This is a genomic window from Clostridioides sp. ES-S-0048-02, assembly GCF_020658495.1.
In the GTDB taxonomy this organism is placed as follows: domain Bacteria; phylum Bacillota; class Clostridia; order Peptostreptococcales; family Peptostreptococcaceae; genus Clostridioides.
Window position 1 is genome coordinate 57,672 of record NZ_JACVWH010000011.1, and the last position, 56,135, is coordinate 113,806.

Annotated in this window: 54 protein-coding genes; 45 read left to right on the forward strand and 9 right to left on the reverse strand. The window is 29.1% G+C overall.

Annotation, left to right across the window (positions count from 1 at the left end; all coding sequences use genetic code 11):
* Nucleotides 1-101: 101 nt before the first annotated feature.
* Complete coding sequence (locus IC173_RS14265) at nucleotides 102-1,040, forward strand: SDR family oxidoreductase (protein ID WP_227436429.1); 939 nt, start codon at nucleotides 102-104, stop codon at nucleotides 1,038-1,040.
* A 121-nt stretch (nucleotides 1,041-1,161) separates the two neighbouring features.
* The gene (locus tag IC173_RS14270; RefSeq protein ID WP_227855744.1) at nucleotides 1,162-1,917 is read left to right on the forward strand and encodes a metallophosphoesterase; all 756 of its coding nucleotides are present in this window, start codon (nucleotides 1,162-1,164) and stop codon (nucleotides 1,915-1,917) included.
* Nucleotides 1,918-2,209: 292 nt separating this feature from the next.
* Here IC173_RS14270 and IC173_RS14275 read toward each other — a convergent pair whose 3' ends face one another.
* On the reverse strand, nucleotides 2,210-2,950 hold the full coding sequence (locus IC173_RS14275; protein WP_227855745.1) for an ATP-binding protein: 741 nt from the start codon (nucleotides 2,948-2,950) through the stop codon (nucleotides 2,210-2,212).
* Between the two features lie 124 nt (nucleotides 2,951-3,074).
* On the opposite strand from IC173_RS14275, the gene IC173_RS14280 reads away from it, so the two are divergent.
* The 6 genes from IC173_RS14280 to IC173_RS14305 all read left to right on the forward strand — a co-directional run bounded on the left by IC173_RS14280 (nucleotide 3,075) and on the right by IC173_RS14305 (nucleotide 9,593).
* Complete coding sequence (locus tag IC173_RS14280) at nucleotides 3,075-3,791, forward strand: M15 family metallopeptidase (protein WP_227855746.1); 717 nt, start codon at nucleotides 3,075-3,077, stop codon at nucleotides 3,789-3,791.
* Between the two features lie 131 nt (nucleotides 3,792-3,922).
* Nucleotides 3,923-4,615: a response regulator transcription factor gene (locus tag IC173_RS14285; RefSeq protein WP_227855747.1), complete on the forward strand. Its 693-nt coding sequence runs from the start codon at nucleotides 3,923-3,925 to the stop codon at nucleotides 4,613-4,615.
* On the forward strand, nucleotides 4,605-5,789 hold the full coding sequence (locus IC173_RS14290) for an ATP-binding protein (RefSeq protein WP_227855748.1): 1,185 nt from the start codon (nucleotides 4,605-4,607) through the stop codon (nucleotides 5,787-5,789). The genes IC173_RS14285 and IC173_RS14290 overlap by 11 nt, the downstream gene beginning before the upstream one ends.
* A 280-nt stretch (nucleotides 5,790-6,069) precedes the next feature.
* A complete protein-coding gene (locus IC173_RS14295; protein ID WP_227436419.1) occupies nucleotides 6,070-6,525 on the forward strand; it encodes an S-ribosylhomocysteine lyase in 456 nt (151 codons plus the stop codon).
* Entirely contained in the window at nucleotides 6,515-7,240 is a 726-nt protein-coding gene (locus tag IC173_RS14300; protein WP_227855749.1) for a vitamin B12 dependent-methionine synthase activation domain-containing protein, read from the forward strand. Before IC173_RS14295 ends, IC173_RS14300 begins: the two co-directional genes overlap by 11 nt.
* Complete coding sequence (locus tag IC173_RS14305; RefSeq protein WP_227436415.1) at nucleotides 7,212-9,593, forward strand: homocysteine S-methyltransferase family protein; 2,382 nt, start codon at nucleotides 7,212-7,214, stop codon at nucleotides 9,591-9,593. The genes IC173_RS14300 and IC173_RS14305 overlap by 29 nt, the downstream gene beginning before the upstream one ends.
* A gap of 203 nt (nucleotides 9,594-9,796) precedes the next feature.
* On the opposite strand, the gene IC173_RS14310 is transcribed toward IC173_RS14305, so the two are convergent.
* Nucleotides 9,797-11,026 carry an aminopeptidase gene (locus IC173_RS14310; RefSeq protein WP_227436413.1) on the reverse strand — a complete coding sequence of 410 codons (1,230 nt, stop codon included), beginning with the start codon at nucleotides 11,024-11,026 and terminating at the stop codon, nucleotides 9,797-9,799.
* A 367-nt stretch (nucleotides 11,027-11,393) separates the two neighbouring features.
* Between IC173_RS14310 and IC173_RS14315 the strand changes: the two genes are divergently transcribed.
* The 7 genes from IC173_RS14315 (at nucleotide 11,394) to carB (IC173_RS14345) (ending at nucleotide 23,093) form a co-directional block, all read left to right on the forward strand.
* A complete protein-coding gene (locus tag IC173_RS14315) occupies nucleotides 11,394-12,311 on the forward strand; it encodes a nitroreductase family protein (RefSeq protein WP_227436411.1) in 918 nt (305 codons plus the stop codon).
* 23 nt (nucleotides 12,312-12,334) lie between these two features.
* Entirely contained in the window at nucleotides 12,335-12,970 is a 636-nt protein-coding gene (locus IC173_RS14320) for a DUF1847 domain-containing protein (protein ID WP_227436409.1), read from the forward strand.
* A 380-nt stretch (nucleotides 12,971-13,350) separates the two neighbouring features.
* Nucleotides 13,351-14,067: an orotidine-5'-phosphate decarboxylase gene (gene pyrF / locus IC173_RS14325; RefSeq protein WP_227436407.1), complete on the forward strand. Its 717-nt coding sequence runs from the start codon at nucleotides 13,351-13,353 to the stop codon at nucleotides 14,065-14,067.
* A 25-nt stretch (nucleotides 14,068-14,092) separates the two neighbouring features.
* The gene (carA, locus tag IC173_RS14330; protein WP_227831469.1) at nucleotides 14,093-15,136 is read left to right on the forward strand and encodes a glutamine-hydrolyzing carbamoyl-phosphate synthase small subunit; all 1,044 of its coding nucleotides are present in this window, start codon (nucleotides 14,093-14,095) and stop codon (nucleotides 15,134-15,136) included.
* 52 nt (nucleotides 15,137-15,188) lie between these two features.
* Nucleotides 15,189-18,395, forward strand: coding sequence for a carbamoyl-phosphate synthase large subunit (gene carB, locus IC173_RS14335; protein ID WP_227855750.1), 3,207 nt, complete (start codon nucleotides 15,189-15,191; stop codon nucleotides 18,393-18,395).
* 257 nt (nucleotides 18,396-18,652) lie between these two features.
* Nucleotides 18,653-19,702, forward strand: coding sequence for a glutamine-hydrolyzing carbamoyl-phosphate synthase small subunit (gene carA / locus IC173_RS14340; RefSeq protein WP_227855751.1), 1,050 nt, complete (start codon nucleotides 18,653-18,655; stop codon nucleotides 19,700-19,702).
* Between the two features lie 184 nt (nucleotides 19,703-19,886).
* Nucleotides 19,887-23,093 carry a carbamoyl-phosphate synthase large subunit gene (gene carB / locus IC173_RS14345; RefSeq protein ID WP_227855752.1) on the forward strand — a complete coding sequence of 1,069 codons (3,207 nt, stop codon included), beginning with the start codon at nucleotides 19,887-19,889 and terminating at the stop codon, nucleotides 23,091-23,093.
* A gap of 130 nt (nucleotides 23,094-23,223) precedes the next feature.
* On the opposite strand, the gene IC173_RS14350 is transcribed toward carB (IC173_RS14345), so the two are convergent.
* The 6 genes from IC173_RS14350 to IC173_RS14375 all read right to left on the reverse strand — a co-directional run bounded on the left by IC173_RS14350 (nucleotide 23,224) and on the right by IC173_RS14375 (nucleotide 27,059).
* Nucleotides 23,224-23,601: a DNA polymerase III subunit delta gene (locus IC173_RS14350; protein ID WP_227437582.1), complete on the reverse strand. Its 378-nt coding sequence runs from the start codon at nucleotides 23,599-23,601 to the stop codon at nucleotides 23,224-23,226.
* 83 nt (nucleotides 23,602-23,684) lie between these two features.
* Nucleotides 23,685-24,134: a permease prefix domain 1-containing protein gene (locus tag IC173_RS14355; protein ID WP_227437581.1), complete on the reverse strand. Its 450-nt coding sequence runs from the start codon at nucleotides 24,132-24,134 to the stop codon at nucleotides 23,685-23,687.
* Between the two features lie 4 nt (nucleotides 24,135-24,138).
* Nucleotides 24,139-24,468 carry a PadR family transcriptional regulator gene (locus IC173_RS14360; protein WP_227437578.1) on the reverse strand — a complete coding sequence of 110 codons (330 nt, stop codon included), beginning with the start codon at nucleotides 24,466-24,468 and terminating at the stop codon, nucleotides 24,139-24,141.
* A 175-nt stretch (nucleotides 24,469-24,643) separates the two neighbouring features.
* On the reverse strand, nucleotides 24,644-25,501 hold the full coding sequence (locus tag IC173_RS14365; RefSeq protein ID WP_227437576.1) for a MerR family transcriptional regulator: 858 nt from the start codon (nucleotides 25,499-25,501) through the stop codon (nucleotides 24,644-24,646).
* A 20-nt stretch (nucleotides 25,502-25,521) separates the two neighbouring features.
* Nucleotides 25,522-26,187, reverse strand: a complete 666-nt coding sequence (locus tag IC173_RS14370; protein ID WP_227437575.1) for an RluA family pseudouridine synthase — start codon at nucleotides 26,185-26,187, stop codon at nucleotides 25,522-25,524.
* Nucleotides 26,187-27,059, reverse strand: a complete 873-nt coding sequence (locus IC173_RS14375; protein WP_227437573.1) for a class I SAM-dependent methyltransferase — start codon at nucleotides 27,057-27,059, stop codon at nucleotides 26,187-26,189. Before IC173_RS14375 ends, IC173_RS14370 begins: the two co-directional genes overlap by 1 nt.
* Nucleotides 27,060-27,227: 168 nt before the next feature.
* Between IC173_RS14375 and IC173_RS14380 the strand changes: the two genes are divergently transcribed.
* Complete coding sequence (locus IC173_RS14380; protein ID WP_227855753.1) at nucleotides 27,228-27,971, forward strand: RsiV family protein; 744 nt, start codon at nucleotides 27,228-27,230, stop codon at nucleotides 27,969-27,971.
* 225 nt (nucleotides 27,972-28,196) lie between these two features.
* Here the strand turns inward: IC173_RS14380 and IC173_RS14385 are convergent, their stop codons facing one another.
* The gene (locus IC173_RS14385; RefSeq protein WP_227437569.1) at nucleotides 28,197-28,424 is read right to left on the reverse strand and encodes a single-stranded DNA-binding protein; all 228 of its coding nucleotides are present in this window, start codon (nucleotides 28,422-28,424) and stop codon (nucleotides 28,197-28,199) included.
* Nucleotides 28,425-28,625: 201 nt separating this feature from the next.
* Between IC173_RS14385 and IC173_RS14390 the strand changes: the two genes are divergently transcribed.
* From IC173_RS14390 to IC173_RS14530, 29 genes are all read left to right on the forward strand, one after another.
* The gene (locus IC173_RS14390; RefSeq protein WP_227483333.1) at nucleotides 28,626-29,195 is read left to right on the forward strand and encodes a recombinase family protein; all 570 of its coding nucleotides are present in this window, start codon (nucleotides 28,626-28,628) and stop codon (nucleotides 29,193-29,195) included.
* A gap of 478 nt (nucleotides 29,196-29,673) precedes the next feature.
* Nucleotides 29,674-30,828, forward strand: coding sequence for a trans-sulfuration enzyme family protein (locus IC173_RS14395; RefSeq protein ID WP_227437567.1), 1,155 nt, complete (start codon nucleotides 29,674-29,676; stop codon nucleotides 30,826-30,828).
* A gap of 48 nt (nucleotides 30,829-30,876) precedes the next feature.
* Nucleotides 30,877-32,130 (forward strand): MFS transporter, encoded by a 1,254-nt coding sequence (locus IC173_RS14400; protein WP_227437565.1) that lies wholly within the window; start codon nucleotides 30,877-30,879, stop codon nucleotides 32,128-32,130.
* Nucleotides 32,131-32,343: 213 nt separating this feature from the next.
* Nucleotides 32,344-33,738, forward strand: a complete 1,395-nt coding sequence (locus tag IC173_RS14405) for a sodium:solute symporter family protein (RefSeq protein ID WP_227437563.1) — start codon at nucleotides 32,344-32,346, stop codon at nucleotides 33,736-33,738.
* Nucleotides 33,739-33,754: 16 nt separating this feature from the next.
* On the forward strand, nucleotides 33,755-33,997 hold the full coding sequence (locus IC173_RS14410) for a hypothetical protein (protein ID WP_227437560.1): 243 nt from the start codon (nucleotides 33,755-33,757) through the stop codon (nucleotides 33,995-33,997).
* 4 nt (nucleotides 33,998-34,001) lie between these two features.
* The gene (locus IC173_RS14415) at nucleotides 34,002-34,532 is read left to right on the forward strand and encodes a hypothetical protein (protein ID WP_227437558.1); all 531 of its coding nucleotides are present in this window, start codon (nucleotides 34,002-34,004) and stop codon (nucleotides 34,530-34,532) included.
* A gap of 159 nt (nucleotides 34,533-34,691) precedes the next feature.
* On the forward strand, nucleotides 34,692-35,402 hold the full coding sequence (locus tag IC173_RS14420) for a UPF0489 family protein (protein ID WP_227437556.1): 711 nt from the start codon (nucleotides 34,692-34,694) through the stop codon (nucleotides 35,400-35,402).
* Between the two features lie 117 nt (nucleotides 35,403-35,519).
* On the forward strand, nucleotides 35,520-36,017 hold the full coding sequence (locus IC173_RS14425; RefSeq protein ID WP_227437554.1) for an SEC-C metal-binding domain-containing protein: 498 nt from the start codon (nucleotides 35,520-35,522) through the stop codon (nucleotides 36,015-36,017).
* 9 nt (nucleotides 36,018-36,026) lie between these two features.
* On the forward strand, nucleotides 36,027-36,188 hold the full coding sequence (locus IC173_RS14430; RefSeq protein WP_227437552.1) for a hypothetical protein: 162 nt from the start codon (nucleotides 36,027-36,029) through the stop codon (nucleotides 36,186-36,188).
* Between the two features lie 109 nt (nucleotides 36,189-36,297).
* Nucleotides 36,298-37,236 carry a dipeptidase gene (locus IC173_RS14435; RefSeq protein WP_227483273.1) on the forward strand — a complete coding sequence of 313 codons (939 nt, stop codon included), beginning with the start codon at nucleotides 36,298-36,300 and terminating at the stop codon, nucleotides 37,234-37,236.
* Nucleotides 37,237-37,319: 83 nt separating this feature from the next.
* Nucleotides 37,320-38,180 carry a sporulation peptidase YabG gene (gene yabG, locus IC173_RS14440; RefSeq protein WP_227855754.1) on the forward strand — a complete coding sequence of 287 codons (861 nt, stop codon included), beginning with the start codon at nucleotides 37,320-37,322 and terminating at the stop codon, nucleotides 38,178-38,180.
* Between the two features lie 147 nt (nucleotides 38,181-38,327).
* Nucleotides 38,328-38,594, forward strand: a complete 267-nt coding sequence (locus IC173_RS14445; protein ID WP_009892135.1) for a Veg family protein — start codon at nucleotides 38,328-38,330, stop codon at nucleotides 38,592-38,594.
* A 92-nt stretch (nucleotides 38,595-38,686) separates the two neighbouring features.
* Nucleotides 38,687-40,237: a DUF3794 and LysM peptidoglycan-binding domain-containing protein gene (locus IC173_RS14450; protein ID WP_227437546.1), complete on the forward strand. Its 1,551-nt coding sequence runs from the start codon at nucleotides 38,687-38,689 to the stop codon at nucleotides 40,235-40,237.
* A gap of 117 nt (nucleotides 40,238-40,354) precedes the next feature.
* Nucleotides 40,355-41,245 carry a 4-(cytidine 5'-diphospho)-2-C-methyl-D-erythritol kinase gene (gene ispE, locus IC173_RS14455; RefSeq protein WP_227437544.1) on the forward strand — a complete coding sequence of 297 codons (891 nt, stop codon included), beginning with the start codon at nucleotides 40,355-40,357 and terminating at the stop codon, nucleotides 41,243-41,245.
* Nucleotides 41,229-41,909: a GntR family transcriptional regulator gene (locus tag IC173_RS14460; protein WP_227437541.1), complete on the forward strand. Its 681-nt coding sequence runs from the start codon at nucleotides 41,229-41,231 to the stop codon at nucleotides 41,907-41,909. Before ispE ends, IC173_RS14460 begins: the two co-directional genes overlap by 17 nt.
* A 136-nt stretch (nucleotides 41,910-42,045) precedes the next feature.
* Nucleotides 42,046-42,705, forward strand: coding sequence for a stage II sporulation protein R (gene spoIIR / locus IC173_RS14465; protein ID WP_227855755.1), 660 nt, complete (start codon nucleotides 42,046-42,048; stop codon nucleotides 42,703-42,705).
* 31 nt (nucleotides 42,706-42,736) lie between these two features.
* Nucleotides 42,737-43,243, forward strand: a complete 507-nt coding sequence (locus IC173_RS14470) for a cell wall hydrolase (protein WP_227437537.1) — start codon at nucleotides 42,737-42,739, stop codon at nucleotides 43,241-43,243.
* 201 nt (nucleotides 43,244-43,444) lie between these two features.
* Nucleotides 43,445-44,251 (forward strand): glutamate racemase, encoded by an 807-nt coding sequence (gene murI, locus IC173_RS14475; RefSeq protein ID WP_227437535.1) that lies wholly within the window; start codon nucleotides 43,445-43,447, stop codon nucleotides 44,249-44,251.
* A 17-nt stretch (nucleotides 44,252-44,268) separates the two neighbouring features.
* Entirely contained in the window at nucleotides 44,269-44,697 is a 429-nt protein-coding gene (locus IC173_RS14480) for a DUF1934 domain-containing protein (protein WP_413926791.1), read from the forward strand.
* Nucleotides 44,698-44,879: 182 nt separating this feature from the next.
* A complete protein-coding gene (tilS, locus tag IC173_RS14485; protein ID WP_227855757.1) occupies nucleotides 44,880-46,268 on the forward strand; it encodes a tRNA lysidine(34) synthetase TilS in 1,389 nt (462 codons plus the stop codon).
* 33 nt (nucleotides 46,269-46,301) lie between these two features.
* On the forward strand, nucleotides 46,302-48,272 hold the full coding sequence (gene ftsH, locus IC173_RS14490) for an ATP-dependent zinc metalloprotease FtsH (RefSeq protein WP_227437529.1): 1,971 nt from the start codon (nucleotides 46,302-46,304) through the stop codon (nucleotides 48,270-48,272).
* A 318-nt stretch (nucleotides 48,273-48,590) separates the two neighbouring features.
* Nucleotides 48,591-49,568: a biotin--[acetyl-CoA-carboxylase] ligase gene (locus IC173_RS14495; protein ID WP_227836338.1), complete on the forward strand. Its 978-nt coding sequence runs from the start codon at nucleotides 48,591-48,593 to the stop codon at nucleotides 49,566-49,568.
* Nucleotides 49,561-50,520: a P1 family peptidase gene (locus tag IC173_RS14500; RefSeq protein WP_227855758.1), complete on the forward strand. Its 960-nt coding sequence runs from the start codon at nucleotides 49,561-49,563 to the stop codon at nucleotides 50,518-50,520. Before IC173_RS14495 ends, IC173_RS14500 begins: the two co-directional genes overlap by 8 nt.
* 196 nt (nucleotides 50,521-50,716) lie before the next feature.
* A complete protein-coding gene (locus IC173_RS14505; RefSeq protein ID WP_227483268.1) occupies nucleotides 50,717-51,307 on the forward strand; it encodes an ECF transporter S component in 591 nt (196 codons plus the stop codon).
* A gap of 18 nt (nucleotides 51,308-51,325) precedes the next feature.
* The gene (locus IC173_RS14510) at nucleotides 51,326-52,096 is read left to right on the forward strand and encodes a type III pantothenate kinase (protein ID WP_227437521.1); all 771 of its coding nucleotides are present in this window, start codon (nucleotides 51,326-51,328) and stop codon (nucleotides 52,094-52,096) included.
* A 136-nt stretch (nucleotides 52,097-52,232) separates the two neighbouring features.
* On the forward strand, nucleotides 52,233-53,201 hold the full coding sequence (gene dusB / locus IC173_RS14515; protein WP_227831462.1) for a tRNA dihydrouridine synthase DusB: 969 nt from the start codon (nucleotides 52,233-52,235) through the stop codon (nucleotides 53,199-53,201).
* 108 nt (nucleotides 53,202-53,309) lie between these two features.
* Nucleotides 53,310-53,789, forward strand: a complete 480-nt coding sequence (gene greA, locus IC173_RS14520; protein ID WP_021386470.1) for a transcription elongation factor GreA — start codon at nucleotides 53,310-53,312, stop codon at nucleotides 53,787-53,789.
* A gap of 14 nt (nucleotides 53,790-53,803) precedes the next feature.
* The gene (gene lysS, locus IC173_RS14525; protein ID WP_227825042.1) at nucleotides 53,804-55,336 is read left to right on the forward strand and encodes a lysine--tRNA ligase; all 1,533 of its coding nucleotides are present in this window, start codon (nucleotides 53,804-53,806) and stop codon (nucleotides 55,334-55,336) included.
* 314 nt (nucleotides 55,337-55,650) lie between these two features.
* A complete protein-coding gene (locus tag IC173_RS14530; RefSeq protein WP_227483267.1) occupies nucleotides 55,651-55,845 on the forward strand; it encodes a hypothetical protein in 195 nt (64 codons plus the stop codon).
* Nucleotides 55,846-56,135: the final 290 nt, after the last annotated feature.

Consider the following 56,135-nt stretch of genomic DNA (forward strand, 5'->3'; position numbering starts at 1 on the left):
TATCTTTTATAGACAAAAACAATACAAAATGGTGTAGCATATTTAAAAATATGATATTATAATTAAGGAAGCCATTTAAAAAAGAGGAGGATGCACTTGAAATGAAATCTATTTTAATCATGGGTGGAAGCGACTTCATAGGTTCTGCACTTGCTAAGCGTTTAATTAAATGTGGGTATCAAATAGATATACTTACGAATGGTAAAAAGGAAATAGATTATAAAGGATTTAGAGAGCACTTAATTTGCGATAGAAAAGTACGCAAAGATATGGAAAACATTATCAATGGAAGACAGTACGATTACATATATGATATGACAGCATATACAAAAGAGGATGTTGGTAATCTTATTGATTTTGTGAACTTAGATAGCTTAAAAAAATACATAGTATTGTCAGCAGGAGCCGTATACAAAGATAGTGGAAGAAATGTAAAAGAAGATAATGAAAAAGGTGAAAATGAAAACTGGGGTAAATATGGACTTAACAAAAAAGAAACAGAAGATTTTGTTATAAATAGTTCTATACCATATATAATTATTAGGCCAACTTATATATATGGTGAAAATAATAATTTGTATAGAGAATACTATTTCTTTGAAAAAATAGAAAAAAACGAAAAAATACCAGTACCTAAAGGAAAACAAGTAAGCAATCAATTTATATATATTGGGGATTTAGTAAAAGTGTTAGAAAGTGTAATGAAAAATTCTCATGTGAGAGAAGCGTATAATGTAACAAATCCACAGTTAATATCTTGGGATGAACTTATATATACATGTGGAGAAGTTATTGGGAAGGAACCTATTATAAAATATGTAGACATGGAAAAAGTTGAGTTTAGAGAGAGAACTTACTTCCCGTTTAGAAATATAGACTTTAATCTAGATATAAATAAGCTTATTGAACATGGTCTTTATATACCAAATGTTTTATTAAAAGAAGGCCTTACAACAACATATAAATGGTTCTTAGCCAATAAACCAAAATTACATGATAGAAAAATGGATAAAGTTGAGTCTGTAATGCAAATAGTTTAAGATAATAAATAAGTAGGTAGATACTTTGAAATTAAAGATAAAGCGTTTTTTAAAATTTTTTATATTGATATTTGTTTTAATTTTTATATACTCAGTTGCAATAGAACCGAGTCTATTAATTGTGAAAAAATATAATATAAATGAAGATGGAAACATGATTAAAGAAGATATAGTAAAAAATGAGAATGAGATTATAAAAGTAGTTCAGATTTCAGATACTCAAATAGGCAGTTTTTATTCGACTAATAAACTTAAAAAAGTAGCTAATAAGGTGAATGCCTTAAATCCAGATATATTAGTATTTACTGGAGATTTAATTGATTATTCTAATAAAAATCCAGATATAGATGAAATTACAAAGATTTTATCTAGTATGAATGCAAGGTTAGGAAAGTTTTCAGTATTTGGTAATCATGATTATATGTATAAACTTCCTAGGTATTATAGACAAATTATGAAAAACTCTAACTTTCATCTTTTAGTTAATGAAAATAAGAAAATAAGACTTGAAGACAATAAGTATATTAATATACTTGGAGCTGATGAGATATTAAATGGTAATCCAAATATACGAGATTTGGAAAGCAAAACTGATTATAATAGTTTTAATTTATTATTAGCACATGAACCAGATTTGGTAGATATGCTCAGTAAAGATACAATGAATTTAGTTTTATCTGGACATAGTCATGGTGGTCAAATAAGGTTGCCTTTCAAGGGTGCTTTAGTTACTCCTCCATATGGAAGGAAATACACTAAAGGATTTTATGATATAAAGGGAAATCATCTATATGTGAGTTCTGGTCTTGGAAGTACAAAGTTGCCATTTAGATTTTTTAATGTACCAGAGATAGTCGAATTTAATATTCTAATCTAGTATAAAATATTGTTTTTATGAAATATAGAGGGATAGAAATTTTAAGAATAAATTGAGTTAAGAATATAAAAAGTTTAAGTTATAGTTAATACATTTATTAGAATTGATAATAATATTAATAACTATTAAAATATAGATATAAAAAATAATAAAAATATAAAAGATTATAATATAGCAAGATTGTATCAATTATAAATAGAGAGTATTTATAATTAATACAATCTTGTGTTTCTTTATATAAAGATATTAATTTTTATACAATGTATGAAAATGATTTAATGTTATATTTAAATTACTTTAAATAAATATTTTTTATATTTTCCTTATCCCATATAAAAAGTTTTTCTGAATTATTTAAAGCTCCAAATACATTTCTTTTAAAATCTGGCATTTCTTTATTTAAATTCGCAATAAGGTTTTTTATGTATTCTCTCCTAGTATGGCCATTTGCAGGACATGGGTTTGCTATGATAGGATAGTTACACTCCTTTGAAATCTTCTTAGTCATATATTCTTCTATGTAAATCATTGGTCTTATAACAGTTAAATCTTGTCTATCTAAGTATGTTTTTGGCGAAAAACAATTAACTCTTCCTTCATAAAACATAGACATTAAAAATGTCTCAATAGCATCATCCTTATGGTGTCCAAGAGCTACTTTGTTGCACTCAAGTTTCTTTGCGTTGTCATTTAAAGCACCTCTTCTTAAATTAGCACATAGTGCACAAGGATTTTTTTCTTTTCTTATATCAAATACAATTTCTTTTATATTAGTTTGAAATTCATAAAAAGGTACATTTATTTCCTCACATAATTTGTTTAATGGTGAGTTATCAATTCCACCAGTATTTAGTGTTACAGCTATTAATTCAAACTTTTGTGGAGAAAATCTTTGATAATTTTTAAGTATATGAAGTAATGTCAAACTATCTTTTCCACCAGAAAGGCCAACTGCAATTTTATCATTTTCTTGTATCATATCAAAGTCTTGTATAGCCTTACGAGCTTTACTAAGAAGTTTTTGCATAGACATTTTTAGCACCATCCTTTATTTGAAAATATAAACTTAAGAATAACTTAAGGTTTACTTATAAAATACTTAAAACTTATACTCTAGAATTAACGTTAATAAACATAACGAAGGAGACGATTCAACCATGAAAAAATTAAAATTGATGTTAGGCATTATAGTAGTAGTATTTATAAGTATGTTTATAGTTAAAGATAAAATTCTGAAAGATGAAGAACCAACTGGAACTGCTCAATTTGCTTCATCTCAAGATGTTGAAACAGATTCTCAGAAAAAAAATCACTCAAATAGTATAGCAGATAATATATTATTGGTAAACAAGACAAATGAACTTAGTAAAGATTATATGCCGAAAGACATTACTAAGGTAAATATAGAATTTGTTCCAGAAGCTACTGAAGAGGAAAAACAAATGGCAGGAGAACCTGCAAAAGCAGTAGAAGACTTAGTTAGACAAGCTAATGAAGAAGGAATACAGTTTTTAGGGTCTTCAGCATATAGGTCTTATGAGACTCAACAAGATACTTATACAAGAAGAGTAAATTCTCAAGGTCAGGAAAAAGCTGATGCATATGTAGCAAAACCTGGACATAGTGAACATCAATCTGGACTGTGTATTGACTTGACAAATCCAGAGAGATGGTTTGTTGGAAGTACAAAAGAAGCTATATGGTTGGCAGAAAATGCTCATAAATTTGGATTTATAATAAGATATCCTAAAGGTAAAGAAGATATAACAGGTACAGCATATGAGCCATGGCATATTAGATATGTGGGTAAGGATGTTGCTGAGGAAATTTATTCAAAAGGGTTAACCTTGGAAGAATATTTGCAAAACAAATAATAAAACAACATAACATAAATTGTATGATATTACTAAATGTAATATAAATAAATTTGATACTAGACTACTTTAAGTATAGTATAATTTTAGATGAGTAAAAACTATATTAAAGTAAGTTAGGATGTGAAAAAGTGAAAGATACAATTCTTGTTGTGGATGATGAAAAGGAAATAAGAGACCTTGTAGAGATATACCTTTTAAATGATGGATATAATGTAATTAAGGCTAAAGATGGACAAGAAGCTTTAGATATTTTAGAAAAAGAAAATATTCATCTGATGGTATTGGATATAATGATGCCAAAGATGGATGGGATAGAAGTTTGTATAAGAGTTAGAGTAAGTTTAAATATACCAATACTTATGTTGAGTGCCAAATCAGAGGATATGGATAAGATACAAGGAATAATGACAGGTGCAGATGATTATCTAACAAAGCCATTTAATCCACTTGAACTTACTGTGAGAGTAAAAGCATTACTTAGAAGAGCGTATTATTTTAGTGGTACTAACAAAGAAAATAAAGATGTCATAGAAGTTGGAGTGGTATTAATAGATAAGGAAAAGCATAGTGTAACAGTAGCTAAAAAGGATATATTTTTGACATCGAGAGAATTTGATATCTTGTATTTACTAGCAAATAATAAAGGTAGAGTATATAGTACAGAAGAGATATTTGAAAAAGTATGGAAAGAACAATACTACCAATCTAACAATACTGTAATGGTTCATATGAGTAGGATAAGAGATAAAATTGAAAAGTATACAGATGGAGAAAAAATAATTCATACTGTATGGGGGGTAGGATATAAAATTGAAAAATAAGAGTGTATTAAATTATATGTTTCGTCCTATAGTAGACTTTATAATAAGCTGTATTATAACCCTAATTATTATGTTAACAAGTGCATATATAATAAAGATATTATATATAAGAACTACTTTATCTACAATTAATTACTTTATGCTTAGTTTAAGAAATATTAGATCTGTTATAGGAGACAGCACATTATATTCAGTTTTATTTCTGACAGCATCATTATCAATTTATTCATTAATGTCATACAAGAGAAATAAAAAACTTGTAAATTTTCTAAAAGATACTGATAACAAAAATAAAAAACTAGAAATTATCATGGATGCTGTAAACTCAATGGAGGAAGGCGATTTAGAAAAAAGTATAGATATTGAGTATGAGTCAAATGGATTAAGTGATAAAAAAATTGATGAGATTGATGAACTTGCAAATAAAATCAATAGTATAGTTTATCAACTTAGAAATATAACTGTTGAAGAAAGACAGGCTCAACAAACTAAGACAGATTTAATAACAAATGTTTCACATGACCTAAGAACTCCTTTAACCTCAATAATGGGTTATCTAGGATTGATAGAAGATGGTAAGTATAAAGATGAAGTTCAGTTGATGTATTATGTTAATATTGCATATGAGAAATCAAAAAGTTTAAATATACTTATAAATGATTTATTTGAACTTACAAAAATGCAAAATAATACAATAAGATTAAAAAAAATAGACATAAACTTGGTAGAGCTATTAAGCCAAATAGTATCTCAACTTGGATTTTATTTTAAAAAAGAATTTATGGTTAGTAGAGTTAATTTCAATGAAGAAAAATTAATTATAAATGCTGACCCAAATAAATTGGTGAGAGCTTTTGAAAATCTTATAACCAATGCTATGAAATATGGAAAAGAAGGAATTTATGTGGACATAGTAACAGCAAAAAAAGGAAATATGGCTATTGCAAAAGTTATAAATTATGGAGAACCCATTCCAGTATTAGATTTACCAAATATATTTGATAGATTCTATAGAGTTGAAAAATCAAGAAATAGCAATGATGGAGGTTCTGGATTAGGTCTTTCAATTACAAAAAACATTGTGAATTTACATGGTGGGGAAATTACTGTTTCAAGTAATATACATCAAACTGTATTTGAGGTACAACTACCAATAATACAAGAAACTGTGTAATAAGATAAAAGTATGATTTAGATACACAAATATTTATAGCATAAAGTGTTTACAAAAATAAAAAAGTAATATATAATTTAAGTCAGTTTAATAAGATACTTATCAAGAATTAGGGGAGAGAGTTAGCTCAGCGATCCTATACCAACCTTTTATTAGGTGGTCCTGCTAACAACGATGAGATGATTGGAAATAATATACTCTTCTTATCAATAGTGGATAGGGGGAGTTTTTTTATAGATTTAAAGTAATAAATTTTTAAGTGATGATGGAGGATTCAAAAATGGAAAAAGTAGAAAGTTTTAAATTAGATCATACAAAAGTTAAAGCTCCTTTTGTGAGAAAGTGTAGTGTACTTGATGGAGTTAAAGGAGATAAAATAACTAAATTTGACTTGAGATTTTTACAACCAAATGTAGAAAGCTTTGGAACTGCTGCTATGCATGGTTTAGAACATTTATTAGCAACTTATTTAAGAGAGACATTAGATGGAGTGATAGATTTATCTCCAATGGGGTGCAGAACAGGATTTTATTTAATATTATGGGGAGATATAGATGCTAAAACAGTTAAAGATGGCTTAGAAAAGGCATTAAAGAAAGTAATTGAATCTGATAAAATGCCAGCTGCTACAGCTTTAGAATGTGGAAATTATAGAGACTTATCTTTATTTGGAGCAAAAGAATATGCAAAAGATGTTTTAGATAAAGGATTTTCTCTTAATATATATGGAGAATAATGTAATTGAAAGAGAACGTATAAGCATAAATCAAAGTGAGGTTCTAAGGTATTTACAATATAAAGGACAAGAAATAGATAAAGAACTTAAAGAAACTATTGATGAATGTATAGAAATAGCCAAAAACAAGATAAATCCTAGATATATATCTAGGATTTATCCTATCAAAATAAATAAAGATAAGATTGTAGAACTAGAGGGAACAAATTTAACCTTAAAAAGTAAGGATATATATGAACTTCTAAAAGACTGTGATGAATGTGTAATTATGGCAGCTACTTTGGGAATAGAGCTAGAAAAGGAAATAAAAAGATACTCTTACTCAGACTTAACAAGAGGACTAATAATTGATTCATGTGGAACAACAGCAATAGAAGAAGTATGCGATATTGTTCAAAATGATATAGAAAAGGTTTTTTTAAAACAAAACAAATTTATAACTATGCGATATAGCCCAGGATATGGGGACTTACCAATAGAGAAAAATATAGATATATTAAATGTTTTAAATGCTCAAAAACAAATAGGACTCACAATTACATCAAATGGGATTATGATACCAAGAAAATCAGTAGTAGCTATTATAGGCATTTCTAATTTGAAAATAGATAAATCAAAGAAAGAAAAATCGTGTGAAAATTGTAAAAACTACAGAAATTGTACATATAGAAAAGGAGCGAATTCTTGTGGAAATAAGACAATATCTAAAGGATAATATATTAATATTTGATGGTGCAATGGGAACAATGCTTCAACAAAAGGGGTTAAAAATAGGTGAAAATCCAGAAGTATTTGGTCTTCAAAATCCAGAAAAACTTATAGAGATACATACATCATATTTAGAAGCAGGCTCAAATGTAATTCTTACAAATACTTTTGGGTGTAATGAATTAAAATTAGATAGTGAATATACAGTAGAAAAAGTTATCGACAATGCTATTTTAGTGGCTAGAAAAGCTATAGAAAATGTAGATAACACTAAACCTAGATATGTAGCACTAGATATTGGTCCTATAGGAGAAATGTTAGAGCCTATGGGAACTTTAAGCTTTGACAGAGCATATGAGATATTTAAAAGACAAGTATTACAGGGAGTTAAATCTGGAGCTGATGTAATAGTAATAGAGACTATGATGGATTTATATGAAGCTAAAGCAGCCGTTTTAGCGGCTAAAGAGAATTCTGACTTACCTGTTTTCTGTACTATGACATTTGATGAGAGTGGGAGAAGTTTTACTGGATGTATGCCAGAAAGTATGGTTGCCACAATAGAAGGTCTGGGAGTTGATGCAATAGGAGTAAACTGTTCATTAGGTCCTAAACAGCTTTTGCCAATAGTCAAAAAAATTGTGTCAAGAGCTTCAATACCTGTAATGGTTCAAGCAAATGCAGGTTTACCAAATATAGTTGATGGAGAAGCTATCTATGATGTTGATGCAAAGGAATTTTTTGAGGGAGTCAAAAAATTTGTTGAAGCTGGAGCAACTATAATAGGCGGGTGTTGTGGCACAAATCCAAGCTTTATAAAAGAAATATCTGAAAATATAAGTTCTGTTAAAAAGGGAAGTACCGAAAAGATTGATAAATGTGTAGTTTGTTCGCCCTCAAAATTTGTGGAAGTAGAATCACCTACAGTTGTCGGAGAAAGATTAAATCCAACTGGTAGAAAATCTTTACAAGAAGCTTTAAAAAATGAAAATTTAGATTATGCAATAAATTTGGGGTTGGAACAAGTAAGTGCTGGTGCACAAATATTAGGCGTGAATGTTGGTTTGCCAGAAATAAATGAAAAGAAATTAATGCCAAAGTTGATAAAAGAGATTCAAGCAGTAGTAGATACACCATTACAAGTCGATTCTTCCAATGTAGAGGCTTTAGAACAAGGTCTTAGATATTATAATGGTAGAACAATTGTAAACTCTGTAAACGGCAAAGAAGAGTCCTTAGAAAGCATATTACCAATAGTTAAAAAGTATGGTGCATGTGTGGTTGGTCTTGCATTAGATGAAAAAGGTATACCTAAAAGAGCTGAGGAAAGATTTGAAATAGCAAAAAAAATAGTTGATAGAGCAGTTTCTTATGGAATAAAACCAAAAGATATATTTATAGATTGTTTATCACTAACTGTTTCAGCACAACAAGAGGAAGCAATAGAAACTATAAGAGCCATAACAATGGTTAAGACATTAGGGGTAAAAACTATACTAGGTGTTTCAAATATTTCATTTGGACTTCCAAATAGAAAAGCACTTAATGCTTCTTTTTTAACGCTAGCTTTAGGAGCAGGGCTTGACTTAGCAATTATAAATCCAAACGAATATAGTATGATGGAGGCTATTAATTCTTTTAGAATCTTAAATAATACAGATAAAGGCTGCGTAGATTATATAAATCAATATAGTAATATGAATAATTCAAAACAGTCTGATTCCACTATTAAAGCTAATAAAGACTTATCACTAGATGTTTTAGTTGAAAGGGGATTAAAAGAAGAAGCCAAAAATGAAACGTTGAATCTTTTAAAAGAGAAGGATGAAAATTATATATTAGATAAAATTTTAATTCCAGCTCTTGATAGAGTAGGAAAGAAATATGATAGTGGAGACATCTTTTTACCACAACTTATTCAATCAGCAGAAACAGTGAAAACTGCACTAAATACAATAAAAGAAACCTTAATAAGTAGAAGTAGTGATAATGTATCTAAAGGAAAAATAATAGTTGCTACAGTAAAAGGAGATATTCATGATATTGGAAAAAATATAGTAAAAATAATGCTAGAGAATTATGGATATGAAGTTATAGACTTAGGAAAAGATGTTCCAATTGAGGAAGTAGTAGAGGTTGCTAAAAAAAGAGATATAAAGTTAGTAGGGTTAAGTGCACTTATGACTACAACTGTTCAAAGTATGAAAGATACGATTCAAGCATTAAGAGATAATGAAATAAATGCAAAAGTATTTGTAGGTGGTGCTGTTTTGACAGAAGAATATGCTGAGGAAATGGGAGCTGACTATTATTCAAAGGATGCAAAATCTGCTGTTGAGATAGCAAAGCTAAATTTTTAGCATGTAAATCGAAATAAAGGTTTTACTAAATAGGATATTTTATATATAATATAAATATAAGTTTTAGAAACTTATGTCCAAAATAATAGGAATTAATCTATAATAATGAGATTAATTAATATAAAAAAATATTTATCATCAACATTAAAAAGGGCTGGGAAGTCTGGTATAACTTCCGTCAGCCCTTTTTAGTATAAAAACACTTAAAAAGCCCAATTGCCATCTTTAAAAATCTGTATATGTTTTCCATCATGAGTTTCTCCGACAATATCCATATCTGAAGAACCAACCATAAAGTCAACATGTGTTAGACTATCATTTACTCCATACTCATCTAATTCTTCATCTTTCAAATCATTTCCACCATCTAAGCAAGTCTTATATGCAGAACCAATTGCAAAGTGGCAAGAAGCATTTTCATCATATAAAGTATTATAAAAAATAATATTTGTATCAGATATTGGAGAGTTATATGGAACAAGAGCAACCTCTCCTAGATAATGAGAACCCTCATCTGTTTCAATAAGTTTCTTTAATGTTTCTAGTCCCTTTTCAGCAGAGAAATCTACTATTTTACCATCCTTGAAAGTTAAAGAGAAATTATCAATTATATTTCCTCCATAAACAAGGGGTTTAGTACTGTATACAGTTCCATTGACTTTAAACTTGTGTGGCATTCCAAAAATCTCTTCAGTTGGAATGTTAGGATTAAAACTTACTCCGTTAGGGTCTTTAGATGCTCCACTTAACCAAATATGACCTTTTGGTAAATCTAAAGTTAAATCAGTTTTTGAAGATTTATACTTTAAAGTTTTAAAATTACTTTCATTTAAAAAATCCATTTTAGACTTTAGATTTTCATTATGTTCTTTCCATGCTTTTATAGGGTCTTGTCCAGCAACTCTTGAACACTTAAATATGGCATCCCATAATTTATCTATTGCTTCATCTTCTGATAAACTTGGAAATACTTTTTTTGCCCAATCTTTTGTTGGTACAGAAACTATGCTCCATTTACATTTATCTGTTAGCGTATAAGAACGCCACTCTTTTAAAGCCTTTCCAGAAGCTTTTTGAAAGTTAGCAACTTTCTCAGGGTCAACATCTTTTAATAAATCAGGGTTTTGAGCATATACTGATAAAAATGCTCCACCTTCTTTAGCTATATCTACATATTGATCTGCTGTCCATTTTGGAAACTCATGAAATGCTTCGTTTGGAGCATATAAATATTTAATGAGAGTACTTTCTTCATCAGACCATTCTATATATACATTTTTAGCTCCACATTTATATGCTTCCCTCAGTGCATTTCTTGCAAAATCAGCACATTCGATTGGTGATTTTATAAGTAAAGTTTGACCTGGCTGTATGTTAACTCCGACCTTAATTGCTAACTCAGCATATTTTTCTAAATTTTTATTGAAATCCATATCTATCCTCCTGTATTTTTAACATTAAATAACTTATAAATATTATATCATTACTTAGATTTTGGGTCATATTTAAAATATTTATACTTAATAGACTGAGAAATAAAAAATATGTATTCTAATTAAAATAGATTGTTTAGATATATAATTGTAACTAAGACGTTATTTTTTGTTGATAATAGTATTAAAGTAGAAATAAAAATACTTTTTTAGTGAAAGGCTATACAAGAATACCGAAAAAAACTTATAATATAATAATGAGATAGATATTTATAATGAAATAAAAAATTTTCTGGCAAAGCTTATATATGTTTAAATATAGTAGTTTATATATTATGAACAGAAGATTTCAGTTAGGAGGGCATAAATGGAGCTTTATGAAGCCATTTTTTATAGAAAATCTGTAAGAAATTTTTCCAGTACAAAACTAAAAAAGCCATTAATGGAAGAAATAAAAAGAAGTTGTAAAAATTTAGAATACTTAAATGAAGATTTAAATATTAAAGCACATGTTGTTGATAGAGGTCATATAATACACTTTTTAATGGGGAAAGAGTGTAAAGTAAAAGCACCTCATTATATAGTAGTCACATCAGATAAGGGAAAAGACTATTTACAAAATATAGGTTTTGCTACTGAAGGTATAGTATTACGTCTTACAACATTAGGAGTAGCTACTTGTTGGCTGGAGTCCACATTAAAAAGAGAAGATATCTTGGAATTTGTAGATATTGGAAACAAAGACCCAAGAGAAGATGAAGAAGACGATTTAGATTATTTAGCTGGAATAAAAACAGAAGAAGAAGATGAAAACAAAATAGAAAATCCATATATAATAATAGCTTTTGGATATCCGGCAAAAAATGAAGATTTATTTAGGACAAGATATGCTAGACCTGATAGAAAACCAGTAAAAGATATTATAAATAAAATAAATAGAAATAGAAAATGGAAAGAAATATTAGAATTTACAAGAAGAGCTCCATCTGTGAAAAACTCTCAACCTTGGTATTTTCACAAAGATGAACGAGGTCTTCATCTATTTGAAAAGAAACCTAAGAAACATTGTGAATATATGAATAAGGTTAGCTTAGGTGTAGGTTTAAGACATTTTGATATAGCATGTATAAAAAATAAAATAGATGTTTCATATGAAAAACTTCCTATAAAGAATAAAATAGGAAAATCATATTTTATAACTGTAGTTGAACATGTAAAACCAGAAGAAGAAGAAACTCAAGATGAAAATTTAAGTTTGGAAAAAGAAGAATCACAAAATGAATAAAATTTTGAGAGGGGATAGTAGACATGTATAAGTGTGGGAAATGTAATCTTAGAGGCTGTTCAGATGGAGATATGGATAAGCTAATGAAGATATGCCCAACTAGGGAAGTTGAGTTACAAGAAAAAGCAAAAAAACTTTATGAAGAGGAAGAAAATAGAAAAATAGCTTATAATGCTGGATTAATTGAAACAGAGGGATACTGTCAATATACTAGGTTAAAAGAGATTATAGAGTTTGCTAAAAAATGTGACTATAAAAAAATTGGTATAGCATTTTGTATTGGTTTAAAAAGAGAAATGCAAACAGTACAAAAGGTATTTGAACATCATGGATTTGAAGTGTTTTCTGTTATATGTAAAAATGGAGCGATTCCTAAGACTACAGTTGGATTGAAGCCATCACAAACAATATCAAAATGTAAAGATGAAATAATGTGTAATCCAATAGGGCAAGCTTTATTTTTAAATGAGGCTAAAGTTGACCTTAATATAATTCTTGGATTATGTGTTGGTCATGATACATTAGCCATGAAATATATGGAAGCTCCTATAACAACTCTAATTGTCAAAGATAGAGTAACTGGGCATAATCCAGCTGCTGCTATATATAATGCAGAGTCTTATTTTGAAAAAAAATTATTTGATAAAGATGAAGAATAATTCAAAGACTTATTGACATAAAAAGCAATTAGTGGTTTAATTATAAAAAAGATGAAACTTTAAAATATCCTTAAGATACATAAAGTTATATAAATAAAGAAAAAATATTATGACTAAATTCCTTAAACTAGTCCAGAGAGACTAAAGGGTTATAGATAGTGTTAATATATAACCTCTAGTAAATCACCTAGAGGTTTTTGATGAGTATAAAATAAAAAATTTAAATATAATAAAGTCTTTTAAACTAGTCCAGAGAGACTGGGAAAGATATCTCATAGCTAATTAATATCAAAGTTATGTATAGATAAAATCCTTGTGCCTCTTTTGGTGTAAGGATTTTTTTATGAGGATTTAGGCTTTATTAAAAAGGAGATATAAAAATGATAAATGGTAAAGAGAAGCTAATAGTTGCAATTGATACTGACGAATTTGATAAAGCTAAAGAACTAATAGACAAATTGGAAGATAGTGTAGATATATTTAAAGTAGGACTAGAACAATATGTGGCTACAAAAGGAAAGACAATAGACTATTTAAAAGAAAAAGGTAAAAAAATATTTCTAGACCTTAAATTCCATGATATTCCAAATACTATGAAAAGTGCAGTAAGAGCTGCAGTAAGAGATAATGTTTGGTTAATGACAATTCATGTATCAGATATGGAAGGGATGAGACAATGTGCACTAGTTGCTAAAGAAGAAGCAGAGAGATTAAATATAGAAAAACCTTTGGTGGTTGGAGTAACAGTTTTAACTTCATTAAGCAACCAAGACTTACAAGATATAGGATGTAATATGACAACAGAAGAATTGGCTATAAAGAGAGCTAAATTAGCAAAAGAATCAGGAATAGATGGAGTTGTTTGCTCAGCTCAAGAAGTAGATAAGATAGTAGAGGCATGTGGAACTGATTTTATAACAGTTTGCCCAGGGATAAGACCTAAGTCAGCAGAAGTTGGAGACCAAAAAAGAGTTGTTACTCCATCAGATGCAATAAAAAGAGGAGCTCATTATTTAGTTGTTGGAAGACCTATAACAAAAGCAGAAAGTCCAAGAGAATCAGCTATTAATATTGTAAAAGAAATAGAAAATGCTTAGATAAAACATTTGGGAGGTAGCTTATATGAAGGGGAAATTAATTTTAGAAGATGGAACAGTATTTGAAGGAAAAGCATTTGGATATTTAAAGGAAGCTGTTGGTGAAGTTGTGTTTAATACTTCAATGGCAGGATATGGTGAACTACTGACAGATGCAACTTATTATGGACAAATAGTGACAATGACATATCCACTTATAGGGAACTATGGAATAAATTTAGAAGATGTTGAATCAAATAAAGTACAAGTAAAAGGACTTATAGTAAGAGAAAAAAGTGACAACCCAAATAATTTTAGATGTGAAATGGATATAGACACATATCTAAAGCAAAACAAAGTAATTGGACTTGAAGGAATAGATACAAGAGCATTGACTAAGATTATTAGAAATAATGGAACAAAAAAAGGTATTATAACTTTAGAAAATGTATCATTACAAGAAATTCAGTCTAAATTAACAGAGTGTTGTAATAAAGATTCTGTTAAAAGTGTTACAAGAAAAGAAATTGAAAATATTAAAGGGACTGGTATTAAAGTCGTAGTTGTAGACTTTGGTGTTAAAAATAGTATATTAGACTCACTGAAAGCTTGTAACTGTGACATAGTAGTAGTACCAGCAATGACTACTTCAGAAGAAATTTTAAATATAAACCCTGACTTGATATTATTATCTAATGGGCCAGGTAATCCAGAAGATATAAATGATATAGTTGAAAATATAAAGAAATTAGTAGGCAAAAAACCACTAGCAGGAATCGGTTTAGGACATCAAATTTTGGCATTAGCATTAGGTGGAAAAACTTCAAAACTTGCATTTGGACATAGAGGAGGAAATCATCCAGTTAAATGTTTAGAAACAGGAAAAGTATTTATAACTTCTCAAAATCACGGATACAATGTTTCAGAAATGCCAGAAGATACAGAGATAACTCATGTAAATTTAAATGACAATACTATAGAAGGAATGAGACATAAGGAATTACCAATATATAGTGTTCAGTACATTCCAGAATACACAACAAAAGAAGATTTAGATTGTATATTTAATAAATTCTTAGCATTAATATAGATTTAGTATTATTTACAGATAGTAAAAACCATTTAGATAAGGAGAAAAATTTATGCCTAAATTAGATAGTATAAAGAAAACTTTAGTATTAGGGTCAGGTCCAATAATAATAGGTCAAGCGGCAGAATTTGACTATTCAGGAACTCAAGCATGTCAATCTTTAAAAGAAGAAGGAATTGAAGTTGTATTAATAAATAGTAATCCAGCTACAATAATGACTGATAAAGAAGTGGCAGATAAAATATATATAGAACCATTAACAATAGAATTTATAGAAAAAATAATAGAAAAAGAAAGACCAGATAGCTTACTTGCAGGTATGGGTGGACAAACAGGATTAAACTTAGCAGTTGAGCTTTATGAAAAAGGCATACTAGATAAATATGGAGTAAAAATAATAGGTACTTCAGTAGAATCTATTAAAAAAGGTGAAGACAGAGATATATTTAGAGATGTAATGAAAGAAATAAATCAACCTGTAATAGTTAGTGATATAGTTACAGATTTACAAGCAGGTCTTGATTATGCACTTACAATAGGGTATCCAGTAGTTGTAAGACCAGCATACACATTAGGTGGAACTGGTGGAGGTATCGCTGATACTGAGGAAGAATTAAGAGAGATACTTTCACATGGATTGCAATTAAGTCCAGTTGGACAAGTATTAATTGAAAAAAGTATAAAAGGTTGGAAAGAAATAGAATATGAAGTAATAAGAGATTCAAAAGGAAACTGTATAGTTGTATGTAACATGGAAAATATAGACCCAGTTGGAGTTCATACAGGAGATAGTATAGTTGTTGCTCCAACACAAACTCTAAGCAATAAAGAATGTGCGATGCTTAAAAAAGCATCTTTAGATATATTAAATGCAGTAGAAGTTCAAGGTGGATGCAATGTTCAGTTTGCATTAAACCCACATAGTTTTGAATATGCAGTTATAGAGATAAATCCAAGAGTTAGTAGATCATCAGCATTAGCATCAAAAGCTACAGGATATCCAATAGCAAAAGTTTCATCAAAAATAGCTTTAGGATATACTTTGGATGAAATAGAAAATGCAGTAACTAAAAAAACTTATGCTTGTTTTGAGCCAACTATAGACTATGTAGTTGCTAAGATACCAAAATGGCCATTTGATAAATTTAAAAAGGCAAATAGAAAATTAGGAACTAAGATGATGGCAACTGGTGAAATAATGAGTATAGGAAGTAACTTTGAAGCTGCTATTCTTAAGGGAATAAGATCACTAGAAACAGGAAAATATTCATTAGTTCATGCTCCATCAGAAGAGAGAAGTATTGAAGCGTTGAAGAAAAGAGTTGTAGTACCTGATGATGAAAGATTGTTTGATTTAGCTGAAATGATAAGAAGAGGCTATAAAGTAGAAATGATAGAACAAATCACAGGAATAGACAAATGGTTTATAAATAAATTTAAATGGATAGTTGAGCAAGAAGAAAAATTAAAAGTTATGAAGATTGAAGACTTAACTAAAGATTATCTTCTTGAGTTAAAGAAAAAAGGATTCTCTGATAAAGGTATATCTGACTTAATGAAGATAAGCCCAGAAAAATTATACGAATTAAGAAGTCTATATAACATAAAACCAGCATACAAAATGGTTGATACATGTGCAGGAGAAATAGATGCGATATCTCCATATTATTACTCAACTTATGAGCAATATGATGAAGTAGTTGTAAGTGATAAGAAAAAAGTAATAGTGTTAGGCTCTGGACCAATAAGAATAGGTCAAGGTATAGAATTTGACTATTGTTCAGTTCACTGTGTAAAATCTTTGAGAAAGATGGATATAGAAACTATAATCATAAACAATAACCCTGAAACAGTAAGTACAGATTTTGATACATCAGATAAACTATATTTTGAACCATTAACAGAAGAAGAAGTTTTAAGTATAATTGAAAAAGAAAAACCAGAAGGTGTAATACTACAATTTGGAGGACAAACAGCTATAAAACTAGCTAAGTTCTTACATGAGAAAAATATACCTATATTGGGAACTGATTTTGATGATATAGATGCAGCGGAAGATAGAGAAAAATTTGATGATTTATTAGAAAAACTAGACATAAACAGACCAAAAGGAAAAGGTGTATGGTCACTTAATGAAGGTATTGAAGTTGCTAATGAATTAGGTTATCCAGTATTAGTTAGACCATCTTATGTACTTGGTGGTCAAGGTATGGAAATAACTTACAATGAAGAAAAATTATCTCAATACCTACAGGATGCATTTGATAGAGACCATAAGAATCCAGTACTTATAGACAAGTATTTAACTGGTAGAGAAATAGAAGTAGATGCCATATGTGATAAAGAAGATATATTAATACCTGGAATAATGGAACACTTAGAAAGAGCTGGAGTTCACTCTGGAGATAGTACGACAATGTATCCAAGCCAAAATATATCTGATAAGATAAAAGAAAAGATAGTAGAATACACTAAAAAAATAGCTTTAGACCTTAATGTACTTGGTATGGTTAATATACAATTTATAGAATTCCAGAATGAATTATATATAATAGAGGTTAATCCTAGAGCCAGTAGAACAGTACCATATATAAGTAAAGTGAGTGGGGTACCAATAGTTGATTTAGCTACTAAATGTATGTTAGGAGCTAAATTAAAGGATTTAGGATATGGTACAGGAGTTTATAAAGAGCCTAAACTAGTATCAGTAAAAGTGCCAGTATTCTCAATGTCTAAATTAGCTAAAGTTGAAGTAAGTCTTGGACCTGAAATGAAATCTACAGGAGAAGTTTTGGGTGTAGGAGAAAATCTAGAAGAAGCTCTATATAAAGGATTCTTAGCCGCAGGCAGACATATGTCTGACGAAAGAGGAGTAGTACTTGCTACTGTTAATAATAACGATAAAGATGAGTTTATAGAAATAGCAAAAGATATGAAAGAGTTAGGATATACTTTTGTTGCTACAGAAGGTACAGCTAAGAGTCTAAGAGAGAATGGAATAGAAGCTGATATAGTAAATAGAGTTGAAGAGCCTAGACCAAACATACTAGATGCTATAAGAAATAAACAAGTTGATATAGTAATAAATACACCTACTAAAGGTAATGACTCAACAAGAGATGGATTTAAAATGAGAAGAACAGCTATTGAATTTTCTACTGAAATAATGACATCTCTAGATACACTAAAAGCTCTAGTAGAGGTTAAGAAAAAACACCTAAACAAAGATAAGTTAAAAGTTTACAATATAGCTGAATAGAAATTAAGTTGATTGTATAGTTTAAGAATTTAATCATTAAATTAAAAAGAAGAAGTTATTTTTTCTATGAGTTTTTACTTTTGAGATAACTTCTTTTTTTTAAGAAATTTGTAGTATAATAGAAAAAGATAAAAAATAAATGTAAATAAGTATAAAACTAGAATGTAAAAGTGAAAAATAGATATAGATATTTAAAAGATTATATTTAGTTAATGTTCTTTAGTTTGCCTAAAGAGAATTATAGGAGGTACTGTAATATGAAAGCAAGGTTAATATTAGAAGATGGGACAGTTTTTATAGGAAAAGCATTTGGATATTTAGAAGAAAGTGTAGGAGAAGTAGTATTTAACACTTCGATGATAGGATATGGTGAAGTTTTAACAGACCCTTCTTACTATGGTCAAATAGTTACTATGACTTATCCTCTTATAGGAAATTATGGTATAAATTTATCATCAGCAGAATCTGAAAAAGTGCAAGTGAAAGGATTTATAGTAAGAGAAAAAAGTGATTCTCCAAGTAATTTTAGATGTGAGATTGATATAGACCAATATTTAAAGCAAAATAAAGTGATAGGACTAGAAGGAATAGATACAAGAGCTTTAACTAAGATAATTAGAAATAATGGGACAATGAAAGGTATAATTACATTAGAAGATAGCAAGTTAGAAGATGTTAAACATAAATTAGATAAGTTTTCAAATACAGAAGCAGTTAGAACGGTTACAAGAAAAGAAGTAGAGAATATAGAAGGAAATGGACCAAAAGTAGCTGTTATGGATTTTGGAGTTAAAAGAAATATCTTAAGATCATTTATAGCTCGTGGATGTGATATAACAATATTCCCAGCTACAACATCTCCAGAAGATGTATTAAGTATAAACCCTGATTTAATATTTTTATCAAATGGGCCTGGAGACCCAGAGGATTTAGAAGATGTTATAGAAAATATAAAAGCTCTAATTGGTAAAAAGCCTATAGTTGGAATATGCTTAGGGCATCAGCTTTTAGCCCTAGCTCTTGGAGGAAAAACTGCTAAACTTAAATTTGGACATAGAGGTGGAAATCATCCAGTTAAAGATTTAGAAGAGGGAAAAGTATTTATAACTTCTCAAAATCATGGATATTATGTTTCAGAAGTTCCTGAACAAATGAAAGTGACACATATAAATTTAAATGATAATACTGTTGAGGGAATGAGACATGAGAAGCTAGATGTATACAGTGTTCAATACCACCCTGAAGCTTGTCCAGGGCCAAAAGATAATGACTATATTTTCGATAAGTTTTTAGAGTTCGTAAAATAAATAATATCAATATATATAATATATAACTAAAAATAAGACTAACTTAAATCAAAAAAATATTGGTTTAATTAATATAGATATAATAAATAATCTCAAATTTAATATGGAATAAAATAATTAAAATTGATTGTATAGATTATGAAGATAGAAACTGTGAAAATTGTTTAGATAAGGAGAAAGAGTTATGCCTAAATTAGATAGTATAAAGAAAACTTTAGTATTAGGGTCAGGGCCAATAATAATAGGTCAAGCAGCAGAGTTTGACTACTCAGGAACACAGGCCTGCCAAGCATTAAAAGAAGAGGGAATAGAAGTTGTATTAGTAAATAGTAATCCAGCGACGATAATGACTGATAAAGAAATTGCAGATAAAATATATATAGAACCATTAACAATAGAATTTATAGAAAAAATAATAGAAAAAGAAAGACCAGATAGCTTACTTGCAGGTATGGGTGGTCAAACAGGACTAAACTTGGCTGTAGAATTACATGATGCTGGTATACTAGATAAATATAATGTAAAAGTTATAGGTACATCTATAGAGTCTATAAAAAAGGGTGAGGATAGAGATTTATTTAGAGAAGTAATGAAAGAAATAAATCAACCTGTAATAGTTAGTGATATAGTTACAAACCTAGAAGCAGGTCTTGAATTTGCAAGTAAAATAGGATATCCAGTGGTTGTAAGACCAGCATATACACTAGGTGGAACTGGCGGAGGTATAGCTGATACTGAGGAAGAATTAAGAGAGATACTTTCACATGGATTGCAATTAAGTCCAGTAGGTCAAGTTCTTCTTGAAAAGAGTATAAAAGGTTGGAAAGAAATAGAATATGAAGTAATGAGAGATGGGAATGGAAACTGTATAACTGTATGTAACATGGAAAATGTAGACCCAGTTGGAGTTCATACAGGAGATAGTATAGTTGTTGCTCCAAGTCAAACTTTAAGTGATGAAGAATACCAACTACTTAGAAAAGCATCAATAGATATAATAAATGCAATAGAAGTTCAAGGTGGATGTAATGTTCAAATAGCTTTAAATCCACATAGTTTAGAATATGCAATAATAGAAATAAATCCAAGAGTTAGTAGATCATCAGCGCTAGCATCAAAAGCTACAGGATATCCAATAGCAAAAGTGGCAGCTAAGATAGCCTTAGGATATACTTTGGATGAAATAGAAAATGCAGTAACTAAAAAAACTTATGCTTGTTTTGAGCCAACTTTAGATTATGTAGTAGTAAAAATACCAAAATGGCCATTTGATAAATTTAAAAAGGCAAATAGAAAATTAGGAACTAAGATGATGGCAACTGGTGAAATAATGAGTATAGGAAGCAACTTTGAAGCTGCTATTCTTAAGGGAATAAGATCACTAGAAACAGGAAAATATTCATTAGTTCATGCTCCATCAGAAGGTAGAACGTTAGAAGAGCTAAAGAAAAGAGTTGTAGTACCTGATGATGAAAGATTGTTTGATTTAGCTGAAATGATAAGAAGAGGCTATAAAGTAGAAATGATAGAAGAAATCACTGGTGTTGATAAGTGGTTTATAAATAAATTTAAATGGATAGTTGAGCAAGAAGAAAAATTAAAAGGTCTTAAAATAGAAGATTTAGATAAGGAATACTTACATGAATTAAAGAAAAAAGGATTCTCTGATAAAGGTATATCTGACTTAATGAAGATAAGCCCAGAAAAATTATACGAATTAAGAAGTCTATATAATATACAACCAGTTTATAAAATGGTTGATACATGTGGAGGAGAATTTGAAGCTCTATCTCCATATTACTACTCAACTTATGAGCAATATGATGAAGTAGTTGTAAGTGATAAGAGAAAAGTTGTAGTATTAGGTTCTGGACCAATAAGAATAGGTCAAGGTATAGAATTTGACTATTGTTCAGTTCACTGTGTAAAATCTTTAAGAAAAATGGGTATAGAAACTATAATTGTAAACAATAACCCTGAAACAGTAAGTACAGATTTTGATACATCAGATAAACTATATTTTGAACCATTAACAGAAGAAGAAGTTTTAAACATAATTGAAAAAGAAAAACCAGAAGGTGTAATACTACAATTTGGAGGACAAACAGCTATAAAACTAGCTAAGTTCTTACATGAGAAAAAAATACCTATATTGGGAACTGATTTTGATGATATAGATGCAGCAGAAGATAGAGAAAAATTTGACGACTTATTAGAGAGATTAGATATAAATAGACCAAAAGGAAAAGGTGTGTGGACAACTAATGAAGGTATTGAAGTTGCTAATGAATTAGGTTATCCAGTATTAGTTAGACCATCTTATGTACTTGGTGGTCAAGGTATGGAAATAACTTATAACGAGGAAAAATTAACTCAGTATTTAGATGATGCTTTTGCCAGAGACCATAAGAATCCAGTACTTATAGATAAATATCTAACTGGTAGAGAAATAGAAGTAGATGCTATATGTGATAAAGAAGATATATTAATACCTGGAATAATGGAACATTTAGAAAGAGCTGGAGTTCACTCTGGAGATAGTACGACAATGTATCCAAGCCAAAATATATCTGATAAGATAAAAGAAAAGATAGTAGAATACACTAAAAAAATAGCTTTAGACCTTAATGTACTTGGTATGGTTAATATACAATTTATAGAATTCCAGAATGAATTATATATAATAGAGGTTAATCCTAGAGCCAGTAGAACAGTACCATATATAAGTAAAGTGAGTGGGGTACCAATAGTTGATTTAGCTACTAAATGTATGTTAGGAGCTAAATTAAAGGATTTAGGATATGGTACAGGCGTCTATAAAGAGCCTAAACTAGTATCAGTAAAAGTGCCAGTATTCTCAATGTCTAAATTAGCTAAAGTTGAAGTAAGTCTTGGACCTGAAATGAAATCTACAGGAGAAGTTTTAGGTGTAGGAGAAAATCTAGAAGAAGCTCTATATAAAGGATTCTTAGCCGCAGGCAGACATATGTCTGACGAAAGAGGAGTAGTACTTGCTACTGTTAATAATAACGATAAAGAAGAGTTTATAGAAATAGCAAAAGATATGAAAGAGTTAGGATATACTTTTGTTGCTACAGAAGGTACAGCTAAGAGTCTAAGAGAGAATGGAATAGAAGCTGATATAGTAAATAGAGTTGAAGAGCCTAGACCAAACATACTAGATGCTATAAGAAATAAACAAGTTGATATAGTAATAAATACACCTACTAAAGGTAATGACTCAACAAGAGACGGATTTAAAATGAGAAGAACAGCTATTGAATTTTCTACTGAAATAATGACATCTTTAGATACATTAAAAGCTTTAGTAGAAGTTAAGAAAAAGCATATAAATAAAGATAAATTAAAAGTTTATAATATAGCAGAATAAAAAACAAACTGATATTTAGATTAATTAAAGGCGTTAGTTCCTAGGAGCTTTCGCCTTTAATTAATACTCTATAATTATTTTCTTATGTGAACTAAAATAAATATCAATCTTGATACTATCAGTTTTTTCTTTAATCATTAGATAGAGGATAAGAGTGGTAGTCATGAATTTCTTCATGTATAAGATTTTCATATTTATCATAATAGTATTTAATTGTAACAACTATTTTATCTCCTTTAGATACATTTCTATAGAGTTTTTTATTTTTAATAGAGTAGACCTCATCTTTATATATGGCATTAACTATAAAAATTTCTGACTCATAATCAAATGTTCCCATTACTGGATTATAGTGTTTTGAATCTTCTTTATAGCAGAAGCTTTCAACAGTCATTATATAAGTTCCAAATGAAATCCATTTGGTACCTTTAAATAAATTTACTTTCTCATTAATATATGAAACGCCTGGCGTATCAAGAATTTTTTCTAATAATATTTTTTTCTCCATATACAAAAACTCCTTTCATAGTACCTATTAATATCGTAGTACTTACTCGTATAAATAAAACAAAACTATATTTATTAATGTGACTACATAACATAATCATTTTCTATTTCTTTCTTTAACTTATTAATTATAATGCTTAAAATTATCAATATAACTACTACAATTATCAAAGCTATAATCAACCAAGGTGGAACTATGTGACCAAAACCTCTATTGGCTGTAAATGCAGCAGCTGCAACAAGCCATCCAAATAAATTTAAAAATAAGAGCCTTGAATTTGATAATCTTCGCAATAAAACTTTTTTAGGTTCTATTTTTTGTTTAAATATTGAACGTAATTCTACTGACATCTCACCATCACCATCAAATCTTTCAATTGCCTTATTTTGTGCTTCATCTATTTTATATCCATTTTCAATAAATTCATTTGCAGATGTTGTTAGATGTTCTCTTAACTCTTCTTTTAAATCTTGAATTTCTTTGTTATTTTCACTCTTATATAGTGTTTCTAAATACTCTTCTATTATTTTCATAAATCTAATCCCCCTTCTTTAGAAACTTGTTCATAATATCTTGTATAAAGTACCACTCTTGAATTTTTACTTCTAAGTTGTCCTTTCCATCATCTGTTATATTGTAATACTTTCTCCTGCTTCCTACGCCTTGGTCATTTCCCCAATAAGATTTTATCAAGCCCTTAGATTCTAATCTTTTAAGAGACACATAGAGTGTACTTTCTTTTAATTCAAATGTAGTTTCATCTCTAACTACTTTTGCTATTTCATATCCATATGAATCTCCTTTGCTTAGTATTGATAATATTAAAGTATCAATATGACCTTTAAGCACTTCTTTGTTTAAGTCCATAAATTCACCTACTTTATTATATCATATACCTCGTATTATAAGGTATATAGATATATAATAAAACATTTCATATTATTTTCCAAGTCTAAACTATAAAATTTTAATTATTATTTAAAAAGGGCATTCCATTTATGATTTAAAAATCATTTGGAAACGCCCTTTTTATAATACCTGATTATACTAGACATCTTAAATCAATTTCTCTCTTTTTAACCTGTATCTGAATTTCGGTTAGAAGTTCATCTTCATTGTTTGTAGATAGAGGGTCTATTATAGGTATCTCATATATATAATTTTCAATAGGTATCCTTTTATAATCAACATAATCAACTAACTTTTTAAAAGCAGTATAATTTTCTCTGTAAGAGCCTTTATATGTCATACAAATAAAATCACCAGCTGAAATTTCAGATATATATTTTTGAGACTTAGCATCAAATAAATCTCTTTCAACATTTACAAAGCTATTTTCATAGATGACTTTATCTTCCTTTAAGAATTTATCTATAGATACAAGACCACTTACTCCACCATAAAACACAGAGATATTATCTTCTAGTATATTTGCTATTTGTCTTCTGGAAAGCTCCATAGTTTCTTCATTACTTAAACCTTCTTCATATTCTATGGATAAAATACTTCTTCTTGGAATATGTTTTCTTACTATTTTACCTACTTCATCTACTCTCATACCTTTTTCCATTGTTTCTTTTTTTGTACTTAATACTTTTTTTATAAGTTCTAATTCTTTAATTTTTTCATCTACGATATTAATCTTATTGGTTAATAATTTTAGAATTTCTTCATTGTTTTCATCTAATTTTTCTTTGATTTCTTTTAATGGCATACCTAGATACTTTAAGTATTTTATAATATCCAATTGTGAAAATTGGTCAATTGAGTAATATCTGTAATTGCTTTCTTGGTCAACATGAACAGGTTTAAATAAATCTATTTGGTCATAGTATCTTAGCGTTTGTATGCTTATTTTGTGAAGTTTTGACATTTCGCCTATTGAAAACTTTTTACTCATATAATCACCTCATTTGAGATTTAGAATATATTCCATGGATATTTATCAGGTGGAGTACATATAAATTCCATTTTTTCTTTTGTTGTTGGATGGCAAATTTCTATTTTATTAGACCAAAGAGAAATCTGTTGTCCAATTTTATTTACTTCTTGGCCATATCTTTGGTCTCCATATAATGGGTGTTTTCTAGTTGCAAATTGAACTCTTATCTGATGAGAACGACCAGTTTTTAAGTTTACTTGAACTAAGCTTAGATTTTCTTTAAAACCCAAAACTTTGTAACTAAGTTCAGCTTCTTTAGCATCCTTATGGTTTTTTTTCACAACACTCACCATATTTGTTTTTTTATTTTTATATAAAAAATCTTTTAATATGTCTGAATCGGATTTCATTTTACCATGAACAACTGCCATATAGGTTTTTTTGAATGTCTTATTTCTTACTTGTTCAGACAATCTTGAGGCAGCTTTTGATGTTTTGGCAAAAACCATGACTCCACCCACTGGTCTATCCAATCTATGTACCAAACCAATATATACATTTCCAGGTTTATTGTACTTTGTTTTGATATAGTCTTTTAAAAGATTTACCATGTCCTTATCATTGGTATCATCTCCTTGAGATAATACATTTACAGGTTTATCTACAACTAATAAATGGTTATCTTCATATATGACTTTTATCATTATTTTTTCTCCCATCTTCCAAATATACCACAAGGAAGTATTTTACCATCCCTAGAAGCTGGTATTCCTAATTCTCCACCATAGATTTCTCCATTGTTTGCCTTTTTACCTATTGTTGTAGACAGTACATTTTCTAGAACTATTGGAGAAAATCCTGTTGTATAAGAATTAATTAGAAAGAATAAAGGATTATCAGATAAAACACCCATACATAAATCCACAAAGCTATATAATTTTTCTTCTATTTGCCATACTTCTCCTTTAGGTCCTCTCCCATAAGAAGGAGGGTCCATTATTATTGCATCATATTTCTTACCTCTTCTTATTTCCCTTTCAACAAACTTTACAACATCATCTACTATAAATCTTACTGTTTGATTTTTAAGTCCTGATAACTCTATATTTTCTTTTGCCCAGTTGACCATACCTTTTGCAGCATCAACATGACATACTTCTGCACCAGCGGATGCACATGCTACTGTAGCTCCTCCTGTATATGCAAAAAGATTTAATACTTTTATAGGTCTGTCAGCTTTTTTGATTTTATCCATCATCCAGTCCCAATTGGCTGCTTGTTCTGGGAATAATCCAGTATGTTTAAATCCAGTTGGTTTAATGTGAAATTTTAAGTTTTTGTAATTTATAGTCCATTGTTCTGGATATCTTTTTTTGTGTTCCCACTGACCTCCACCTTTATTACTTCTATGATAATGTCCGTGAGGGTTTTTCCATAGAGCCCATTCAGACTCCATTGGCCATACAACCTGTGGGTCTGGTCTTCTAAGTACATACTTACCCCAACGCTCTAATTTTTCTCCATTTCCCATATCTATAAGTTCATAATCTTTCCATTTATCTGCTAATAATAACATATCTTTCCTCCTATAAAATAACTCTCAATCCTATGTATTATACCACAAAATCAGTCATTTTTTGCTGTTTTAGATACTTTCTATTCTTTACATTTATTGTTAACATTATTACTCTTTTAAACATATTATATAGTATCTGATTTTTTTAATAAGAGGAGGAGAGTTTTAATGGAAAATTATCAAGCTACAAATACTTGTACATATAACATATTATATGTGCAGTTTAATGAAGACTTTGGCAGAAGCAAATACTTTTCATATGATGTAAAATATCCTATTCTGTACAATATTAGAAATCAATCCACCTATGTAAATCCGCCTATTTTAAACAACATAAATGCTGCTGTAAAGATGACTGTAAATAATTTTAAGCTTGGGTTGCAAGAAGAAGAACAAGAATATAATAATGCAGCTTCTCAAAATTCACTTCCAAAACAAAGTTACTGGGTTTCTACTAATTATGCAGTTACTTTCAGTAAAAACTATGTACTAAGTATGATATTAAATCTTATGGGATTTGCTAGTAGTTCTGGACCTAAGTACAATACATTAAATAATTACAATATAGACTTAACAAATGGAAAAGAACTTTTACTGGGTGATATTTTTAGAGATGGAGTTGACTATATAAACATAATAACTGATTATATAAAAGCTGAAATTAATGAAAACAGAGAAATGTATTACTCTAATGTAGAGTTAGTTATACCTGAAGATCAGGCATTTTATATTACAGATGATGGGATTGTTATCTATTTTGGTGTAGATGAGATAGCACCTGAAAGCTTTGGAATCCCTAAATTCAAGATAAGATTTTCTGATTTTGGAAATTTTATAAATCAACGTTTCTATTGTATCTCTCCAGACATATATGTTCAATCAAGAGGAAGAACTAAGCATTTTATGGTATAAAAATATAGATAATTCTGAGCCCTATTTTAGTATATCAAGATTTATGCTGGAGTAGGGTTAAGATTTATCTATCTTAAAAACATAATTTAAACAGTACTATTTGTATATGTTAGTTATATAGACTCAGACCTACTGATAAACATTTATATAGTACAATTAATTTGTATTAAAAGTTTTAACTTTTGACTCAACAAGAAGATTATATTATTATATATATTTAAGTTGTTATTTTTTTTTATACATTTGCTGATAAGCAGAATTTTTATTGATTACTTCTACCTTTAAATTGGGATTACTTACTACTTCATACAAAAAAAGTTTTCCTAATTTTAACCTGATGTTCATCTCCAACCTGTTCCATTCATAGCCTTTGAACAATTCTTTTAATAAAAAAACTTCTCCGCAATGGATGTTTTTTAACTCATCTATTGCATCATTTAACAGACTATTCATATTATTTCCTCCAATTTGTATAATTTCATTAACTTCATTATATTGTTAATTTTTGACATAGTCAAACAAATTATAAAGGAATTATAATGGTGTCAAAAGTTAACAGTATTGACACCAAAAATTCGTTTTAGTAAAATGTATAAAGACAAGTAGATACAGATATCTACAAATTCCTGCATTAAATATTTACGTTAGGAAGTGATTATTATTATATATGGATATTGCCGTGTCAGTACAAAGAACCAGACAGATAACAATAGTTTGTATCAACAACAGCAAGAGATATTAAGCAAGTATAACAATGCTAAAATAATAAAAGAAACTTATACAGGGACTACCACAAATAGACCTAAATTTGAAAAAATTATATCTTCTTTAAAGAAGGGAGATTTACTTGTTGCGACTAAACTTGATAGGCTAGCTAGAAGTACATCAGATGGGATACAACTGATAGAGGGTTTATTTGCTAAAGAAGTTAGTGTCCATATTTTAAATATAGGTCTCCTAGAAAATACTTCAATGGGGAAATTCTTTTTAACTACATTACTTGCAGTTGCAGAACTTGAAAGAAATATGATAATAGAACGAACTCAGTTGGGAAAAGAATTTGCTAGAAAGAAAAAAGATTTTAAGGATGGTAGACCAAAGAAATATAGTAATCAGCAGATACAATACGCATTGGGATTATTAAATTCTAAGCCTTATAGAGAGGTTGTGAAGATGACTGGTATCTCTAAAAGCACACTTATTCGTGCGAAGAAATCAATTTAATGAGATTTTACTTATAAAAAATTAGAGGTATAAATAAATTGGATTATTTGAATATATTTATGCCTCTAATTAATTTTATTTACAGATGTTAAATTATAGTAATGTATAATTACTATAGACTTTTGATGAGAAAATGACAATAAAAGAATTTATACAGAGAACAAAAAATTGATGCTTTATGTATTGAATCAAATTTAATATAAAAAGAGATATGTCTTAAAACAAGCTTATTTTAAGACATATCTCTTTTTATGTTAAATTTTTTAAACATTGTAAAAAAAATATCAAAAACATATTGACTCTATAGTTACTATAGAGTTTATAATTAAAACTATAAAAAAGCAAAATAAGTGTCAGATTTTTAGAAATTATAACAAATATAAAAGTATACTTAAAAAGTTTGTATTAATTAAAGCTGAATTGGTGAAATTTGGCAGGGAAAACGTTGTATAAATAGGTCAAAATAGGAGGAATTAAAATGAGTAATAATATTAATCAAGATTTGGAGACAAAAATAATACATTGGGGACATAGTGCAGATCCAACAACAGGTGCATTAGCTACTCCAATATGTCAAACAGCAACATTTGCTGCAAAGACAGTAGAGCATTTTGAAGAGTTATGTATGACATGGGGGTATGTATATACAAGAGAGTGTAATCCGACACTTACAGAGCTAGAGGCTAAATTAGCTATGCTTGAAAATGCAGAAAGTGCTATTTCTAGTACATCAGGTATGGGAGCAATAACATCTACTATATTAGCATTAGTAAAAAGTGGAGACCATATAGTTAGTTCTGATGGAATATTCTCACATACTAAATTATTTATGTCTGAGTTGTTAGCCAAATTTGGCGTTGAAGTTACATTTGTAGATGCAGTAAACCCACAAAATGTAAAAGATGCAATGAAATCAAATACTAAGATAGTTTATATAGAAAGTCCATTAAATCCATCATTAGATTTAGTAGATATAAAAACAATAGCAGAAATTGCTCACGAAAATAAGAGTTTAGCTATTGTTGACAGCACTTTTGGTACTCCAATTATACAAAGACCAATAGACTTAGGTGCAGACTTAGTAATACATAGTCTTACTAAGTTTATAAATGGACATGGAGATACTTTAGGGGGAGCAGTAGCAGGTTCAAAGGAATTAATAGATTTAGTTAGATGGCCAAGTTTATGTTGTTTTACAGGAGCATCTTTACCACCAATGAGTGCATGGATGATTTTAAGAGGTATGAAAACGTTAGACATGAGAATGAAAAAACACTGTGAAAATGGATTGGCAGTAGCAGAGTTTTTAGAGCAAGAAGAAAATGTAGAACTGGTAAAATATCCAGCACTAAAAACTCATCCTCAGTATGAACTTTGTAAAACTCAAATGAATGGTTTAGGTGGAGGAGTAGTTTCATTTAAACTTAAAGATGGAATAAATGGATTAACAAGAGACCAAGCTAGTAGAAAATTAATGAACTCTTTAGAACTTGCAACAATAGCAACAAGCTTAGGAGAAGAACATACATTAGTTCAAATGAATGGAGAAAATCTAATAAGAATAGCAGTAGGACTAGAGTCTGCAAATGATATAATAAATGACTTTAAACAAGCTATAGAAAAATTAAAATAAAGTTATGTAAATAAAACTAGAAAATTAAAATCTTAAGGAGACAAAATCATGGAAAACAAAAGTAATGTTAAGAGATTTTTGGTAATATTCATATTGGCATTTGGGACAACAGCTATGTATAGTTTACCATATATGAAGTCATCATTTTATGATCCAATGCAACAAGCATTAGCATTGAGTCATACGCAAATAGGGAACTTATTGAGTTTATATGGATTAGTAGGAATGGTATCTTATTTTATAGGTGGATGGTTTGCTGATAGATTTTCAGTTAGAAAACTGATAACTTTTTCTTTAATTGCTTCAGGAGCATTAGGGTTTTACTTCTCAACATTTCCATCATACAACATGATTCTTTTAATATTTGTATTATGGGGATTTACAACAATATTAACATTCTTCTCAGCTTCTGTTAAGGTTGTTAGAATGCAAGGTAGTGAATCAGAGCAAGGAAGAATATTTGGATTTTATGAAGGTTTATCAGGGGTATCAGGTACATTAATTTCTTTTATAGGTCTTTACTTCTTTGGAAAGTTTGCTGAAATAACTATTGGATTTAAATATGTAGTATGGTTATATTCTGCAGCATCTATAATATGTGGTATACTTTTATTCTTCTTAGTAGAAGAAAAGAAAGATACTGGAGCATCAGATGAAGGATTAAGCATTAAATCATTACTAAAAGTAGTTACAATGCCAAAAGCTTGGCTGATTGGTCTTATAATATTTTCAACTTACTTAGTATTTTCAAGTTTAACTTATTTAAGCCCATACTTATCAGAAGTTTATGTAATGCCAATGACTTTAGTTTCAGCTTTATCAATAATTAGAACTTATGTTATAAAAATGGGAGCATCTCCCATTGCAGGTGTTATAACAGATAAAGTTGGTTCATCTATAAGAGTAATGTTTGTAGGATTTATATTAATGACAATAAGTACAGCAGCTTACTTAGTAATCCCTAAGAGTGCAGCACTTATATGGATAGCTGTAATAAATATGATAATACTAAGTGTAATCTTATTTGGATTTAGAGGTATATACTTTGCATCTGTTTCAGAGTCTAATATATCTTTAGAAACTACAGGAGCAGTAGTTGGATTCGCTTCATTTATAGGATTTTCTCCAGATGCATTTTACTATACAGTTGCAGGTAACTGGTTAGATAAATATGGACAAACAGGATATACGTATATATTTATTCTATCTGTAGTGTGTGCAGTCATAGGTATATTTGCCACTTATGCTTTAAATAAAATAAATAAAAAAGAAAATAAAAACTTGAATAATAAAATCGCTTAAATACTTATAATTATTTATATAACTCTACCTATTTTTTTAAAATGGGTAGAGTTGTTCATGTTTAAAATAATAATAGTTTTAGTTTAGAGATTTCATGATTATAAAATAAATTTATAACATGTGGTATAAAGTAAGTTTAATTAAAAAATAACAGTAACTATTTAAATATTAAAATAGAAAATTAAGACAATAATAAGAATATGGGGAGTAGATATGTTAGCATTATGGGAAAATGGAATTATAATTATATTTGCATTTCTATTGTTAGGGATAGGCTATTATTTTTCTAGAAATGTAAAAGATATGGAAAGTTATTACCTAGGAAATCGAAGTTTACCATGGTCTTTGATAGTAGGTACTTTGGTTGCCTCTTGGTATGGTGGAGTTGGTACAGTTGGCAGTGTAGAGTATGCAGCTATATATGGGATATCTGCATGGGCAGTATGGTCAATAGCTGCACATATTGGAAGAATGCCTTTAGCATTGTGGGTTGGACCAAGAATTCATATAAGAACTAATATAACAGTTCCTGATTTATTAGAAAGTTTTTATGGAAAGCAAGTTGCTATAATTGGAGCAGTTTTAATGTTTATATATTGTGCACAACTTGGAGAAATAACAGCTATGGGAACTATAGGTAATGTAGCTTGGGGAATTGATAAACAGCTAATAGGGTTTATAATGGTAGTGGTAGTAGTTATATTGACAGTTCTTGGTGGTCTTATGGGAGTTGCCATTACAGATATGGTATTGTTTTTCTGCATGGTATTTGGTCTAACTATGGTTATGCCAGGTCAATTTGACCAAATAGGTGGTTTTCAAGGTCTTACAGAAGCACTTAAAGATGCACCTCAGTTAATGCATCCTACAAAAGGTATGTCAGCAATGAAAGCATTGATGTTAATAGTATATTCATTTGGAGCTTATTCAGACCCAACGTTTTACCAAAGATTTTCAGCAGCAGATTCTCCAAAAGTTGGGAGAAGAGCTTTATTGACTTGTTTTTCTCTATGGATATGTTTTGACATGGTATTAACTATGACAGGTCTTATAGTTAGAGCCACTTATCCAGAAATGGCTCCAGCAGCTGGGTATATAACTTTAGTTTTAAATACATTGCCAGAAGGTATAAGAGTTATATTTATAATCGGAATTTTAGGTTCAATAATATCAACACTAGATAGTTATTATCTAGCAGCAGGAGCTACCTTAGCAAATGATATATATGGAAGAATTACTAAAAAAGAATTATCTCAAAAGCAATTAGTTAAATTTACTAGAATAGGTGTATGTTTAGCGGCAGTTATGGGACTTAGTGTGGCGTTTAGATTTGAAAATGTATATGATGCATGTATATTTGTAGGAAGTATTTGGATGGGTTCAGCATTTGTACCTATAGTAGGAGGTCTTCTTGGTAATGGAAGAAGAACATCTATGGGTGGTATTTTGGGAATGATTGTAGGCGGAGTAACTTTTGGTTATTTTAAAATGTTTCCAGTTCAAAGTTTTGAATTAGAACCTCTTGTTATAGCCATCCCTCTTTCATTTATTGCATGGACAATAGGAAATAGAATAGGTAAAAATTTAAATACACAAAATAATCTATAAAAAAGGAGTAGTTATTATGTCTAAATTGGTATCTAAAGTAAAAAAAGATTTGGAAATAAAATGGCTTGGTATAGATGGTTTTTTAGTACTATTATACTTTTTAATAACAGGATTTATATTTTATGGTATAGTAACTAGAAATGATATTATAGTTGGAAAGATAATCCCATATGGAGTCATGATAGCAGTAGTTATAATATTTTTTGATTATCTATATAGAGTATTTAAAATGACAGGAAAAAAAGAGGAAAGGGAATGATTTTATGGATATAAGAGCATTGCCTATAAAAATTACAAAAGATGAAGCTATAGATATAGCAAAAAGTGGAAATAATTCATTACTAAGTAGACTGATATTAAAAAATAAAGAAGTTCATGAAGTTAGACTTCATTATATAGAGTTTAAAGTCGTTACACTTAAAATTCATCAAAATAAATCTATTTTCATGAAAAAAAAACAAACTGGTAATACAAATGAATTAAATATTTTAGTAAATGGTTCTACGGGTGCTGGCAGTATAGTACAAGAACTACCAGTGTCTGAAATTGTAAAAAATGTAGATAATGACATCATACAATATAGTGATAAGGATGAAAGGAGAGTAAAATCAAAGGCAAATAAAATGGCTATAAGATTAAGTCACAGGTTTATGGGGGGTATACCAGAGATAGAGATAGTTAAAATTAAAAGTATCTTTAGACCATACTGGGTAGTATTCTTTGGAAAAGTGGAATTAAATACAAGAGTAAGTTACTTGCCAATTGAAGCAGATGGTTTTGTTATAGGAATGTAGGATATTTTATATAAATATATTTTACACTTATTGTATAATACATATTGAGAGAAGATATAATAGCTAGTTATATACAAGTATCTTTTATACTAGATAACCTAATTTATGATAAGTGAGTTTAAGGTGTATAGGTTATAATTATGGAGGAAATTAATTCTTATGATAAACTATAAATATACAGGATTTTATATAGAAAAGCCAGTAGGAAATAATGTATTTTCATATGAAGAGAGAAAAAATAAGAGTATATATGTTCCAAAACTAATAAGTGGAACATTGGATGATGTGAAATTAGGAAACAAAGTCGTATTTAATGAAATTGATGAAAATAAAGAGATAAAAGCAACAGGATTGGAAAATATGGTCGAATATGTCCTGGGAAATAAAAGAATATATGTTTTTGATAATCATAACCATGCATTTTATTTTTGGATAAAATCTATGATGGCAAATGAATTCACAAGAGGATGTAAACTAGTACATGTAGATCAACATAAGGATACTAGAGAGCCTAAAAACTACAATGTAGATATAAATAATCTGGAGGACGTATTTAGGTATACAAATGAGGTTTTAAATGTAGGAAGTTTTATAAAACCAGCATTAAAACATAATATATTTTCAGAATTAATAATAATAGATAGCTCATATGGCTTTGATTTAGATATAGAGCCAGAGTTTGTTCTTGACATAGATTTAGATATATTTTCAGAGGATATGGACTATATACCATTTGATTTTAAACTAGAAAAGATAAAAAATCTAATTAAAAAGGCTAAAGTTGTAACAATTGCTACAAGTCCTTACTTTATAAACCAAGAGTATGCTATAAAAGTATTAAAAGAATTGTTTAATTATGATATAATGTAAGAGTTAACTTTAAATAGAATATGGTATAATCAAAAAGAAGAAACTTCCAATCTAACTAAAAGATTTTATACTATAAAAAAACTAAAAAAATATAGATATACTTAGGAGGAAAAAAGTATGAGTTTATATACTGAATGGAGAAATTTAAGTGATAACCACGAAAGTCAAGAAACAGAGGTAAAATTCTGGGAAGAATATTTAAAAGTTGAAGCTGGAATATACAATGAAATATTAAATAGTAAAATGGATGTTGTTGAAGGTAAAGTAAGTGAATTAGCTGAGAAATTTGGAACTACTAATGAATTTTTCATGGGATTCATAGATGGAATAAGTGAAAGTTTAAAAGAAGATATAGTTTTAGAAGATGTAGAAGCTGATAAAGAAGTTTCTATAAAAATAGATTGGGAAAAATTATATAACAATATGGTAACTGTCGAGGCTCATTGGCTATATAATTTACAAGGTTGGGAAGAAATATTACCAGCAGACCAAAGAAAAGAAATAATAAAAGCATACAAAAAATCTAAAACAGTAGTTAAAGAAGCAAAAATAGGAAGAAATGATTCATGCCCATGTGGAAGTGGTAAAAAATATAAGAAATGTTGTGGAAAGTAAGGTAATCTTATGTTTATTTTAAGATTTGCAGATGATGATGACAATTTATCAGTTAAAGATTTTACATCTTTAACTGATTTAAAAAAATATATTAGTGAAAATAGTATAGATAAAACATGGCATCAAATTGAAGAAGTTAAGAAAGTAATACCTAACCTAAAAGAGGAATAAAATTAAGTAACATTAAAAAGAATATTAAAAAATAGTTGTCAATAGTTGTCTATAAGGACAACTATTTCTATTTTTAGATATAAATATAAAATATACAGGGGGTATAAATATGAAATTTATTGATTTGCATTGTGATACTATAGCAAAATTAATGGAGAATGTAGAAACAAGTGAACTTAAAACTAACAAATATTCTGTTGATATAGACAGGCTGAAAAAAGGGGATTCATTGGCTCAAACATTTGCTCTTTTTGTTGATACTGAAGAAGTAAAACATCCTTTTGATTACTGTATGAGTATGGCAGATAAATTTCATAAAGAAATGAAAAAAAATAGTGATGTAATAGCTCTAGCTACTAACTATGAAGAAATTATGAAAAATCAATCAGAGAATAAGCTTACAGCGCTTTTATCTATAGAGGAAGGAGCAGTGCTTGAAGGTAGAATAGAAAACTTAAAGAAGTTTTATGATTTAGGCGTTAGAATGATGACAATAAGTTGGAATCATGTGAATGAGTTAAGCTTTCCTCATAATAATATAGAGTATAGAGAAAAAGGTCTTACAGATTTTGGTAGAGAAGTTGTACATAAGATGAATGAGCTAGGTATGCTAGTTGATGTTTCTCATATTTCAGATGGTGGATTTTATGAAATTGCAAAAATATCCTCTAAACCAATAATAGCTACACATTCAAATTCAAGAGCAATGATGAATCATACTAGAAACTTAACTGATGATATGATTAAAGTGTTGGCTAATAAAGGTGGGGTTACAGGAATTAACTTCTTCCACTTATTTTTAGGCGATAAAAGCGAAAGTAAGCTTGAAGATATGGTTAGACATATAAAACATATTGTAAATGTTGGAGGAATTGATGTTGTAGCTCTAGGCTCAGATTTCGATGGAATAGATTCAAAAGTTGAGATTGAGGATATATCTCAAATGGGTAAATTATACGAGCCTCTAAAAAAAGAAGGATTTAGTGAAGATGAAATAGAAAAAATATACTATAAAAACGCTTTAAGAGTAATAAAAGAAGTGTTATAAGAAATGTTTTTTTGACATTAGGAAACAAAGTTTTATATCGAACATAGTATAAACTAAGATAAAAATTTATTGGAGGTTTAACTATGAAGGTAGGAGACATTGTAGCTAGAAAGTCACATAACAAAGATATTGTATTTAAAATAGTCTCTTTTGGTGTAGATGAAAATAATGAAAAAATAGCTATACTAAAAGGAATTGCATTTAGAGTAATAGCAGATGCTTATATTGATGACCTTGAATTAGTAAAAGCACCTGATATAAAAGATATATTAATAGATAAAAATGTAGAAAATTTATTATATAAGTCAGTAAGAAAGGCTAAAGAGAGACAGAAAAAGATGACAAGGGCAGTTCCAAAACTTCAATTAAATTCTAACACATATGGAATGCCTGGAAAAGTATTACAAATAGATGGAGATAAAGAGTATTTAAAAATTTGTTTGGATGTATATGCTCAACTTGGAATACCTGCAGTAGGAGTAGCAGTTTCAGAGCAAAACCAGCATAAAGAAGTAAGAGCATTACTAGAAAAATATAATCCGGATATACTAGTAATTACAGGACATGATGCAATGACAGTAAAAAGAGGGGATATAGAAGATATGAATAACTATAGAAACTCTTTAAATTTTATGAAAACAGTTAGAGAAGCACGTAAATGGCAACCAAATTTGGATAATCTTGTAATATTTGCAGGAGCATGTCAGTCAAATTATGAAAAAATAATAAGTGCAGGAGCGAATTATGCAAGTTCCCCTGGTAGAATAATGATACATGCTTTAGACCCTGTTTTTGTAGTAGAAAAAATTGCATGTTCAAGAATTGATGTAGTAGTACCTATTGATGAGGTTATAGAGCAGACTATCACAGGTGTTAAGGGTATTGGTGGCTCTGAAACAAGAGGGAAATTTAGATGGGCAATGCCAAAAACAATATTGCACTAACAAAAATTAACATAATTATACTGTATATATTCAAAAATAGTATTGACATTTTTGCAAAAAATATATAAAATAATTAGTTTAAACGTTTGACAAAAATGTTTATATGTGATATTATGTAAACATATAAACGTTAAAGAAGGTGATATTGTGGCTACTGTTCAAACTCTAGATAAGATAAGAGTAAGCTTAGAAAGACATATAGGAAAGAAAATATTGTTGAAAGCTAATAAAGGAAGAAAGCAGATTATTACAAAAGAGGGTATACTAGAAAAAGTTTATCCAAGCGTGTTTGTTATAAAATTAGATGATGAAAGTAATGGATATCCTAGGGTATCTTATAGTTACTCAGATTTATTAACATCTAATGTAAAGTTGCAAGTTTTTAGAGATCAAGATAAATTACAAATAAGTTAAAATTATACCTATTAAAAATAGGTGTAATTTTTTTTTTGTTCCTTAAATATAAATATAGTGTGATATTTTTATAATACTTAAGGAGGTAAACTATGGAATTAATTAAAGATGTAATTAAAATTGACAATAGAATAGACTTTGGGAAATTTCAAACATTTATTGAGGCGGAAGCAGTAGTGCCAGACAAGAAGCTAGATGTATATGAGATTGTAAAGACTGAGGGTTACATATCACTTAAAAAAATTGAGATAGCAGATGGAAAGATACTTTGTAGAGGAAGTTTTAATTACAACGTAATTTACATCGCAGACGATAAAAATACTGTTTCTAATGTAGATGGAAAAGTAGATATAAACGAAGTAATAGAAAAAGATAATGTTATGCAAGATATGGAATACATGTTATTTTCAGAGGTAGAGCATATGGACTGCACTATAATGAATGAGAGAAAGATTAAAGTAGGAGCTCTTATGAATATAAGAGGAAGTTTATTTGAAAAACAGAGATTAGATATTGTAAAGGATGTAGCTCAAGTAGAAGGCATACAAAAGCATAGAAAGGAAATTTGTTTTCAAGATATAGTGGGAATAGAAAAAGCAGAAAGTTCTATAAGAGACACTATAACTATAAATACAGAAGAAATTCAATCTATAATAAGCTTAAATCCTTGTGTTAAAGTAAAAGAAAGTAGAGTAACTGATAATAAGGTTATTATTGGTGGAGTATTAGAAATAAATCCATTGGCTTGTACATATGAGGGTGAACTTGTAGAGTTAGATAGAGTGGGTATAGAGTTCACTCAGTTTGTAGAAGTTCCTGGAGTGAGTGATGGTATGACAGAGGAAGTATTATTGTCCATGTCAGACTTTAATCATATTTTTAAACAAAATAGTGAAAGTAATACAGGTCTATTAGAAATAGATTGTATGGCTTGTTGCAAGGTAAAAGTTACAGATGAAGTAACAAGAGAGGTATTACAAGATGCATACTCTCCTCAAAAGATAATAAAATTTGACCATAAACCTATTCAATTAAATAAGACTTTAAGAAATAGTGAAGAAACATTTATGGTTAGAGAAGGAATAAGAAATGATAATGATGATATACAAATAAAAGATATTGTAAGTGTTTGTCCAACTATGTCTATAGAAAATAGCTACATTGAAGGAAATAAAAGTATTATACAAGGGATTATAAAAGTTGAAATTTTATTTATTCCAGTTGAAGGGCTAAAATTAGTTTATAAAATTAGTGAAGAAATTCCATTTGAGCATGATATAGAGATGGATAACTTAACTGATACAGCATCAGTGTTTAATACAGCATGTATTGATAAAATTGAGGTTGATTTGAATAGAGACCAAATAGATTTGGTTATAAAAATCAAAAGATTTACTGAAGCATTAGATAAAAAGGCAGAAAGCTTTATTGTTAAAGGTGAAGATCAAGGTGTGTATGATTTATCTAAAGCCCCAAGTATAATTGTATATATATGTAAAGAAGGAGATACTTTCTGGAATATTGCAAAAAAATACAATACAACAGAAAATGAAATTGCAGAACTCAATGATATAAAACTTGACGAAGCAATTAAGCCTGGCAAGTGTCTTATTTTAGAAAAAAAAGTCGTATTAGTAGATTAATATTAAAAAATTTAAAGTAATTAAGTATAATAGGGTATTATAATACCCTATTATTTTATTTTTTGTAGTATAATATTATTGTTAGTGATGCATTATTCTTTAAACAAGGAGGATAGAATGGATTTTATAAAACTAAAGAGCAGGGCAAAAATAAATTTATCCATTGATGTCTTAGGAAAAAGGCAAGACGGTTATCATTTTGTTGAAATGATAATGCAAACGATAGATTTATACGATATAGTAAAAATAAAGGGATTAGATAAAGATGAAATAGAGATAAAAAGCACTAGTTTAGATATCCCTTTAGATGAAGATAATATTGTTTATAAAGCTGCCAAAATACTTAAGAATAGATTTAATATAAAAAAAGGCGTAGAAGTATTCATAGAAAAAAATATTCCTGTAGCAGCAGGTATGGCTGGAGGAAGTTCCAATGCCGCCGCAGTATTAGTAGGATTAAATGAATTATGGAAACTTGAGTTATCTGAAGATGAATTAAAAGACATCGGATTTAACTTGGGAGCAGATGTTCCATTTTGTATATCAGGAAGGCCTGCTTTAGCTCAAGGTGTTGGAGAAAAACTAACAGATATTAAAGGTTTACCATGTGATATAAGTATTTTAATATGTAAACCAGAATTATTTGTTTCTACAAAAGAAGTTTATCAAGGGTTAGATTTGAATAATATTAAAAAAAGACCTAATAATAAATATTTGATGGAGTGTTTAAATTCAGAAGACATAAAAGCGGTATCAGAAAATATGGTAAATGTTCTTGAAAATGTTACTATAAGTAAATATGAAGAGATAAATAATATAAAGCAAGTTATGATGAAAAATAATGCTTTAGGTTCTATGATGAGTGGAAGTGGTCCTACAGTTTTTGGATTATTTGAAAGTAAAGAAGATGCTCTAATTGGAAAAAAAGAATTATTAAAAAAATATAAACAGGTATATGTTGTTAACAGCAGTCAAAAAGGGGTTGAAATTTGTGGAGAATTTAACTAAACTGAACTTGGATAATTACAAGCCATTAAGAGATGTAGTCTTCGAAAATTTAAGAGAGGCAATCTTAGAAGGGAAATTAAAGCCTGGTCAAAGGCTGATGGAAGTACAACTAGCAGAACAATTAGGAGTAAGTAGAACTCCAGTAAGAGAGGCAATAAGAAAGCTTGAATTAGAAGGTTTAGTTGTTATGTTGCCTAGAAAAGGTGCATATGTAGCAAATATGTCATTAAAGGATCTTCTAGATGTATTAGAGGTAAGAGCAAGCTTAGAAGGTCTAGCAGCGTCTCTTGCTGCTGAAAGAATTGGTGATGATGATATAAAAAAACTTAAGGATATATCAGAAGCGTTAAAAAAAAGCATTTTGGAATCAGATTTAGATGCACTATTGAAACAAGATGTAGAATTTCATGAATGTATATTTAAAGCAACAAACAATAAAAAGTTAATCCAATTGATAAACTCCTTATGGGAACAAGTGTATAGGTTTAGAGTTACTTATATGTCTGATTACGACTCATCGCTTAATATTGTTGAAGAACATAGATTTTTACTTGATGCCATAATAAAAGGTGATAGTGAGTTGTCTAAGAAATATGCTACAGAGCATATAGAAAAAGCAGAGCAATTTATGATAGATAAGGCTATGATGAATAAAGACTTATAAAATTAAAAAAACTACTTTGAAATGTTTATAAACATTTCAAAGTAGTTTTTTTATTGATATTGAAAAATATTATGAATAAATTAAATTTAAATGGACATAATTGATGATATAAATTTATCTTGAGGGGGATTTTTCAATGAGAAAAATTAAAGTTAGGTTGGGAATATTAATATTAAGTCTTATATCAGTCATATCAATAATGACGATAGTAATAAATGGTGAAGTAAAAAAAATTGATAATATATCAAAAGACTATAAAGATAAATTAATAAGATTTCATGTTATAGCAAATAGTAATACAGATGAAGATCAAGAACTTAAATTAAAAGTTAGGGATGAAGTAGTAAAATATTTACAACCAAAACTACAAAACTCAAAAAGTATAGAGGAAAGTGAAGCTATTATAAAAAAAGAATATAGTACTCTGGAAGAAATAAGTAAAAATATTATTCTTAAAAATGGATATAATTACAGTGTAAAGGTAGGTATACAATATAGTAACTTTCCTACAAAACAATATTCTAATATAGTTCTTCCAGCAGGTGAATATAAAGCATTAAAAATTATAATTGGAAAAGGTGAAGGAAAAAACTGGTGGTGTGTTATGTTTCCTCCATTATGTTTTGTTGATGAGTCTAATGGAGTTATAGACAAATCTACAGATGATAAGTTAAAAGAAGTTTTAACTGACAAGGAATATAAGCTAATAAAACAAGACACACCAAAGAAAACAAGCAGAGTAAAAATCAAGTTTAAAGTAATTGAAGTAGTAAAGGATTTAGAAGAAAAATTTTAAAAAAATAAAATTATAAGGAGTGGTTTTAATCATGGACAGGTGGAGTAAACTGATAGCTATATTACTAGCTTTAACCTATATATTTATGCCTATTAAAGAGGTATATGCAGATGAGCCAACAGAGACAGCTAAGAAAGTAAACAAACAAGAAAAAAATGTAGCAAAAAAGGAAGTAATAAATTTATCTGATAATGATTTAATGTTACTGTCTAAATTGGTTGCAGGTGAAGCTAGAGGAGAAAGCTATGAGGGACAGGTTGCTGTAGCAGCTGTAGTAATAAACAGAGTATTGGACCCTAGATTTCCAGATTCAATAGAGGAAGTTATATATCAGAAGAATGCTTTCTCAGTTGTGCTTGATGGTTCAATAAAAAAGACACCAACAGATTCAGCATGTAAAGCAGCTAAAGAAGCTCTTTATGGAACTGACCCAACAAATAAAGCAGTATATTTCTGGAACCCAGAAATAGCCACTTGCAAATGGATAAATAGACTAAATCCATATCTGAGAATAGGGAATCATGTGTTTGCAAAATAAATTTAAATTTTTGAGTACTGAGAGGAGTTGTCTTTTTCTAGAAATTATTTTCTAATTTGAGATAGCTCCTTTATTTTTTGTTTAAAATAAACTATAATAATCATTTAGGTAATAATATATTAACTGTGAATATAAAAATAAATTTTAGCGATAAATAAGATGTTGTTAAACACAAAAATGTAAAGTAGGTGTTGTATAAAAATGAGCAATAGACCAATAGGAGTTTTTGATTCGGGATTAGGCGGATTGACGGTTTTGAAAGAAATAATGAAGATATTACCAAATGAGGATATAATATATTTTGGAGATACTGCTAGAATACCATATGGTTCAAGATCTAAGGAGACTATAATTAAATATACTTTTCAAGCTATAAATTTTCTAAAAACTAAGGATGTAAAAGCTATAGTTATAGCTTGTAATACTGCTACTGCGAGAAGTTTAAAAGAGGCTCAAGAAAAATATGATATACCAATAATAGGAGTTATAGAAGCTGGTGCTAGGACAGCTGTAAGTTCCACTAAAAACAAGACTGTAGGTATAATTGGAACAGAAGGAACTATAAGTTCAAAGGCATATAATTTAGAAATATCTAAAATAGATAAAAATATAGAAATTGTTAATAAAGCATGTCCTTTATTTGTACCAATTGTTGAAGAAGGATGGGCTAATACAGAAGTAGCTAAATTAACAGCAAAGATATATCTACAAGAATTAAAAGATAAGAATATAGACTCTTTGGTATTAGGATGTACTCATTATCCTATTTTAAAGAGAACAATAGGTGAAGAGGTTGGAGAACACATAAAATTGGTTAATCCAGCTAAAGAGACAGCTAAAGATTTAAAAAAGATTTTAGAAGAACGAAACATTATAAATAGCAAAGAAGCTCATGGAATTTATCAATATTATGTATCAGACATACATGAAAAATTTTCAGATATAGCGAAAGAATTTTTAAAGAAAAAAATTGATAAAATTCAAAAAGTGGAGATACAAAAATATTAGTTTATATGAAGAAGTCTATGGAGGAAAAATCGTTGAGTGTAAAAATAAGCATAAATACTAGACAATATGATGAAAAAGGTAATATGGACACCATAGAGATGACTACTTTTGGTAAAATTTTTTATAAAAATGATGGAATATATGTTATTTACAAGGAAAAAGAAGAAAATATAGAAATAACTAATACTATAAAAATACTTAAAAATGAAGTTAGTATTAAAAAGTTTGGTTCTATTAATTCAACTATGATGTTTAAATGTGGAGAAAGCAGTACTACAAAATATGTAACCCCACAAGGTACCTTATTAATTGATATTGACACAAGAGAATTGGATATAAATATACAAGAAGGGGAACACATAAAATTGAAAATAGACTATAATATAAAGATACAAGATTTATTTTTAGGTAGAAACAAAATAGATATATACATAGATATTAAATAATAACTATAGCTATTTTCCAGAAATTTTATAAAGGTAGTGAAAAAACTACCTTTTATTTAATTTATTTGGTATTATTATATTTATATTAAACTTTAATTTCTTAAAATTGATACAAGGGTTTAGCGTTTTTTTATAGAAAGTATACTTAAAAGTGAATAAAACTAAGTGTAAGAGGGATAAATATGATATTTGATAAGGTACTAAGTACTATAAATAAACATAATTTAATACAAAAAGGCGATAAAATAGTTTTGGGTCTTTCTGGAGGACCTGATTCAGTTTGTTTATTGCATGTACTAAATAGATTAAAAAAAGATTTTAATATAGAAATATATGCAGCACATTTAAATCATCAAATAAGAGGAATAGAAGCTCAAAAAGATGCATTATATGTATCTAAGCTTTGTGAGGATATGGGAATTGTATTCTTTGTAAAGTCTATTAATGTACCAAAATATTGTGAAAATGAGGGGTTATCATTAGAAGAAGGAGCAAGGAAGCTAAGATATGAAATGTTTTATGAAATTAAGGATAAGATTAAAGCTAACAAAATAGCTATAGGCCATAATCTCAATGACCAAGCTGAGACTGTCATGATGCGTATTATGAGAGGAACAGGTCTTAAAGGGTTAAAAGGAATTGATTACATTAGAGATAACTGTATAATTAGACCAATCTTGGATGTAGAGAGAATAGATATAGAGGAATATTGTAAGGCTTATAATTTAAATCCTAGAATAGATAAAACAAATTTAGAAAACATATACACTAGAAATAAAATAAGGTTAGACCTTTTACCATATATGAAGGATAATTTTAATTCAAATGTAATAGAATCTATAGTGAGGATGAGCAATAGCTTAAAAAGTGACAACGATTATATTGAGAAAGAGGCAGAAGCTAAATTTAGAGAAGTTTCAAATATAAAAGAAAAGAGCTTTGTAGAGATAAATTTAGAAGATTTTATTTGCTTACATGATGCTATCAAAGTTAGGGTTCTTAGAAATTCTATAAAACATATACTAGGAGATACTAATTTTGTTGATCAAAAACATATAGAGGACATAATGTCTTTAGAAAGTGATTCAAAAGTAAATAAAATGATAACTCTTCCGAGAAATATATTTGTTTATAGAAAAAAAGACAGTATAATATTAACCAATGAGGAAATTATTAGTGAGGAAATTGAATTTTATTACAATATACCTAGTAATGGGTTTATAAAAATAAAAGAATTAAAACAAATTATTGAGACCCAAGTAATGAGTATAGATAGGTATAAGAGTATGAAATTAGACAATTCATCTAAAGGGTTTGATTTTAATAAGGTAAAAGGGGGTATAGTAATAAGGAGCAGAAGGCAAGGTGATAAGATAAAACTTGCTATGGGAAGTAAAAAAGTGAAGGATTTATTCATAGATTTAAAAATCCCAAGAGAAGAAAGATGTAAAATTCCTATAATCACAGATAGTGAAGGAATAATATGTGTTGGAGATTATAAAATCAGTGAGAATTATAAAATTGATGAAAGCACAAAAGAAGTATTAAAAATTAATTTTAACAAATTATAGGGCAAAGCAATGTATGAAAGGAGGGCTTCTATATTGAATAAGTTGCTAAAAGGGGCAGGTTTTTATCTACTTGTTTTTATAATTATAGTAGGTATAGTTCAATTCTCAGGTAAGCCTACAGAAAAAATAAAAGATTTAAAATTTTCCCAAGTATATAGGGAATTAACAGATGAGAATATATCAAGATTGTACTTTGTAAATCAAACTTCTGTAGAAGGTACTATAAAAGATACAAATACAAAGTTTAAATCATATGTTCCAACAGAAATAATGGGAGATAAACTTGCAGATGAAGTGTTAGATCAAGCTAAGGCTGGAAAATTAACATTTGGTGGTGAAGCTAAACCATCTACACCTTGGTTTGTTGAGATGCTACCTACATTACTGTTAATATTCTTTATGGTAATTCTTTGGTTTGTATTTATGAATCAGTCTCAAGGTGGAGGCGGAAAGGTTATGAGCTTTGGTAAGTCAAAGGCTAAGGTTCATAAGGATGATGAAAAAACTAGAGTTACGTTTAAAGATGTAGCTGGATTGGATGAAGAAAAAGAAGATTTACAAGAAGTAGTAGACTTCTTGAAGAATCCTAAGAAATATATTGAATTAGGGGCAAGGATACCAAAAGGAATGCTTATGGTAGGACCTCCTGGAACTGGTAAAACATATCTATCAAGAGCAGTTGCTGGAGAAGCAGGAGTGCCATTTTTCAGTATAAGTGGTTCTGATTTCGTTGAGATGTTTGTTGGGGTTGGGGCTTCAAGAGTAAGAGATTTATTTGAGCAAGCTAAAAAAAGCGCTCCAGCTATAATATTTATAGATGAAATCGATGCAGTTGGTAGAAAGAGAGGAGCAGGTCTTGGTGGAGGTCATGATGAAAGAGAACAAACTCTTAATCAACTTCTAGTTGAGATGGATGGATTTGGAGTAAACCAAGGTATAATAATCATGGCAGCAACAAATAGACCAGATATACTTGACCCAGCTTTACTTAGACCAGGAAGATTTGACAGACAAGTAGTTGTTGGTACACCAGATGTAAAAGGTAGAGAAGCTATATTTAAAGTTCACTCAAGAAATAAACCGCTAAATGATGATGTTAAAATGGATGTATTAGCTAGAAGAACACCAGGATTTACTCCTGCTGATATAGAAAACTTAATGAATGAAGCTGCAATACTAACAGCTAGAAAAAGAGAAAAGAAAATTAAGATGGAAACTATAGAAGAAGCTATAACAAAGGTTATAGCAGGTGTAGCTAAGAAATCGAGAGTAATAAGTGAAAAAGAAAGAAGACTTACAGCATATCATGAAGGCGGGCATGCAGTTTGTGCTCATATACTTGAGGAAGTAAGTCCTGTTCATCAAGTTACAATAGTACCAAGAGGAAGAGCAGGAGGATTTACAATGCAGCTTCCTGTTGAAGATAAGTTCTATGCTACTAAAAATGAGATGAAAGAGAACATAGTAGTTTTACTTGGAGGTAGAGTAGCAGAAGAGTTAGTGCTAAAAGATGTTTCTACAGGAGCATCAAATGACTTAGAAAGAGTTACAGCTACTGCAAGAAGTATGGTAACAAAATATGGAATGAGTTCTAAACTTGGTCCAATGTCATTTGACAGTGATGATGAAGTATTTTTAGGTAATAGTTTTTCAAGTAAGAGAAACTATTCTGAAGAGGTTGCTTTTGAGATAGACCAAGAAACAAAACGTATAGTTGATGGTGCATATGATAAGACAAGAAGTATATTACAAGAAAACATGGATAGACTGGAGTATGTAGCACAAGCCTTACTTATCTATGAAACCTTAGATGCAGATCAATTTATAAAAGCATTTAATAAAGAATTACCATTAAATGATATTGAAAATGCAATTACTGAGGAAAATTCTCCTAAAGAAAATGAAGAGCAATTAACTATAAATCTAGAAAAAGATAGAGAAGAAAGAAACAATGTTGTTGATATAAATAAAAATCAAGAAAATAAATCTGATGAAGATAAATAATTTTAAAATATTGATTATTTTAAGAGTATTATCTATTAAGGATTAAATATTAAGACTGAAAGTATAATGTTAAATTGATAAACAAAGTATATTTGCATATATCAATCTAATTAATACTTTCAGTTTTTTTTGTGATTTTAGCAAAGATTAGGCAAAATATTAAGCTATGGGAATTAATGGTATGGGTATATAAGTTTACTTATGATAATATATTAAAAAGGAATTTTAAAATTACTAGTATTAAAAATATATTAATAATGTATAATTACTTATTAGAAGAAAAGAAGTCATGAAATCATATCATATTAGAGGTGAAGTATGCGAGAGAAGATAATAGAAATTATATTAAATAATAAATCTGAGTTTATTTCGGGTGAAGAGTTGTCAAAGCAATTAGGTGTGTCACGTGCAGCTATATGGAAACATATGAAAGCTCTAAAAGAAGAGGGATATAATATAGAATCTGTAAATAAAAAAGGTTATAGATTAACAGAAAATCCAACTGATTTATTAAGTCCACAGAATATCTACTATAAATTAAATACAGAGTTTATTGGTAAGAATATTGAGCATCTTGATACTATAGATTCAACCAATGAATACGCAAAAAGAGTGGCTGTGAATAGTATAGATGGAACTGTGATTTTAAGTGAACATCAAAATATGGGAAAAGGACGATTAGGAAGAACTTGGGATTCCAAACCCCATGAAGGAATTTGGATGAGTATTATTCTAAAACCAGATATGGAACCGTTTAAAGCACCATTTATAACTTTAATAGCAGGAGCAAGTGTAACACAAGCTTTAAATAATCTAGGGGCAAAGACTTTGATAAAATGGCCAAATGATGTTATTTTAAATGGGAAAAAAATATGTGGTATACTAACAGAATTGTCTGCTGAGATTGAAAGAACAAATTATGTTGTTCTTGGTATTGGAATAAATGTTAAAATAATGGACTTTGATTCAGAAATAGCTGAGAAAGCTACCTCATTGTATAAAGAAGGATACAAATTGTCTAGAGTAGATATTGTCAGAAATGTATTGGCTGAATTTGAAAAGTTATATTTAGATTATATTGCAAATAACTCAAAAGAAGAAACTTTAAAAATATGTAGAGATTATTCTGCTATTATAGATAAGAATATATATGTACTAAAAGGAAATGATAAAGAATTAGTTAAATGCTTAGATATAAATGAAGATGGTAACTTAGTAGTTCAGGGTAGTGATGGAAGTGTAAAAGAAATTGTTTCGGGTGAAGTTTCTATAAGAGGAGAAAATGGATATGTATGATAATATTTTAGATATAGAAGGTTTAAAGGTTGGGCAAGTTGAGGATAGAATAGGGCTGACTGGATGTACAGTAGTGATTTGTGAAGAAGGTGCAGTTTGTGGTGTTGATGTAAGAGGGTCGGCTCCAGGAACCAGAGAAACCGATTTATTAGACCCTGTAAATATGGTTCAAAAAGTTCATGCTATAGTTTTAGCAGGAGGTTCTGCATATGGTCTTGAATCTACTTGTGGAGTAAGTAGATACTTAGAAGAAAGAGGAATTGGTTTTGATGTTGGAGTTGGAAAAGTTCCTATAGTTGTTGGAGCAGTTTTATTTGATTTAGGAGTAGGAGATTTTAAGTGTAGACCAGATATACAAATGGGTTATAAAGCTTGTGAGGTGGCAAATACAACTGTTTTAAATCAAGGTAATTATGGAGCAGGATGTGGAGCTACTGTTGGAAAGATAAGAGGGCAAGAATATGCTATGAAAGGTGGAATAGGAAGTTATTCTATAAAACTAGATAATGGCTTGATTGTATCTGCATTAATTGCTGTAAATGCTCTTGGAGATGTTTATGAGGATGGTAAGGTTATAGCAGGCGCCTTAAATGATAAAAAAACAGAAACAATTGATACATATAAATTGATGAAACAAGGTGTAAGTAAAGGTGGATTTAGTATAGATAATACTACAATTGGAGTTATAGCTACGAATGCTAAACTGACTAAAGCTGAATGTAAAAAAATATCTCAAATGGGTCATGATGGGTATGCAAAAGCTATTTTTCCTATCCATACACCTCACGATGGAGATACAATATTCACAATGTCAAAAGGTGAAATAGAAGTAGATATAACGTTATTAGGTTCATTGGCTGTAGAGGCTGTGGAAAAAAGTATAATAAATGCAGTAAAAAAAGCTGATAGTGTAGAAAATATAATAGCATATAAAGACATAGTAAAAAAATGAGAAATATGATGAAATTAGCATATTTTTCTTGTCAAATTGTTGACAATGACAACTCATCTTGATAAAATTATTCTTGTTAGAGCAGGCATCCTGAAAGTAGTAGCCTGACTCATAATGATAAGAAACAAGAGTAAGAAAAATCAAAAAATTAAGTAGTCCGGCATCGTTAGTGAGCTGGAACGGAGGTGTATTTTTTATGATGAACACAAGTGCATCAGTAAGAAAAGTAAATGTAAGAAAGATGACTATAATAGGGGTACTATCAGCTATTTCTATTATGCTATCTATGACTCCATTGGGATTTATTCCAGTTGGACCTACAAAAGCAACTATAATGCATATACCAGTTATTATTGGAGCTATTATGGAAGGACCAATAGTTGGGGCAGCAATAGGCTTTATATTTGGAGTATCAAGTCTTTTAAACGCTATAGTAAACCCAACGGTAACATCTTTTGTTTTTATAAATCCATTAGTTTCAATATTGCCAAGAGTTATGATAGGTATATTGGCCTATTATGTATATCAACTAATAATCAATGCTACAAGTAAGGTATACATATCTGGATTAATTACAGGAGCTGTAGGTTCTTTGTTAAATACAGCTGGTGTTTTAGGAATGATATATGTCTTATATGCTGACAAGTATCTTCAAGCAATGGGTCAAAATGGTTCAGCAGGAAAGGTTATAATGGCTCTTGCCGCAGCAAATGGAGTACCAGAAGCAATAGTAGGAGCTTTAGTAGTAGCTGCCGTTGCTGCTGTACTTAAGAAAAGCAAAAAATAGAAAGAAGGTTAATGACATATGCTTCTAGTATTTGATGTTGGAAATACTAATATGGTTTTAGGTATATATAAAGGTGACAAGTTAGTTAATTATTGGAGAATTAAAACAGATAAGGAAAAAACATCTGATGAATATGGAATTCTAATAAGTAGCTTATTTAAGTATGATGATGTGGATATAAATGCTATTGATGATGTAATAATATCATCTGTAGTTCCAAACGTTATGCATTCTCTTGAAAATTTTTGTATAAAATACTGTAAAAAGCATCCATTGATAGTAGGTCCAGGCATAAAAACAGGTCTAAATATAAAATATGATAATCCAAAACAAGTTGGAGCAGACAGGATAGTTAATGCTGTAGCAGGCATAGAAAAATATGGGGCACCAAGTATACTTGTAGATTTTGGAACAGCAACTACATTTTGTGCTATTTCTGAAAAAGGTGAATATCTAGGGGGTACAATAGCACCAGGAATAAAGATATCTAGTGAGGCATTATTCCAAAGTGCATCTAAATTGCCTAGAGTAGAATTAGCAAAACCAGGTATGACTATTTGTAAAAGTACTGTATCAGCTATGCAATCTGGCATAATTTATGGATATGTAGGTTTAGTTGATAAAATAATAAATATGATGAAAAAAGAATTAAATTGTGATGATGTTAAAGTTATAGCTACAGGTGGGCTAGCTAAACTAATTGCTTCAGAAACAAAAAGTATAGATTATGTAGATGGTTTTTTAACGCTAGAAGGATTAAGAATAATATATGAAAAAAACCAAGAATAATTAATACAGGGAATTGGATTATATATCCAGTTCCCTTTTTATGATAGTTTTTTAGTGTTATGTGGTATATTATAATGAGGAAATGCAGATTTAGAAATAAAATCACAAAAACAAAGGAAAAAATAGGAGAAAAACGATGAAAATAGGAAATTTAGAATTAAAAAATAAAGTTTTTCTGTCACCTATGGCAGGGGTAACAGACCTTCCATTTAGATTAATTTGTAAAGAACAAGAATGTGGACTTTTATATACAGAAATGATAAATGGTAAGGCACTTTGCTATGATGATGAAAATACTAAAAAAATGCTTAAGATAGAAAAAGAAGAACATCCTGTAGCTGTTCAGATATTTGGTTCTGAGCCAGATTTTATGGGAAGAGCAGCAGAAATAATGAACGAATATTCAAATGAAATCCTTGATATAAATATGGGATGTCCAGCTCCAAAAGTAGTTAAAAATGGGGATGGTTCAGCACTTATGAAAAATCCTAAACTTGCAGAGCAGGTATTAAAGGCAGTAGTGAAGAATTCAAAGAAACCAGTTACTTTAAAAATAAGAAAAGGATGGGATGATAATAGTATAAATGCTGTTGAGATAGCAAAGATAGCAGAAGCTTGTGGAATAAGTGCTTTAGCAATACATGGAAGAACGAGAGAGCAATATTATACAGGTAAAGCAGACTGGAATATAATTGCAGATATTAAGAAAAATTTAAATATACCTGTTATAGGAAATGGTGATGTATTTACAATAGAAGATTCAATAAATATGTTAGACAAAACGGGTTGTGATGCTATAATGATAGGTAGGGGTGCTCAGGGTAACCCATGGATATTTAAAAGAATAAACCATTATATGAATACAGGCGAGATTTTACCAGAGCCAACTCTTAACGAAAAGATAAGTACTGCCATTAAACATTTAAAGCTTGCAGTAGAAGAACATGGAGAGTATGTAGCTGTAAGGGAAATGAGAAAACACATCGCTTGGTATTTAAAAGGTCTTAGAAACTCTGCAAGATTAAGAGATGAAATTAATAAAATAGAAGACTATCAAGAAGTTGTGTCGAAATTGGAGTACTATATGGAAGACTCCTTGACATAAAAATAATAGTGACTTATAATATAGCGCATAAATTAAAAAAAGATTATAAAAATTTTAAAATATAATTAGGAAAATTCCTAAGAAATTTGTGAAGGAGTTGTATTTATAATGGAAGAGAATAAAGAGTTTTTATTGACACAAGAGGGATACGATAAATTAGAAGAAGAATTAGAGAATTTAAAGGTTGTAAAGAGAAAAGAAGTTGCAGAGAGAATAAAGGTTGCTATATCTTTTGGTGATTTATCTGAAAATGCTGAGTATGATGAAGCTAAAAAGGAACAGGCACAGGTTGAAGAAAGAATCTTAAAATTAGAAAATATGGTTAGAAAAGCTGTTATCATAGATGAAAGCAAAATAGACCTTAATGTTGTTACAATAGGTTCAATAGTTAAAGTTAAAGATTTAGAATTTGATGAAGATGTTGAATATACTATAGTTGGTTCAACAGAAGCAGACCCATATGATGGCAAAATATCAAACGAATCTCCTGTAGGAAAAGCGCTTTTAGGAAGAGCTGTTAAAGAGGTTGTAGAGGTGCAAGTTCCTGATGGAGTTGCTAAGTTTGAAATATTAGAAATAAGAAGATAATCTGGAGGAAAAAAATGAAAAATAATCAACAAAGCAATGAAGAAGCACAAATTCAAGAAGACCTTAGTGAAGTACTTCAAGTAAGAAGAGATAAACTAAAAAAATTACAAGAATCAGGTAGAGACCCTTTCAAAGAAAGTAGATATGATAGAACTCATTATTCTATGGAAATAAAAGATAACTTTGAAACTCTTGAAGGTCAAACTACAAAAATAGCAGGACGTATCATGAGCAAGAGAATACAAGGTAAAGCTGGTTTTATAGATATTCAAGACCAAGAAGGAAGAATTCAATCTTATGTAAGATTAGATGCTATAGGGGAAGAAGAATATAGTGTATTTTCAACATATGATATTGGAGACATAGTTGGTATTGAAGGGGAAATATTTAGAACTAAAAGGGGCGAAATATCTGTAAAGGCTAAATCTGTAGTATTATTATGCAAATCTTTACAAGTTTTACCAGAAAAATATCATGGATTAAAAGATCAAGAATTAAGATATAGACAAAGATATGTTGATTTAATAGTGAACCCAGAAGTAAAAAATGCTTTTTTAATTAGAACGAAAGCATTAAAGGCATTGAGAGCGTATTTAGATGACAGAGGATTTTTAGAAGTTGAGACTCCAATATTAAATACTATAGCTGGTGGAGCGAATGCTAGACCTTTTATAACTAACCATAACACTTTACATATACCAATGTATTTAAGAATAGCAAACGAATTATACTTAAAGAGACTTATTGTTGGTGGATTTGATAAAGTTTATGAAATGGGAAGAATGTTTAGAAATGAAGGTATGGATTTAAAACATAATCCTGAATATACTGCTATAGAATTATATCAAGCATATGCAGACTACACTGATATGATGGAGATAACAGAAAATGTTGTTGCACATATGGCTGAAGTTGCTACAGGAAGCATGATAATCAACTATCAAGGAACAGAAATAAACTTTACACCTCCTTGGAAGAGAATGACTATGGAAGATTGTGTGAAGGAATATTCTGGCGTAGATTTTTCTGCAATAAATACAGATGAAGAAGCATTAGAAGTTGCTAGAGAAAAAGGAATAGAAATAAAGCCTGGAATGAGAAGAGGGGAAGTAATAAATGCTTTCTTTGAAGAGTTTGGAGAAGATAAATTAATCCAACCAACATTTATAACACATCATCCAGTTGAAGTATCTCCATTATCTAAGAGAAATACTGAAGACCCAAGAAGAACTGATAGATTTGAAGCTTTTGCTAATAAATGGGAGTTAGCTAATGCATTTTCTGAGCTTAATGACCCAATTGACCAAAAAGGAAGATTTATGGACCAATTGAGAAAAAGAGAATTAGGTGATGATGAAGCTTTTGAGATGGATGATGATTTCTTAAAAGCATTAGAAGTAGGTTTACCTCCTACAGGTGGACTAGGAATAGGTATAGATAGAGTTATTATGCTATTAACTAATTCTCCATCTATAAGAGATGTATTATTATTCCCTACTATGAAACCTATTGATAATAATCAAAATAAAGAAGAAGAAGAAAAATAAAAATAAAAAATACAAGCATTTTACTAAGTTTTAAATAAAATAGAGCTATTAAATTATCAATAAATAGCTTTATTTTATTTAAAATGTCAATGTAGAATGCTTTTTATATGTTCTAAAGAAGTTTTCATGTATTTAATTTATAAATTACCAACAAACGTTACAAATTGATATTAGTTTTTGTTGATTGGAACTTTATATTTAGAAAATATGATTGAAAGTAATTTATTATGAAAATATTTAAAGTAATTTTTGGGAAGGAAAAAGGAATAATTTTTGAGAATACTATATATAAAAAATTATTGGGGGAATGTGTGATGTTTCAAGTAATTGATTTTTTATGTTTAGTTTGTATTGGATTTTTAGTTCTTGATGTTATGGTATATTTTTGTAAGGATGCAATGGATATATTTGAAAGTACAACTAAGGTTAATAAAGTTAAGAGTATAAATGTTTGGGCAGATAGAGTCAGAGCCAACTCATATTCTTACGAAAATAAAATTGCAAAATAGGAAAAACTGTATATGCATGTGTTACTTGTAATATCAAGGGTTATATCTGTTAGTTTTAGTTAAAAGTATTAAAAAAAACAAAGAGTTATAACCTTTTTTAAAATAAAAAACAAAAAAAGTATTGACGAATTATTTTTAAGGTGATATAGTATTACTTGTCCCCAAGAAAAGGGCAAACATGAAAAATGAACTTTGAAAATTAAACAGTAGGTTAATTTATAAAAACAAGAAACAAACCATAAAGCCAGATATTTAGATAACAATAGTATCTGAGCCTGATAAACTTTTAT

Coding starts and splice junctions, on each gene's coding strand:
- IC173_RS14265 (WP_227436429.1), top strand. CDS start 102: ATGAAATCTATTTTAATCATGGGTGGAAGCGACTTCATAGGTTCTGCA.
- IC173_RS14320 (WP_227436409.1), top strand. CDS start 12,335: ATGTATAAGTGTGGGAAATGTAATCTTAGAGGCTGTTCAGATGGAGAT.
- IC173_RS14380 (WP_227855753.1), top strand. CDS start 27,228: ATGGAAAATTATCAAGCTACAAATACTTGTACATATAACATATTATAT.
- IC173_RS14395 (WP_227437567.1), top strand. CDS start 29,674: ATGAGTAATAATATTAATCAAGATTTGGAGACAAAAATAATACATTGG.
- IC173_RS14365 (WP_227437576.1), bottom strand. CDS start 25,501: ATGAGTAAAAAGTTTTCAATAGGCGAAATGTCAAAACTTCACAAAATA.
- IC173_RS14430 (WP_227437552.1), top strand. CDS start 36,027: ATGTTTATTTTAAGATTTGCAGATGATGATGACAATTTATCAGTTAAA.
- IC173_RS14350 (WP_227437582.1), bottom strand. CDS start 23,601: ATGGAGAAAAAAATATTATTAGAAAAAATTCTTGATACGCCAGGCGTT.
- IC173_RS14480 (WP_413926791.1), top strand. CDS start 44,269: ATGGAGGAAAAATCGTTGAGTGTAAAAATAAGCATAAATACTAGACAA.
- IC173_RS14410 (WP_227437560.1), top strand. CDS start 33,755: ATGTCTAAATTGGTATCTAAAGTAAAAAAAGATTTGGAAATAAAATGG.
- IC173_RS14500 (WP_227855758.1), top strand. CDS start 49,561: ATGTATGATAATATTTTAGATATAGAAGGTTTAAAGGTTGGGCAAGTT.
- dusB (WP_227831462.1), top strand. CDS start 52,233: ATGAAAATAGGAAATTTAGAATTAAAAAATAAAGTTTTTCTGTCACCT.
- IC173_RS14310 (WP_227436413.1), bottom strand. CDS start 11,026: ATGGATTTCAATAAAAATTTAGAAAAATATGCTGAGTTAGCAATTAAG.
- IC173_RS14505 (WP_227483268.1), top strand. CDS start 50,717: ATGATGAACACAAGTGCATCAGTAAGAAAAGTAAATGTAAGAAAGATG.
- yabG (WP_227855754.1), top strand. CDS start 37,320: ATGAAGGTAGGAGACATTGTAGCTAGAAAGTCACATAACAAAGATATT.
- IC173_RS14405 (WP_227437563.1), top strand. CDS start 32,344: ATGTTAGCATTATGGGAAAATGGAATTATAATTATATTTGCATTTCTA.
- IC173_RS14400 (WP_227437565.1), top strand. CDS start 30,877: ATGGAAAACAAAAGTAATGTTAAGAGATTTTTGGTAATATTCATATTG.
- IC173_RS14495 (WP_227836338.1), top strand. CDS start 48,591: ATGCGAGAGAAGATAATAGAAATTATATTAAATAATAAATCTGAGTTT.
- IC173_RS14385 (WP_227437569.1), bottom strand. CDS start 28,424: ATGAATAGTCTGTTAAATGATGCAATAGATGAGTTAAAAAACATCCAT.
- IC173_RS14375 (WP_227437573.1), bottom strand. CDS start 27,059: ATGTTATTATTAGCAGATAAATGGAAAGATTATGAACTTATAGATATG.
- carB (WP_227855750.1), top strand. CDS start 15,189: ATGCCTAAATTAGATAGTATAAAGAAAACTTTAGTATTAGGGTCAGGT.
- IC173_RS14360 (WP_227437578.1), bottom strand. CDS start 24,468: ATGGACTTAAACAAAGAAGTGCTTAAAGGTCATATTGATACTTTAATA.
- IC173_RS14315 (WP_227436411.1), top strand. CDS start 11,394: ATGGAGCTTTATGAAGCCATTTTTTATAGAAAATCTGTAAGAAATTTT.
- IC173_RS14275 (WP_227855745.1), bottom strand. CDS start 2,950: ATGTCTATGCAAAAACTTCTTAGTAAAGCTCGTAAGGCTATACAAGAC.
- IC173_RS14425 (WP_227437554.1), top strand. CDS start 35,520: ATGAGTTTATATACTGAATGGAGAAATTTAAGTGATAACCACGAAAGT.
- murI (WP_227437535.1), top strand. CDS start 43,445: ATGAGCAATAGACCAATAGGAGTTTTTGATTCGGGATTAGGCGGATTG.
- IC173_RS14300 (WP_227855749.1), top strand. CDS start 6,515: ATGGAGAATAATGTAATTGAAAGAGAACGTATAAGCATAAATCAAAGT.
- carA (WP_227855751.1), top strand. CDS start 18,653: ATGAAAGCAAGGTTAATATTAGAAGATGGGACAGTTTTTATAGGAAAA.
- IC173_RS14355 (WP_227437581.1), bottom strand. CDS start 24,134: ATGAAAATAATAGAAGAGTATTTAGAAACACTATATAAGAGTGAAAAT.
- carB (WP_227855752.1), top strand. CDS start 19,887: ATGCCTAAATTAGATAGTATAAAGAAAACTTTAGTATTAGGGTCAGGG.
- greA (WP_021386470.1), top strand. CDS start 53,310: ATGGAAGAGAATAAAGAGTTTTTATTGACACAAGAGGGATACGATAAA.
- IC173_RS14450 (WP_227437546.1), top strand. CDS start 38,687: ATGGAATTAATTAAAGATGTAATTAAAATTGACAATAGAATAGACTTT.
- IC173_RS14510 (WP_227437521.1), top strand. CDS start 51,326: ATGCTTCTAGTATTTGATGTTGGAAATACTAATATGGTTTTAGGTATA.
- carA (WP_227831469.1), top strand. CDS start 14,093: ATGAAGGGGAAATTAATTTTAGAAGATGGAACAGTATTTGAAGGAAAA.
- ispE (WP_227437544.1), top strand. CDS start 40,355: ATGGATTTTATAAAACTAAAGAGCAGGGCAAAAATAAATTTATCCATT.
- spoIIR (WP_227855755.1), top strand. CDS start 42,046: ATGAGAAAAATTAAAGTTAGGTTGGGAATATTAATATTAAGTCTTATA.
- IC173_RS14295 (WP_227436419.1), top strand. CDS start 6,070: ATGGAAAAAGTAGAAAGTTTTAAATTAGATCATACAAAAGTTAAAGCT.
- tilS (WP_227855757.1), top strand. CDS start 44,880: ATGATATTTGATAAGGTACTAAGTACTATAAATAAACATAATTTAATA.
- lysS (WP_227825042.1), top strand. CDS start 53,804: ATGAAAAATAATCAACAAAGCAATGAAGAAGCACAAATTCAAGAAGAC.
- IC173_RS14420 (WP_227437556.1), top strand. CDS start 34,692: ATGATAAACTATAAATATACAGGATTTTATATAGAAAAGCCAGTAGGA.
- IC173_RS14415 (WP_227437558.1), top strand. CDS start 34,002: ATGGATATAAGAGCATTGCCTATAAAAATTACAAAAGATGAAGCTATA.
- IC173_RS14370 (WP_227437575.1), bottom strand. CDS start 26,187: ATGATAAAAGTCATATATGAAGATAACCATTTATTAGTTGTAGATAAA.
- IC173_RS14280 (WP_227855746.1), top strand. CDS start 3,075: ATGAAAAAATTAAAATTGATGTTAGGCATTATAGTAGTAGTATTTATA.
- pyrF (WP_227436407.1), top strand. CDS start 13,351: ATGATAAATGGTAAAGAGAAGCTAATAGTTGCAATTGATACTGACGAA.
- IC173_RS14435 (WP_227483273.1), top strand. CDS start 36,298: ATGAAATTTATTGATTTGCATTGTGATACTATAGCAAAATTAATGGAG.
- IC173_RS14530 (WP_227483267.1), top strand. CDS start 55,651: ATGTTTCAAGTAATTGATTTTTTATGTTTAGTTTGTATTGGATTTTTA.
- IC173_RS14470 (WP_227437537.1), top strand. CDS start 42,737: ATGGACAGGTGGAGTAAACTGATAGCTATATTACTAGCTTTAACCTAT.